General features: G+C 68.3%; 54 protein-coding genes and 3 pseudogenes (2 of these 57 cut by a window edge). 30 read left to right on the top strand and 27 right to left on the bottom strand.

Going from position 1 to position 54,952, the window contains the following annotated elements; translation table 11 throughout:
* The 3 genes in view from FEI13_RS08525 to FEI13_RS08535 are tightly spaced (at most 14 nt apart) and all read left to right on the top strand, a layout consistent with a single transcriptional unit that may run on beyond the window.
* A protein-coding gene (locus FEI13_RS08525; protein WP_138181120.1) for a TRAP transporter small permease crosses the window boundary here: on the top strand, nt 1–411 show its 3' portion. 105 nt of this gene lie to the left of the window's left edge; the window shows 411 of its 516 coding nt (coding positions 106–516); its start codon lies beyond the left edge, outside the window; its stop codon occupies nt 409–411.
* Nucleotides 412–414: 3 nt separating this feature from the next.
* On the top strand, nt 415–1,719 hold the full coding sequence (locus tag FEI13_RS08530; RefSeq protein ID WP_138181121.1) for a TRAP transporter large permease: 1,305 nt from the start codon (nt 415–417) through the stop codon (nt 1,717–1,719).
* 14 nt (nt 1,720–1,733) lie between these two features.
* A complete protein-coding gene (locus FEI13_RS08535; RefSeq protein WP_138181122.1) occupies nt 1,734–2,411 on the top strand; it encodes an RraA family protein in 678 nt (225 codons plus the stop codon).
* 4 nt (nt 2,412–2,415) lie between these two features.
* On the opposite strand, the gene FEI13_RS08540 is transcribed toward FEI13_RS08535, so the two are convergent.
* Entirely contained in the window at nt 2,416–3,765 is a 1,350-nt protein-coding gene (locus tag FEI13_RS08540; protein ID WP_138181123.1) for a deoxyguanosinetriphosphate triphosphohydrolase, read from the bottom strand.
* 13 nt (nt 3,766–3,778) lie between these two features.
* Here FEI13_RS08540 and FEI13_RS08545 point away from each other — a divergent pair, with 13 nt between their 5' ends.
* Together FEI13_RS08545 and FEI13_RS08550 are read left to right on the top strand one after the other, a co-directional pair.
* The gene (locus tag FEI13_RS08545) at nt 3,779–3,988 is read left to right on the top strand and encodes a hypothetical protein (protein WP_138181124.1); all 210 of its coding nucleotides are present in this window, start codon (nt 3,779–3,781) and stop codon (nt 3,986–3,988) included.
* A gap of 1 nt (nt 3,989) precedes the next feature.
* A complete protein-coding gene (locus FEI13_RS08550) occupies nt 3,990–5,804 on the top strand; it encodes an aminopeptidase P family protein (RefSeq protein ID WP_138181125.1) in 1,815 nt (604 codons plus the stop codon).
* A 144-nt stretch (nt 5,805–5,948) separates the two neighbouring features.
* Here the strand turns inward: FEI13_RS08550 and FEI13_RS08555 are convergent, their stop codons facing one another.
* The 10 genes and pseudogenes from FEI13_RS08555 to FEI13_RS08600 all read right to left on the bottom strand — a co-directional run bounded on the left by FEI13_RS08555 (nt 5,949) and on the right by FEI13_RS08600 (nt 15,074).
* Complete coding sequence (locus FEI13_RS08555) at nt 5,949–7,433, bottom strand: tripartite tricarboxylate transporter permease (protein WP_138181126.1); 1,485 nt, start codon at nt 7,431–7,433, stop codon at nt 5,949–5,951.
* A 7-nt stretch (nt 7,434–7,440) separates the two neighbouring features.
* Nucleotides 7,441–7,893, bottom strand: a complete 453-nt coding sequence (locus tag FEI13_RS08560; RefSeq protein ID WP_138181127.1) for a tripartite tricarboxylate transporter TctB family protein — start codon at nt 7,891–7,893, stop codon at nt 7,441–7,443.
* Nucleotides 7,890–8,885: a Bug family tripartite tricarboxylate transporter substrate binding protein gene (locus FEI13_RS08565; RefSeq protein WP_138181128.1), complete on the bottom strand. Its 996-nt coding sequence runs from the start codon at nt 8,883–8,885 to the stop codon at nt 7,890–7,892. Before FEI13_RS08565 ends, FEI13_RS08560 begins: the two co-directional genes overlap by 4 nt.
* 89 nt (nt 8,886–8,974) lie before the next feature.
* The gene (locus tag FEI13_RS08570) at nt 8,975–10,177 is read right to left on the bottom strand and encodes a CaiB/BaiF CoA transferase family protein (RefSeq protein WP_193555727.1); all 1,203 of its coding nucleotides are present in this window, start codon (nt 10,175–10,177) and stop codon (nt 8,975–8,977) included.
* Entirely contained in the window at nt 10,177–11,136 is a 960-nt protein-coding gene (locus tag FEI13_RS08575; RefSeq protein WP_138181129.1) for a hydroxymethylglutaryl-CoA lyase, read from the bottom strand. Before FEI13_RS08575 ends, FEI13_RS08570 begins: the two co-directional genes overlap by 1 nt.
* A 163-nt stretch (nt 11,137–11,299) precedes the next feature.
* A pseudogene (locus FEI13_RS08580) lies at nt 11,300–11,467 on the bottom strand (helix-turn-helix domain-containing protein); the annotation flags it as partial.
* Nucleotides 11,466–12,878: a nitrogen regulation protein NR(I) gene (gene glnG, locus FEI13_RS08585; protein ID WP_138181130.1), complete on the bottom strand. Its 1,413-nt coding sequence runs from the start codon at nt 12,876–12,878 to the stop codon at nt 11,466–11,468. The gene glnG and the pseudogene FEI13_RS08580, both read right to left, overlap by 2 nt.
* A complete protein-coding gene (gene glnL, locus FEI13_RS08590) occupies nt 12,871–13,917 on the bottom strand; it encodes a nitrogen regulation protein NR(II) (RefSeq protein ID WP_138181131.1) in 1,047 nt (348 codons plus the stop codon). The genes glnG and glnL overlap by 8 nt, the downstream gene beginning before the upstream one ends.
* Nucleotides 13,918–14,210: 293 nt before the next feature.
* Nucleotides 14,211–14,429: a hypothetical protein gene (locus FEI13_RS08595; RefSeq protein ID WP_138181132.1), complete on the bottom strand. Its 219-nt coding sequence runs from the start codon at nt 14,427–14,429 to the stop codon at nt 14,211–14,213.
* Nucleotides 14,430–14,495: 66 nt separating this feature from the next.
* Nucleotides 14,496–15,074, bottom strand: coding sequence for a DUF4124 domain-containing protein (locus FEI13_RS08600; protein WP_138181133.1), 579 nt, complete (start codon nt 15,072–15,074; stop codon nt 14,496–14,498).
* Between the two features lie 149 nt (nt 15,075–15,223).
* Here FEI13_RS08600 and FEI13_RS08605 point away from each other — a divergent pair, with 149 nt between their 5' ends.
* Nucleotides 15,224–15,937 carry a ZIP family metal transporter gene (locus FEI13_RS08605; RefSeq protein WP_138181134.1) on the top strand — a complete coding sequence of 238 codons (714 nt, stop codon included), beginning with the start codon at nt 15,224–15,226 and terminating at the stop codon, nt 15,935–15,937.
* Nucleotides 15,938–16,042: 105 nt separating this feature from the next.
* Here FEI13_RS08605 and glnA read toward each other — a convergent pair whose 3' ends face one another.
* Nucleotides 16,043–17,449, bottom strand: a complete 1,407-nt coding sequence (gene glnA, locus FEI13_RS08610) for a glutamate--ammonia ligase (protein WP_138181135.1) — start codon at nt 17,447–17,449, stop codon at nt 16,043–16,045.
* A gap of 566 nt (nt 17,450–18,015) precedes the next feature.
* Between glnA and FEI13_RS08615 the strand changes: the two genes are divergently transcribed.
* From FEI13_RS08615 to FEI13_RS08650, 8 genes are all read left to right on the top strand, one after another.
* The gene (locus FEI13_RS08615) at nt 18,016–18,555 is read left to right on the top strand and encodes a hypothetical protein (RefSeq protein ID WP_138181136.1); all 540 of its coding nucleotides are present in this window, start codon (nt 18,016–18,018) and stop codon (nt 18,553–18,555) included.
* A gap of 140 nt (nt 18,556–18,695) precedes the next feature.
* Nucleotides 18,696–20,522 carry a translational GTPase TypA gene (gene typA, locus FEI13_RS08620; RefSeq protein ID WP_138181137.1) on the top strand — a complete coding sequence of 609 codons (1,827 nt, stop codon included), beginning with the start codon at nt 18,696–18,698 and terminating at the stop codon, nt 20,520–20,522.
* A gap of 126 nt (nt 20,523–20,648) precedes the next feature.
* On the top strand, nt 20,649–20,978 hold the full coding sequence (locus tag FEI13_RS08625; RefSeq protein ID WP_138181138.1) for a hypothetical protein: 330 nt from the start codon (nt 20,649–20,651) through the stop codon (nt 20,976–20,978).
* Between the two features lie 129 nt (nt 20,979–21,107).
* Nucleotides 21,108–22,553, top strand: a complete 1,446-nt coding sequence (locus FEI13_RS08630) for a sodium-dependent transporter (protein WP_138181139.1) — start codon at nt 21,108–21,110, stop codon at nt 22,551–22,553.
* Nucleotides 22,554–22,577: 24 nt separating this feature from the next.
* Nucleotides 22,578–23,345, top strand: a complete 768-nt coding sequence (locus tag FEI13_RS08635; RefSeq protein ID WP_138181140.1) for an ABC transporter ATP-binding protein — start codon at nt 22,578–22,580, stop codon at nt 23,343–23,345.
* Between the two features lie 140 nt (nt 23,346–23,485).
* The gene (locus tag FEI13_RS08640; RefSeq protein ID WP_138181141.1) at nt 23,486–24,190 is read left to right on the top strand and encodes an ABC transporter ATP-binding protein; all 705 of its coding nucleotides are present in this window, start codon (nt 23,486–23,488) and stop codon (nt 24,188–24,190) included.
* A gap of 28 nt (nt 24,191–24,218) precedes the next feature.
* Entirely contained in the window at nt 24,219–25,223 is a 1,005-nt protein-coding gene (locus FEI13_RS08645) for a branched-chain amino acid ABC transporter permease (RefSeq protein WP_138181142.1), read from the top strand.
* Entirely contained in the window at nt 25,223–26,524 is a 1,302-nt protein-coding gene (locus FEI13_RS08650; protein ID WP_138181143.1) for a branched-chain amino acid ABC transporter permease, read from the top strand. The genes FEI13_RS08645 and FEI13_RS08650 overlap by 1 nt, the downstream gene beginning before the upstream one ends.
* Nucleotides 26,525–26,696: 172 nt before the next feature.
* On the opposite strand, the gene FEI13_RS08655 is transcribed toward FEI13_RS08650, so the two are convergent.
* On the bottom strand, nt 26,697–27,905 hold the full coding sequence (locus FEI13_RS08655) for an ABC transporter substrate-binding protein (protein ID WP_138181182.1): 1,209 nt from the start codon (nt 27,903–27,905) through the stop codon (nt 26,697–26,699).
* 239 nt (nt 27,906–28,144) lie between these two features.
* On the opposite strand from FEI13_RS08655, the gene FEI13_RS08660 reads away from it, so the two are divergent.
* From FEI13_RS08660 to FEI13_RS08675, 4 genes are all read left to right on the top strand, one after another.
* A complete protein-coding gene (locus FEI13_RS08660; RefSeq protein WP_138181144.1) occupies nt 28,145–28,918 on the top strand; it encodes a dienelactone hydrolase family protein in 774 nt (257 codons plus the stop codon).
* Between the two features lie 148 nt (nt 28,919–29,066).
* Entirely contained in the window at nt 29,067–30,323 is a 1,257-nt protein-coding gene (locus FEI13_RS08665) for a dicarboxylate/amino acid:cation symporter (protein ID WP_138181145.1), read from the top strand.
* A 222-nt stretch (nt 30,324–30,545) separates the two neighbouring features.
* Nucleotides 30,546–31,643, top strand: coding sequence for a C45 family autoproteolytic acyltransferase/hydrolase (locus FEI13_RS08670; protein ID WP_138181146.1), 1,098 nt, complete (start codon nt 30,546–30,548; stop codon nt 31,641–31,643).
* 72 nt (nt 31,644–31,715) lie between these two features.
* The gene (locus FEI13_RS08675) at nt 31,716–32,084 is read left to right on the top strand and encodes a DUF6746 family protein (protein ID WP_138181147.1); all 369 of its coding nucleotides are present in this window, start codon (nt 31,716–31,718) and stop codon (nt 32,082–32,084) included.
* 64 nt (nt 32,085–32,148) lie between these two features.
* Here FEI13_RS08675 and FEI13_RS08680 read toward each other — a convergent pair whose 3' ends face one another.
* From FEI13_RS08680 to FEI13_RS08705, 6 genes are all read right to left on the bottom strand, one after another.
* A complete protein-coding gene (locus FEI13_RS08680) occupies nt 32,149–32,754 on the bottom strand; it encodes a DUF4202 domain-containing protein (RefSeq protein WP_138181148.1) in 606 nt (201 codons plus the stop codon).
* Between the two features lie 440 nt (nt 32,755–33,194).
* A complete protein-coding gene (locus tag FEI13_RS19700) occupies nt 33,195–33,431 on the bottom strand; it encodes a hypothetical protein (RefSeq protein ID WP_158294528.1) in 237 nt (78 codons plus the stop codon).
* Between the two features lie 102 nt (nt 33,432–33,533).
* Nucleotides 33,534–35,180: a cytochrome D1 domain-containing protein gene (locus tag FEI13_RS08690; RefSeq protein ID WP_204758379.1), complete on the bottom strand. Its 1,647-nt coding sequence runs from the start codon at nt 35,178–35,180 to the stop codon at nt 33,534–33,536.
* Nucleotides 35,181–35,244: 64 nt separating this feature from the next.
* Entirely contained in the window at nt 35,245–36,048 is an 804-nt protein-coding gene (locus tag FEI13_RS08695; protein ID WP_138181149.1) for an anti-sigma factor family protein, read from the bottom strand.
* Nucleotides 36,041–36,637, bottom strand: coding sequence for an RNA polymerase sigma factor (locus tag FEI13_RS08700; protein ID WP_158294529.1), 597 nt, complete (start codon nt 36,635–36,637; stop codon nt 36,041–36,043). Before FEI13_RS08700 ends, FEI13_RS08695 begins: the two co-directional genes overlap by 8 nt.
* A gap of 194 nt (nt 36,638–36,831) precedes the next feature.
* The gene (locus FEI13_RS08705) at nt 36,832–39,114 is read right to left on the bottom strand and encodes a CehA/McbA family metallohydrolase (protein ID WP_138181151.1); all 2,283 of its coding nucleotides are present in this window, start codon (nt 39,112–39,114) and stop codon (nt 36,832–36,834) included.
* Between the two features lie 196 nt (nt 39,115–39,310).
* On the opposite strand from FEI13_RS08705, the gene FEI13_RS08710 reads away from it, so the two are divergent.
* Complete coding sequence (locus FEI13_RS08710; protein WP_138181152.1) at nt 39,311–39,850, top strand: GNAT family N-acetyltransferase; 540 nt, start codon at nt 39,311–39,313, stop codon at nt 39,848–39,850.
* Between the two features lie 224 nt (nt 39,851–40,074).
* Here FEI13_RS08710 and FEI13_RS08715 read toward each other — a convergent pair whose 3' ends face one another.
* Entirely contained in the window at nt 40,075–40,257 is a 183-nt protein-coding gene (locus tag FEI13_RS08715) for a heavy metal-binding domain-containing protein (protein ID WP_138181153.1), read from the bottom strand.
* A 6-nt stretch (nt 40,258–40,263) separates the two neighbouring features.
* Here FEI13_RS08715 and FEI13_RS19730 point away from each other — a divergent pair.
* Nucleotides 40,264–40,320 (top strand): annotated as a pseudogene (locus tag FEI13_RS19730) (hypothetical protein); the annotation flags it as partial.
* A gap of 29 nt (nt 40,321–40,349) precedes the next feature.
* Here FEI13_RS19730 and FEI13_RS08725 read toward each other — a convergent pair.
* The 3 genes and pseudogenes from FEI13_RS08725 to FEI13_RS08735 form a co-directional block, all read right to left on the bottom strand.
* Nucleotides 40,350–41,948 carry a putative bifunctional diguanylate cyclase/phosphodiesterase gene (locus tag FEI13_RS08725; protein ID WP_138181154.1) on the bottom strand — a complete coding sequence of 533 codons (1,599 nt, stop codon included), beginning with the start codon at nt 41,946–41,948 and terminating at the stop codon, nt 40,350–40,352.
* Between the two features lie 495 nt (nt 41,949–42,443).
* Nucleotides 42,444–42,785, bottom strand: coding sequence for a YbjQ family protein (locus FEI13_RS08730; protein WP_138181155.1), 342 nt, complete (start codon nt 42,783–42,785; stop codon nt 42,444–42,446).
* Nucleotides 42,786–42,968: 183 nt separating this feature from the next.
* Nucleotides 42,969–43,160, bottom strand: a pseudogene (locus FEI13_RS08735) (YbfB/YjiJ family MFS transporter); the annotation flags it as partial.
* Nucleotides 43,161–43,260: 100 nt separating this feature from the next.
* On the opposite strand from FEI13_RS08735, the gene FEI13_RS08740 reads away from it, so the two are divergent.
* Nucleotides 43,261–43,722, top strand: a complete 462-nt coding sequence (locus FEI13_RS08740) for an aldo/keto reductase (RefSeq protein ID WP_338035079.1) — start codon at nt 43,261–43,263, stop codon at nt 43,720–43,722.
* A 110-nt stretch (nt 43,723–43,832) separates the two neighbouring features.
* Here the strand turns inward: FEI13_RS08740 and FEI13_RS08745 are convergent, their stop codons facing one another.
* On the bottom strand, nt 43,833–44,066 hold the full coding sequence (locus FEI13_RS08745; protein ID WP_138181156.1) for a hypothetical protein: 234 nt from the start codon (nt 44,064–44,066) through the stop codon (nt 43,833–43,835).
* 226 nt (nt 44,067–44,292) lie between these two features.
* A complete protein-coding gene (locus tag FEI13_RS08750; RefSeq protein ID WP_158294530.1) occupies nt 44,293–45,252 on the bottom strand; it encodes a DUF4349 domain-containing protein in 960 nt (319 codons plus the stop codon).
* A gap of 121 nt (nt 45,253–45,373) precedes the next feature.
* Here FEI13_RS08750 and FEI13_RS08755 point away from each other — a divergent pair, with 121 nt between their 5' ends.
* Nucleotides 45,374–45,973 carry an SAM-dependent methyltransferase gene (locus FEI13_RS08755; protein ID WP_138181158.1) on the top strand — a complete coding sequence of 200 codons (600 nt, stop codon included), beginning with the start codon at nt 45,374–45,376 and terminating at the stop codon, nt 45,971–45,973.
* A 160-nt stretch (nt 45,974–46,133) separates the two neighbouring features.
* Here the strand turns inward: FEI13_RS08755 and FEI13_RS08760 are convergent, their stop codons facing one another.
* Nucleotides 46,134–47,036, bottom strand: coding sequence for an alpha/beta hydrolase (locus FEI13_RS08760; RefSeq protein WP_138181159.1), 903 nt, complete (start codon nt 47,034–47,036; stop codon nt 46,134–46,136).
* Between the two features lie 3 nt (nt 47,037–47,039).
* Entirely contained in the window at nt 47,040–47,516 is a 477-nt protein-coding gene (locus FEI13_RS08765; protein ID WP_138181160.1) for a TspO/MBR family protein, read from the bottom strand.
* Nucleotides 47,517–47,596: 80 nt separating this feature from the next.
* On the opposite strand from FEI13_RS08765, the gene FEI13_RS19645 reads away from it, so the two are divergent.
* From FEI13_RS19645 to FEI13_RS08795, 8 genes are all read left to right on the top strand, one after another.
* Nucleotides 47,597–47,722 (top strand): hypothetical protein, encoded by a 126-nt coding sequence (locus FEI13_RS19645; protein ID WP_275668723.1) that lies wholly within the window; start codon nt 47,597–47,599, stop codon nt 47,720–47,722.
* Nucleotides 47,723–47,798: 76 nt separating this feature from the next.
* Nucleotides 47,799–47,948, top strand: a complete 150-nt coding sequence (locus FEI13_RS19165; RefSeq protein WP_166462127.1) for a hypothetical protein — start codon at nt 47,799–47,801, stop codon at nt 47,946–47,948.
* Entirely contained in the window at nt 47,948–48,682 is a 735-nt protein-coding gene (locus FEI13_RS08770; RefSeq protein WP_138181161.1) for a metal ABC transporter ATP-binding protein, read from the top strand. The genes FEI13_RS19165 and FEI13_RS08770 overlap by 1 nt, the downstream gene beginning before the upstream one ends.
* Nucleotides 48,666–49,556 (top strand): metal ABC transporter permease, encoded by an 891-nt coding sequence (locus FEI13_RS08775; protein WP_138181162.1) that lies wholly within the window; start codon nt 48,666–48,668, stop codon nt 49,554–49,556. Before FEI13_RS08770 ends, FEI13_RS08775 begins: the two co-directional genes overlap by 17 nt.
* Before the next feature lie 24 nt (nt 49,557–49,580).
* Nucleotides 49,581–50,642 carry a metal ABC transporter solute-binding protein, Zn/Mn family gene (locus FEI13_RS08780; RefSeq protein WP_138181163.1) on the top strand — a complete coding sequence of 354 codons (1,062 nt, stop codon included), beginning with the start codon at nt 49,581–49,583 and terminating at the stop codon, nt 50,640–50,642.
* Nucleotides 50,643–50,747: 105 nt separating this feature from the next.
* Complete coding sequence (locus FEI13_RS08785) at nt 50,748–51,434, top strand: ABC transporter ATP-binding protein (protein WP_138181164.1); 687 nt, start codon at nt 50,748–50,750, stop codon at nt 51,432–51,434.
* Nucleotides 51,434–53,944 carry an ABC transporter permease gene (locus tag FEI13_RS08790; RefSeq protein ID WP_138181185.1) on the top strand — a complete coding sequence of 837 codons (2,511 nt, stop codon included), beginning with the start codon at nt 51,434–51,436 and terminating at the stop codon, nt 53,942–53,944. The genes FEI13_RS08785 and FEI13_RS08790 overlap by 1 nt, the downstream gene beginning before the upstream one ends.
* On the top strand, nt 53,941–54,952 hold the 5' portion of the coding sequence (locus tag FEI13_RS08795) for a lipocalin-like domain-containing protein (protein ID WP_138181165.1). 167 nt of this gene lie beyond the right edge of the window; only the first 1,012 of its 1,179 coding nucleotides appear in the window; the start codon lies at nt 53,941–53,943; its stop codon lies off the right edge, out of view. The genes FEI13_RS08790 and FEI13_RS08795 overlap by 4 nt, the downstream gene beginning before the upstream one ends.

Consider the following 54,952-nt stretch of genomic DNA (forward strand, 5'->3'; position numbering starts at 1 on the left):
GTCGCCCGTTACTTCTTCAATTCGCCGACCCTGTGGTCGGGCTCGCTGGTGGCCTACTTCCTGTGCCTCTCCGCCAGCCTGGCGATGCCCGAGCTCGCCCGCACCCAGGGCCATATCGCCATCACGGTGCTCCACGAACGGCTGTCGCCGAGGGCCCGCCGACACTACGACCGCGGCATCGCCCTAGTCGCCGGCGGCATCTGCCTGATTGCCGCCTGGATCATCGTCGACGAGACCCTGCGTCAGCTCGCCGGTGGCACCACCACCGCCATGGGGCTGGATATACCCAAGTACTGGGTGTCGAGCTTCATCAGCTACGCCTTCATCAATACCGCCCTGCATTTCCTGCGTCACGCGCTCTTCCCGGTGGACGCGACCGCACCCGACCCTACCGACCGACAGGAGGCCTGACCCATGGAATGGTATACCACCCTGGGGCTCGCCATCGCCCTGCTGATGGGGCTCTTCGCCCTCGGGGTACCGGTGTTCGTGGCCTTCCTGACCATCAACGTCGCCGGCACCCTGTGGCTGATGGGCACCGCCGGCTTCGGGCTGTTCGCCAACAGCGTCTACGACACCGTCACCTCGGAGACCCTGACCACCATCGCGCTCTTCGTGCTGATGGGCGAGCTGTTGTTCCGCTCGGGCTCGATCGACGTCATCTTCGACGCCTTGGACACCCTGATGGGGCGCGTGAAGGGCCGGCTCTACTTCTTCGTTGTCGCCCTCTCCACCCTGTTCGGCGCCCTCTCGGGCTCGGCCCTGGCGGTCACTGCCATGCTCAGCCGCTCGGCGCTGCCGACCATGCAGGAGCGCGGCTACGACGACCGCCTGTCGATCGGCCTGATCCTCGGCGGTGCCAGCCTGGCGCCGATCATTCCCCCGAGCCTGCTGGTGATCATCATCGGTTCGATGGTCGACGTCTCCATCGCCCGCCTGCTGGTCGCCGGCATCCTGCCCGGCATCCTGCTCGCCGGGCTGTTCGTCGCCTACGTGGTGATCCGGCTGATCATGGACCCCTCCCAGGCGCCGCCGGTCGACGAGAGTGGCGGCGGCACGCCCCGCGAGCGCGGCCGGGCGCTACTCAAGATGGCGCCCTTCAGCATCATCATCTTCTCAGTGCTGGGGCTGATCATGCTCGGCGTGGCCACGCCCTCGGAGTCGGCGGCCACCGGCGTGCTCGGCGCCATCCTGGTGGCCTGCTACTACCGCCGCTTCACCCTGAAGATGGCCCGCGAGGCGGTGCTGTCGTCGCTGTCGATCAGCGCCATGATCATCACCATCCTCGCCTGCTCGAAGCTGTTCAGTCAGCTCCTGTCATTCGCCGGGGCCACGGCGGGCCTGGTCTCCGCGGCCACAGACCTCAATCTCGACCCGGCGTGGATGCTGCTGCTGCTGATGTTGATCCCGCTGTTCGCCTGCATGTTCATCGACCAGATCGCCTTCATGATGGTGGTCATCCCCATCTATGCCCCGCTGCTCCAAGTCTACGGCTTCGACCCGGTCTGGTTCTGGACGCTGTTCTTGATCAACCTCTCGGTGGGCAGCCTGACCCCGCCCTTCGGCTACAACCTGTTCGCGGTCAAGGGCGGCGCGCCCTCGGTGTCGATGCCGACGATCTATGCCGCCGCCTGGCCCATCGTGCTGTGCTTCCTGTTCGGCATGCTGGTGCTGTTCTGGGTGCCGTCGCTCACCACCTTCCTGCCCAGCCTGATCTGACCCCGGAGACCCTCATGTACCATATCGCCCCCATGCCCGCGCCCCTCGACGAGGCCCTCCGGCAACAGCTGCTGGCCTGCGAGCCCGCCACCATCGGCCACTTCCGGGAGGCCGGCTTCGTCGACCCGGCGATCCGCTCGGTGCTCGCCGAGACGCGCATCGCCGGCACCGCCGTTACCCTCTCGCTGCCGCCCAGCGACGGCACCCTGCTCAATCACGCCATGCGCCTGGTGCGCCCCGGCGACGTGCTGATCATCGACCGCCAGGACGACAAGCGCCACGCCTGCTGGGGTGGGGTGATGACCCAGGTGGCGAAGGGCCTCGGCGTCGCCGGGGTGATCATCGACGGCAAGGCCACCGACGCGGCAACCATTCGCGAGCAGGACTTCTCGGTGTGGAGCCGCGGCGTGGCGGCGCTGACCACCAAGCTGGCGGGCGTCGGCGGCACTATGAACGCCCCGGTCAGCGTCGGCGGCGTGGTGGTCCAACCCGGCGACGCCATCCTCGCCGACGAAAACGGCGTGCTGGTGCTGCCCCGCGACGAAGTGGCCGCCATCGCGGCCCACGCCATCGAGCTTCAGGCGCAGGAGGAGACGGTTCTGGCGCGGGTGGCGAAAGGCGAATGCCTGCCGGACATCTCGGGGGCCACGGCGCTCGTTGAGCGCATCAACAGAGATGCCGACACGCCCTGAGCGGCTAGTCTCCCCGCAGCCGACCGCCCATTTCCTGGGCCAGGTCCACCGCGTAGTGGTCGGTCATGCCGCCGATGAAGTCGAGCATGCGCCGATAGCTGTCGTAGAGGCTCCAGGAGGGGCGCGGGGTGTTCTCACCGATCAGCGCCAGCACCCGCTGATGCTTGAAGGTGGAGCGGCCCTGGTAGTGCAGCTCGTGGGCGGCGCCGATGAAGGCCTCCAGCAGGATGCCGAGGGTGGTGTAGGCGCCGATCTCCAGCTTGGCCTTGCGCTCGTTCTGGAAGATCCGCTTGCGCGCCAGCTGCTTGGCCGTATTCACTCCCCAGCCGAGGTCCGGGTGGCAGAGCTCCAGCAGGTCGTCCTGGAGGCGCCCGCCCAGCAGTTCCGCCTCGTGCTGTACGAAGACCGCGCCGACATCGCTCACCGCGCGCTCCATGGCCGCCCCGCGCAGGGCGGCGATGCGCCGGCGCTGGGAGACGCCGCTGCGCTGCATCTCGGGATAGTCCGGCGGCACGCCGCCGGCGATCTGGGTGAGGATCTCGGCCACCTCGTCGAACCGCAGGATGCCCATCTCCAGGCCATCCTCGAGGTCGAGCAGCGCATAGCAGATGTCGTCGGCCGCCTCGACCAGCCAGGCCAGCGGGTGGCGACACCAGCGCCCTTCACCGCGGGGCAGCAGGCCGAGCCGGTCGGCCACCTCCTCGAGCAGCGCGCGCTCGCTCTGGTAGCAGCCGAACTTGCCGGCCGTCCCGCCGTGCTCGACGGTCCAGGGATACTTGAGCAGCGTGCCCAGCGTCGCGGTGGTCAGGCGCATGCCGCCGCGGAACTGGTTGTACTCGACCTGGGTGACGATGCGAAAGCCCTGGGCGTTGCCCTCGTAGGTGAGCAGGTCCTCGCGCTCGCAGGCCGACAGCCCGTCGAGCAGGCCGCTGCCATCGACCCCGGCACGGGCGAACCAGTCGCGGATCGCATACTCGCCGGCGTGGCCGAAGGGCGGGTTGCCGATGTCGTGACCGAGGCAGGCCGCCTGGACGATCACCCCCAGGTCGGCCGGGGTGATCCAGGCCGGCAGGCGCTCGCTGAGCCGCTCGCCGACGATCATGCCGAGCGAGCGGCCCACGCAGCCCACCTCCAGCGAGTGGGTCAGGCGGGTATGGATATGATCGTTGTCGGTCAGCGGGTGCACCTGGGTCTTGCGCCCCAGGCGGCGGAAGGAGCCGGCGAAGACGATCCGATCGTGGTCCTTGTGGAAGGGGCTGCGGCCGATCTCGCCGCGCCCGCTTCCGGGGCGCGCGCCGCGCCGGTCGTGCAGCCGCCCCGGGTCGAGCAGCCGCTCCCAGCTCATCTGCGTCATGGGCAATCTCTCCTTGGAGGCCCCATTCTGGCACCGGCAGGCGCGAGATTGCCATCGCCGTTCCGACGTCGAGCTGCCGGCGCTGTTCGGCCGCTCGGCCGTGGCACTGGTACTCTGTGCCCTGGTCCTGGTCCTGCTGACGCCGCTGATCGGACGCATGCTCAAGGGCAGCCAGCCCAACGCCGCTGCCTCTTCCCCCTTCTCTTTCACCACCGGAGCCTGATATGCGCCACGCCCCCTCGACCCCGGCGGCTCGTCTCGCCGCCCTGCGCGACGCCATGCGCGAGCACGCCATCGACGCCTGGTGGCTGCCCTCTTCCGACCCCCACAACTCCGAGTACCTGCCCGAGCACTGGGCCGGCCGCGCCTGGCTCTCCGGCTTCGACGGTTCGGTGGGCACCCTGGTGATCACCCACGACGCCGCCGGCGTCTGGGTCGACAGCCGCTACTGGGTGCAGGCCGCGGAGCAGCTGGCGGGCAGCGGCATCGAGCTGATGAAGCTCCAGCCCGGCCAGGCCGAGGCGCCGATGCGCTGGCTGGCCGAGCGACTCGACGAGGGCGCCACCCTGGGCTTCGACGCCGACGTGGTGTCGCTGGCCAACGCCCGTCGGCTCGAGGACGCGCTCGCGCCCAAGGGCATCCGGCTGCGCGGTGACCTGGACCTGCTCGACGCCATCTGGCCGGCGCGTCCGGCGCTGCCCGAGGCGCCGCTCTACGCTCATCCGGCGAAGTATCTCGACGAGAGCCGCGCCGAACGCCTGGCCCGAGTACGCGCGGCCATGGCCGAGCACGGCGCCGACTGGCACCCGATCTCGACCCTGGACGACATCGCCTGGCTGACCCAGCTGCGCGGCGACGACGTCGCGTTCAATCCGGTGTTCCTGGCGCACCTGCTGGTGGGCACCGAGACGGCCACGCTGTTCGTCGCCCCGGGCAAGCTGGACGAGCCCCTAACCGCGGCACTCGCCGCCGACGGCATCTCGGTGGCGGACTACGCCGACTGGCTGCAATGCCTCGATGAGCTGCCCAGCGAGGCCCGGGTGCTGCTCGACCCGGCCAAGCTGACCCTGGGCACCCGCCAGGCACTGCCGGAGGGCGTGACCCTGGTGGAGGCCAGCCAGCCGAGCACCCTGGCCAAGAGCCGCAAGAGCGACGCCGACCTCACCCACGTGCGCGAGGCCATGGCGGAGGACGGTGCCGCGCTGTGCGAGTTCTTCGCCTGGCTCGAGGCGGCCCTCGAGAACGGCGAGACGATCACCGAGCTGACCGTGGACGAGAAGCTCACCGCCGCCCGTGCCAAGCGCCCCGGCTTCGTCAGCCGCAGCTTCGGAACCATCGCCGCCTTCAACGCCAACGGCGCCCTGCCCCACTACCACGCCACCCCGGCGGCCCACGCCACCATCGCGGGCGATGGCCTGCTGCTGATCGACTCCGGCGGCCAGTACCACGGCGGCACCACCGACATCACCCGGGTGGTGCCGGTGGGCGAGATCTCCGACGTCCAGCGCGAAGACTACACCCGGGTGCTCAAGGGCACCATCTCGCTCTCCCGGGCGCACTTCCCGCGGGGCATTCCCTCGCCGCACCTGGACGCCATCGCCCGGGCGCCGCTGTGGGCCAGCGGCCGCGACTACGGCCACGGCACCGGCCACGGCGTGGGCTACTTCCTCAACGTCCATGAGGGGCCCCAGGTCATCGCCTGGTCCGCGCCGGTGGCGCCGCACACCGCCATGCAACCAGGCATGATCACCTCCATCGAGCCCGGCGTGTATCGCCCGGGCGAGTGGGGCATCCGCATCGAGAACCTGGTCGCCAACCGTCCCGCCGAGGCGAGCGCCTTCGGTGACTTCCTGCGTTTCGAGACGCTGACGCTGTGCCCCATCGACACCCGGCCCATCGACGTCGCGCTGCTCGACCCCACCGAGGCCGACTGGCTCGACGCCTACCATGCCGAGGTGCGGGCACGCCTCGCGCCCAAACTCGAGGGCGAGGCCCTGGCATGGCTCGAGGCACGCACCCGGCCCCTCGCGCGCGGCTGATCGAGCGTCGCTCCCCGCCGAGCGACGCCCGACATGAAAGGGGCGCCGGCATGCCGGCGCCCCTTGTCGTTGGAGCCTCAGTGACAGCACGACTCGAAGAGAAGAGGCCGTCTTGGCGGCCTTGTCTTTGCCACTACCATTGTTCTACATCCGCCATTTCACCAGCCAGTGAAACAACAGCCCACCGAGCAGCAAGGTCATCGCAAACAGATAGATGCCCACGGAGATGCCGCTGTTCCAGATGATGCTCCAGTCTCCCCCCGAGATCGACATGGCCCGGCGCAGGTTGTACTCCATCTGTCCGCCCAGCAGCAGACCAAGCACCACCGGCACCGTGGGGATCTCCAGCTTGCGCAACACATAGCCCAGCACGCCGAAGGCCAGCATCATGTAGAGATCGAAGGCACTGTTGCCGAGCGAGTAGACGCCGACGAAGGCGACCATGACCACCATGGGCATCAGGAACCAGCCAGGGGCTCTCAGCACCCGCGCAAAGAGCCCCACCAGCGGTATGTTGAGTGCCAGCAGCATCAGGTTGCCGATAAACAGCGCCGCCACCAGGCCCCACACCAGTTCGGGCTGGTTCTCGAACAGCAGCGGTCCCGGCGTGATGTTCATCGACAGCAGCAGCGCCAGCAGGATAGCCGTGGTCCCGCTGCCGGGAATGCCCAGCGACAGCATGGGAATCAACGCACCACCGGCCGCGGCATTATTGCCCGCCTCCGGGGCCGCCACCCCATGAGGGTCGCCCTTGCCGAAATTGCCGCGTGTCCCCTGCCAACGCCGCTCCAGGGTATAGGAAAGGAAGCTGCCCAGCGCCGCCCCCGCCCCGGGCAGCACGCCGGCGACAAAGCCCAGCACCGAGCTGCGCCCGATACTGCCGCGGCAGCGCCAGGCGGTGCGCACCCCCGGCAGGGCCGAGCCCAGGATCATGGTCGGCTTGCGCCCCTGATGGCTATCCTCCAGGAACACCAGACACTCGGAGATGGCGAACAGCCCCACTAGCGCCACGATAAAGTCGATCCCGTCGTAGAGCTCATACCAGCCGAAGGTATAGCGGGGAACACTGCTGACCGCATCGATGCCTACGGTACCCAGCAGCAGGCCCAGGCAGGCCGCCAGGAAGCTCTTGGCCAGGTGCCCCCCGGTCACCCCACCGATGGTGGCAAAGGCCAGCACGAACAACGCGAAGTATTCGGCCGGGCCGAAGCGAATCGCGAAGCTCACCAGCACCGGGGCGAACAGTACCAATCCGACCGTTGCCACCAGGGCGCCAACGAAGGAGGCCACACCGGTCAGCCCCAGCGCCTCGCCGCCGCGACCCTGCTGTGCCATGGGAAAGCCATCCAGGGTGGTCATCATCGCCGGCTCGTCACCGGGGATATTGAGCAGGATGGAGCTGATGCGGCCGCCGTACATGCAGCCATAGTAGATGCTGACCAGCAGGATCAGCGCGGCCGTGGCCGAGAGGCTGAAGTTGAAGGTGAGCGGAATCATCAGCGCCACGCCGTTGACCGGCCCCAGACCCGGCAGCGCCCCGATCAGCGTGCCCAGGGCGCAGCCCGCCAGCGCCAGGAACAGGTGCTGGGGCTCGAGCGCCACCGCGAAGCCCTGGGCGAGAAGGTCCATGGCGCGTTTACCAGTCCAGGCCAGGCATGTCCGGCAGCGGCATGCCGAGGGCGAATTCGAAGAGAAGGTAGAGACCCAGAGTCAGCAGCAGACCGAACGGCAGGGCCTGCCGCCAGGTAGCACCGAAGAGACGGATCATCAGGGTCACGGTCAGCAGGGCGGTAGGCAGAAAGCCCAGCGGCTGAATCAGCCCCGCATAGACCATCAGCAGGACCAACAGGCTCAGTTGGCGGAGCAGCGCCGACCGTTCAGGCCAGCGCTGATTCACTCCCGGGCGGACGATCAGGTAGAGCGATAACAGTCCCAGTGGCACGCTGACCAGGCGCGGGAAGGCTCCTGGTCCCACCGTCTGCCCGAAGCCGCTGGTATAGTCATGCGACAGCCACCAGGCGACGACCGCCACCACCAGCAATACCGCACCGGCGAGGCGATCGCTGATCGCGCCAGCGCGCTCACTCACTCGATGACTCCGATTTCTCGCGAGATCGACTCCACCTGATCGATGGTCTCCAGCACGAAGCCGTTGAACTCATCGCCACCGCGCCACAACGGCACCAGGCCATTCTGCTTGGCCACCGTCTTCCACTCGTCACTGTCGTAGAGGGACTTCAGGTCGTCGACCATGGCGGCATAATCTTCATCGGAGACTTCGCCACCGGTATAGAAGCCGCGCCAGTTGTAGCCGGCCACGTCATAGCCCTGAGAGGCGGCGGTAGGCAGATCATCGAAGGGGGCAGGCAGGGGCTCCTCGGAGAGCACCGCCAACACGCGCACGTCGCCGGACTCGATGAAGCCGGCGATCTCGCCCAGATCGGTAGACACCACGTCGACGTGGCCGCCCATCATCTGGGTCACCGCAGGCCCCCCGCCGTCGAACTGCACCCAACGCAGGTTGCCGATCTGCTCATCCGGCAGGCCCGCCTCCTTGGCCAGCATCAGCGCACGAATATGATCCCATCCGCCGGCGCCGCTGGAACCGGCCACGGCCAGGGCTCCCGTATCTTCGACCATGGTCGTCATCAGCTGCTCGAGGCTCTCGTACTCACTGTCGTCGTCAACCAGGATGACACCCACATCGGTTCCCAGCATGGCTAGCCAGCGCATGGTATCGGCGCCGCCGGGATACTTGCCCTGGGCAATCTGAGTCACGCCTACCGTACTGGTGGCAACCACCAGGTCACTGTCATCGGCACGGTTGCTCTCGACCCTGGCGAAGGCCACCGCCCCCACGCCCCCCGGCATGTTAGTGATCTGCACCGGGCTTTCCACGAGATCCAGCTCCAGCAACAGCTTGCCAACCGAGCGGCAGGTAAAGTCCCAACCGCCCCCCGGGTCGGCCGGGGCGATGCATTCGCTGATCGGCAGCGCCTGGGCCGGCGCGCTGATGGCGAGCCCGACCCCTGCCAGGGTGGCGGCGACAAGGCCGAGACCGCCTTTCTTGACTGAACGCATTGGTGTGTTCCTTCTGCTTGTTGTTATGGCAGGCACGACTGGCCTGCCTGCGGCTCTTCCGCCGGCACGGCGGATGAGTACAGCGCTGCTCAAATCACGCGACGCGCCCGCAGCGTCGCCAGTTCATCGCCCTCGATGCCCAGTTCGGTCAGCAGCTCGTCGGTATGCTCGCCGAGCTGCGGCACCGGGTAGTAGAGACTCGCGGGCGCTTCGCGCAGCTTGACCGGGAAGCCGGTGACGGGTACCCGGCCGGAGGCCTGCGGAAGCTCCAAGCGCATCTCCTGGGCCTGCACCTGGGGGTCGTCAAAGGTCTCGCGCAGATCATGCACGCGTCCGCAGGGGACCCCCGCGCGATTGAAGTGCGCGATCCACTCGTCGACACCGCGGGTCTGGATGACGGCGTTGAGAATCTCGCGGAGCGGCTCGCGATGGGTCATCCGCCGGGCATTGTCGGCGAAGCGCTCGTCATCGAGCAGGTACAGCATGTCCAAGGCACCAAGGAAACGCTCGACCATGGTGTCATTGCTCGGCGCAATCGCCACCTCGCCATCTCGGGCGGTAAACAGCCCGTAGGGATAGAGCATGGGATGATCATTGCCGGTGCGGGCCGGCACGCGATCGGTGGCGAAGTACTCCGCCGCCAGGTAGCCCATCATGGCGATCAGGCCGTTGGTCAGGGCCGTTTCGACGATATCACCCTGCCCCGTCGTGGCACGCCTCACCAGGGCCGCACAGATACCGAAGGCCAGGTTCTGGCTGGCCACCATGTCACTGATCGGCGGCGCCGCACGCATCGGCTCACCGTCAGCGGTGCCGTTGACGCCCATGAAGCCACTCATGGCCTGAGCAATGAAGTCGTAGGCCGGCCGGTCGCGATAGGGCCCGCTTGAGCCGAAGCCGTTGATGCGACCCACCACGAGTCGGGGATAGCGCTGGCGCAGCGTATCGTCGTCGAGCCCCATCTTGCTCAGCACCCCGGGACGGAAGTTCTCCACCAGCACGTCGGCACCCTCGAGCAGCCGATGAAGGATCTGCTTGCCTTCGTCACTACGCAGATCAAGGGTGAGCGAGCGCTTGTTGCGATTGAACTGGGCGAAATACCAGCTTTCGCCATCGACCATATTGCCCTGCTGGCGCACCACGTCGCCCTTGCCGGGCGGCTCGATCTTGATCACGTCGGCCCCGTGATCGCCGAGTATCTGAGTACAGAACGGTCCCGAGATCACCCGCGTGAGATCGATGACGCGCACGCCCGAAAGCGATCCCATCGTGCTGGCGGTGGTAGTGGCCATCACGCGCCTCCTCGTGCGGTGGGCACCGTGTCACAGGCGCTCAGCGCGAGGCGGGCCCCGGCCTTGGAGACCTGGCCCAGCAAGGGACGTCCCATCAGGTCGCCGGCCACGCCCGCTGCTCCGATCAGACCCTCGAGATCGAGGCCAGTGTCGAGCCCCATCTCCTCGAGCAGATAGGCCAGATCCTCGGTCGCGATATTGCCCGAGGCCCCCGGAGCGAAGGGGCAGCCGCCGAGCCCGCCGATCGAACTCTCGTAGCGATCAACACCGAGAGCCAATCCTTGCATGACGTTGGCCAGGCCGATGCCGCGAGTATTGTGAAAGTGGAGCGTCAGCGGAAGGTCCGGTGCCGCTTGTCGCAACCGCGTGACACGCTCGGTGACCAGCGGCGGCGTGGCCATGCCGGTGGTATCGCCGAGCGATAGATGCGTCGCGCCCAGATCGGCGAAGTGCCGGGCGATCTCGGTCACCGACTCGACCGGGACATTGCCCTCGAAGGGACAGCCGAAGGAGGTGGCGATGGCGCCTCGCAGCGCCACGCCGGTGCCTTCGAGTAGCCGAGTGATCTGCTCGACCCCCTCGAGGGACTCCACAACGCGGCGATTGACGTTCTTGGCGTTATGGCTCTCTGAGGCAGAAACGAAGAGGACGACCGAATCCACTCCCGCCTGCAAGGCGCGCTCGGCTCCGCGCACGTTCGGCACCAACGCCGAGAGATGCAGACCGGTCGTTTCAGCACGCAGCGCAGCGACCACGTCGGCCGCATCGGCGAGCGCCGGTACCGCTCGCGGGCTCACGAAAGAGGTGACTTCGAATTCTCGAACACCGGCAGCCATCAGCGCGCGCGCCAGAGATAGCTTTTGCTCGGTGGTCAGTACGACGGGTTCATTTTGAAGGCCGTCGCGAAGCCCTACCTCGGTAACGTGGATGCGCCGGGGCAGCGTAGTAGGAGAGGACATGGCAGGCCTGTTAGATCGAAGGTAGCTTATGCACGCTAAGCCACCCCGGCGAAGCCTCACAATGCGCCTTTCGTACAACTCCCAGGCAGCGTGGCTGCTTGTCGATCCTGCTGGCCGCTCTCTCCTCCGCTCGCCTTCTGTGCCTATGCCCCGCGGCTCGCCCTTACTCTCCCACCGCCATCTCCGGCAGCAGGGTCTTGAGCTTTCGGGTAAGGGTATTGCGTCCCCACCCCAGCAGCTCCGCGGCCTCGCCCTTGCGCCCGCCGGTGTGCTTGAGCGCGATCTCGATCAGGATGCGCTCGTGAGCTCTGGAGAGCGGCACCGCCTCCTCACTCCCCATCGGCCAGCGCCGGCAGCAGCGTCTTGAGCTTACGGGTGAGCGTGTTGCGGCCCCAGCCCAGCAGCTCGGCGGCCTCGCCCTTGCGCCCACCGGTGTGCTTGAGCGCGGTCTCGATCAGGATGCGCTCGAAGTCCGGCACGGCCTCCTCGAGCAGGTGAGTGTGGCCGTCGCTCAGCGCGCGGTCGGCCCAGTCGCGGAAGGCGGCGCGCCAGTCGCCGACGCTGCCCTCGGTGGCGCCGGGCTCACGCAGCTCCGGCGGCAGGTCCTCGACCAGCACCTCGCGACCGGAGGCCATCACGGTCAGCCAGCGGCAGGTGTTCTCGAGCTGGCGGACGTTGCCCGGCCAGGGCAGCCGGGTGAAGTGGGCCTCGGCCTCGGGGGTGAGCACCTTGATGTCGGTGGCGAGCTCCTTGGCCGCCTCGGAGAGAAAGTGACGCGCCAGCCGCGGGATGTCCTCGCGGCGCTCGGACAAGGTGGGCAGGTGCACGCGGATCACGTTGAGGCGGTGGAACAGGTCCTCGCGGAAGCGCCCGTCCTCCACCAGGGTCTCGAGGTTCTGGTGGGTGGCGGCGATGATCCGCACGTCCACCTTGACCGAGGTGTGGCCGCCCACCCGGTAGAACTCGCCGTCGGCCAGCACCCGCAGCAGGCGGGTCTGGGTCTCGGCGGGCATGTCACCGATCTCGTCGAGGAACAGGGTGCCGCCGTTGGCCTGCTCGAAGCGCCCCTGGCGCTGGGCCGTGGCGCCGGTGAAGGCGCCCTTCTCGTGGCCGAACAGCTCCGACTCGATCAGGTCCTTGGGGATCGCCGCCATATTCAGTGCGATGAAGGGCTTGCCGGCGCGCGGGCTGTGCTGGTGCAGGGCGCGGGCGACGCGCTCCTTGCCGGTGCCCGACTCGCCGTTGATCAGCACCGTGATGTGCGAGTGGGAGAGCCGGCCGATGGCGCGGAACACCTCCTGCATGGCCGGTGCCTCGCCGATGATCTCGGCATCCAGCCCCTCGCGCACGCTGACCGGGCGCTTGCGCTCGCGGGCGTGGGCCACCGCGCGACGCACCAGGGCCAGGGCCTCGTCGACGTCGAAGGGCTTGGGCAGGTACTCGAAGGCGCCGCCCTGGTAGGAGGCCACGGCGCTGTCGAGGTCGGAGTGGGCGGTCATCACGATCACCGGCAGCTCCGGGTGGGCCTCGCGCACCCGGGCCATCAGGTCCAGGCCGTCGAGCCCCGGCATGCGGATATCGGTGACCAGCACCTCGGGCGGGTCCTCGAGCAAGCGCTCGAGGGCGTGATCGGCGCGATCAACGGTCTCCACCTCGAGGTCGGGCTGGGCCAGAGCACGCTCCAGCACCCAGCGAATGGCGCGATCGTCGTCGACGACCACGACGCGGGCGGCATCAGTCATGGTGCTTCTCCAGCGGAATCAGCAATCGGAATTGGGTGTGGCCGGGGCTCGAATCGCACTCGATGAGCCCCTGGTGCTGGTGCAGGATCGACTGGGCGATCGAGAGTCCCAGGCCGCTGCCCTCGGCGCGACCGGAGACCATGGGATAGAAGAGCGTCTCGCGCAGCGATTCGGGGATCCCCGGGCCGTTGTCGATGATCGCCACCTCGCAGACCAGCCGGTGACGCTCGGCGCCCAGGGTGAACTGGCGCCGGGCGCGGGTGCGCAGCGTGAGCCGCGGCGAGGCGGTGCCGGCCTCGGTCATCGCCTCCACGGCGTTGCGCGCCACGTTGAGCAGCGCCTGGATCATCTGCGACTCGTCGCCCGAGAGCTCCGGCAGGCTGGGGTCGTAGTCGCGCTCGATCCATACCGCCGGATGCTCGACGATCAGCAGCGAGCGGACCCGCTCGAGCACCTTGTGAATATTGAGCGGCTCGTGGCGGATCATCCGGTTGGGCCCCAGCATCGAATCGACGAGATCGCGCAGGCGATCGACCTCCTCGATGATGATGCGGGTGAACTCCTTGAGGCCGGGATCGGCGAGATCCCGTTCCAGCAGCTGGGCCGCCCCGCGGATACCGCCCAGGGGGTTCTTGACCTCATGGGCCAGCCCGCGGGCCAGCACCTTGATGGTCTCCTGGCGCGTCTGCAGCGCCTCCTCCCGGGAGATGCGCAGCAGCCGGTCGCGGGGCTCCACCTCCAGCAGCAGCTCGTCGGCGGAGAGCGGCGAGACGGTGTAGTCGACGGTCAGCACCTCGCCGGTGACCAGGGTCAAGCGCGCCTCGCGCTGGGTGAAGGGGTGGAATTCGTCCCGGGCCTTGGCCAGCAGCGACCCGACATCCTCCTCCCCCTCCACCAGGGCGGGCAGGGGCTGACCCTGCAGGCGACTCAAGCTGATCGCCAGCAGCGCCTCCGCGGCCGGGTTCATCCAGCGCAGTCGCAGCTCGCCATCGAGCAGCAGCACCGCGGTGGTGAGATGTTCCATTAAGCGTCGATACATGAAGCCGTCCTGCCCGATCCGGTGAGCGCCTCCCGAAGAAGCGCCGTGAGCCTGCACTGGGGAGGACCTGCAAGAAGCGCGCCACCTCATGAGGCGGCTGGCAGCGCCTTTCCGGGGCAGGACCGCCCCACCTTGGCGCACCACTTTAGTGCATAAGATCATCGAACGCCCGTTTACGTGCAGCCCCTTTATCTGACGCCCCTTTACCTGTCGTCAAAGAGCGGCCGCCCCGTCTCGCGCCCGGGCGGGCCGATCGATCAGGGCGCATGGCGAGGCGCCGGGTGCTGCCCCCGCTAATCGACCGAGAAGCGATCGCGCGTCGAGGGGGCGCGCCGGTGATGCGGCGGCGGATAGTGGGGCAGGGGATGCCGGGGCGGACGATGATGGGGCGGGCGATCATCGCCCACCTCCCTCGGCCCGTCACGCAGCTGCTCGAGGAGCTGAAAGGCACGCCCCTCCTTCACCCGGTCGGCGTGATCGAAGGCATCGAAGCGGCCGTCGTCGCGAGGCACGGGCGCGCGACAGGGCCGGTAGGTACCGTCCGGACACAGCGGCCGAGGTGTCCGGCGAGGGGCGAGCTAACCGCTCGGGTTGTTGGGGTTGCGGGGCAGGTTGACGCTGGCCCGCTGCACGTAGAGGGTCACCGGCGAGGTGCGATGGCGCACCGCTCCGCCGTCATCCAGAAGCTCGGCCTGCAGCACGTGCTCCCCGCGCTCCAGGTTGTTGAGCATGAAGGTATCGGTATGCATGGCCGACTGGCTGACCCGCCCGTCCACCAGCAGGCGCACCCGATGGTCCTCGCGCAACTCGGGCTGGATGCCCAGGGTCACCTGGACATTGCCGGCCGCCCCGGTGGGCAGGGTCTCCTCCTGGCCGGGCGAGAGGATGCCGAAGCGATCGTAGGGCATGAACGGTTGCCCCGACGCTGGCGTCTCGGGCTCACCCTGTCCGCCCTGAACGGCGGGCGCCATGCCCGCCGTCTCGCCCGGGCTCGGCACCACGGTGAGCGGATCGAGCGTCACCTCCTCACCGCCCCCCTCGGGGTTGTCGGTGAACACCACGTTGCCTTGGGCGTCGGTGGTGCGGTAGATGGTCTGGGCGTGAGCCGCCAGGCTCAACGACAATCCCAGCGCCACTACTGCCAGTGCCTTGTTCATGCGCCGATTCCTGCGTTGCCGATGGGTTTCCCTTTATGATGCAAGACTAGCGCAGAAGCGACCGCACGAGGAACGCGGATGGCGCTCCGGGCGAGATCGACGCGACTGCCGGGGAGCCGGCCTGCCCCGATGGAGAGAGGAGACGACGCATGGACGCCTGGCAGACGGTGATCGTCCTCACGCTGATGGCCGGCATGGCAATGCCGATGGGCGCCTGGTTGGCGCGGGTGGAGTGCATCCCGATCGACTGGCTCGAGAACGAGCTGCGCCACGGCATCATCGCCTTCGGCGGCGGCGCCCTGCTCTCCGCGGTGGCGCTGGTGCTGGTCCCAGACAGCCTGCCGGCCCTCGGCATCGCCACCGCCACGGGCTGCTTCGTGGCCGGCGGGCTGGCGTTCATGGCCCTGGACATCGCCCTCAATCGCAGTGGCACCTCGGCCAGCCAGCTCGCGGCCATGCTCGCGGACTTCGTGCCCGAGGCCCTGGCCCTCGGTGCGGCCTTCGCCCACGGCAGCAGCGGCAGCCTGCTGCTCGCCGGCCTGATGGCACTGCAGAATCTGCCCGAGGGCTTCAACGCCTATCACGAACTGCGCAGCACCACCCCCTACACGAGCCGACGGTTGATCGGGCTGTTCTTCACCATGGCCTGGCTGGGGCCGCTCGCCGGCCTCGGCGGCTTCCTGTGGCTGGCGCCCTATCCCACGACGGTGGCAATGATCATGCTATTCGCCGCCGGCGGCATCCTCTATTCGGTGTTCCAGGACCTCGCGCCTCAGGCCAAGCTCGACCACCACTGGGGACCGCCCCTGGGCGCGGTGCTGGGCTTCGCGCTGGGCCTCGTCGGCCATATGCTGCTGATCTAGCGCCGCGCCGATCGGTGACGCACCCAAAAGACGCACTCAAAGAAAGAGGCACGCCCCGGGGCGTGCCTCTTGCAATGCTGGGCGCGGCGCCGGGGCGCCGCGGGATCAGCAACTGTAGTACATGTCGAACTCGATCGGGTGCGTGGTCATGCGGATGCGCTCCACGTCCTCGCTGAGCAGCTCGATGTAGGCATCGATCATGTCCTCGGTGAAGACGCCACCCTCGGTGAGGAAGCTGCGGTCGGCGTCCAGCGCCTCGAGGGCCTGGTCCAGGCTCTCGGCCACGGTCGGAATCGACTTGCCCTCTTCCGGCGGCAGGTCATAGAGGTTCTTGTCCATGGCATCGCCGGGGTGGATCTTGTTGCGGATGCCGTCGATGCCGGCCATCAGCATCGCCGCGAAGCACAGGTAGGGGTTGGCGGTCGGGTCGGGGAAACGCAGCTCGACGCGTTTGCCCTTGGGGCTCGCGGTGTAGGGGATGCGGATGGAGGCGGAGCGGTTGCGGGCGCTGTAGGCCAGCATCACCGGCGCCTCGAAGCCCGGCACCAGACGCTTGTAGGAGTTGGTGGAGGCGTTGGTGAAGGCGTTCAGGGCGCGGGCATGCTTGATGACACCACCGATGTAGTAGAGCGCCATCTCGGAGAGGCCCGCGTACTCGTCGCCGGCGAACTGGTTGGTACCGTCCTTCCAGAACGACTGGTGCACGTGCATGCCGCTGCCGTTGTCGCCGACCAGCGGCTTGGGCATGAAGGTCGCGGTCTTGCCGTACGCGTGAGCCACATTGTGGATCACGTACTTCATCTCCTGGACCTCGTCGGCCTTCTTGACCAGGGTATTGAACTTCACGCCGATCTCGTTCTGGCCGGCGTTGGCCACCTCGTGGTGGTGCACCTCGACCGTCTGGCCGATGGCCTCCAGGGTGTTGCACATGGCGCCGCGGATGTCGTGGAAGCTGTCCACCGGCGGCACCGGGAAGTAGCCGCCCTTGACCCGCGGACGGTGGGCGAGGTTACCGCCCTCCACCGGACGATCGGTGGACCAGGCACCCTCTTCGGAGGAGATCTTGTACATGGAGCCCTCGATATCGGACTTCCAGTGCACCTCGTCGAAGATGAAGAACTCGGGCTCCGGACCGAAGAAGGCGGTGTCGCCCAGGCCAGAGGACTGCAGGAAGGCCTCGGCGCGCTTGGCGATGGAGCGCGGGTCGCGCTCGTAGCCCTGCATGGTGGCCGGCTCAATGATGTCGCAGCGCAGCACCAGGGTGGCGTCTTCGGTGAAGGGGTCGAGGAAGCCGGAACCGTCTTCCGGGCGCAGGATCATGTCGGACTCGTTGATGCCCTTCCAGCCGGAGATGGAGGAGCCATCGAACATCTGACCGTTCTCGAAAAACTCCTCGTCGACGTCACGAGCCGGGATGGTCACGTGCTGTTCCTTGCCGCGTGTATCGGTAAAGCGCAGGTCGATCCACTTCACGTCGTGTTCTTCAATCAGGGCGAGCGTCTTCTCGGACATAGGTCCTCCACAGTGAGCTGGGCTAAAAAGTTTGAGCGATTGCAGGGCAATGGCGCGGGCTGGTTCCAACGACGTTGTAGCATGCCGCCGGGCCGATGCCCACGGCCACCCTGCAGCAACATGGCCTTGCCAGGAACAATGCAGGCGGCGTGCCAATCTTGCACCACCGGACGGCATACCAATCACAAGCCTTTGATGGACATAGGCTTTAATCGGTTCGCTCTCGCAAAACCATGCACCAGAATCGCCATTCTTACCGATGGGATAACGTCTTAACCGCCTTATCGCACCATAAAGGTGCACAAAGGCCGTCTTGCGCACCAGATTGGATCGCGCTTCGCCTGCCGGTCAGCGATGACCTCCCTCATGCTCGCCGCAGTCGGAAGGTCATGTCCGAGACACAGAAATATCAGTCCGGCGTTCGTTGATACGTGTTAACACCAAAAACTACACTCGTTTACATGGCGGCGCCGACCGGGGTGGCGCGAACTCCGGAGAGGTGACGCGGGTTCTGGAGTGGGCGCCATCTCAGTGACCTGCGTCCTACCATGGGAGCCGACCCGAGTATGATCGTCTGCAGCATCCTCCTTGATGCCCGCGCCTCGGGTGCCGGCCTGCCACGCCGCCTGGCGGCGCTGAGGCCCTTGCGACAGCGCCGAGACCTGCGACTCGAGGTGCTGCTGGCCGACGATACCGGCGATTCGCGCCTGCTGCGCATGGCCAGCCGCCACGATGTCCGCCTGGTCGCCACCGAGGGCACCCCGCTCGGCGACCGCCTCAACACGGCAGTGGCCCACAGCCAGGGGGAAGTTCTGCTGTTCCCGGCCCCGGGTCGGCCCATCTCCCCGGGCTGGCTGGTGGATACCCTGACCGACATCGAACACCACACCCGGGATGCCGTAGTGCTGGCCGCCTCGCGCCCCAGCCGCCTGGTGCTGCTCTGGCAACGCCTGCGCCACCAGACCCTCGCCGACACCCTCTGCGTCTCGCGCGTCTGGTTCGAGCGCATCGGCGGCTGCGACCCCTCGCTTGACGCCGAGGCCCTGCCCGACTTGATCGCGCGCCTGCATGCCTGCCAGGCGCGCGTCACCGCCGTCGAGGCCTGAATCGCCCGCTCACGCCCCCTTTCGGCAGCTCCCAAGCCACTGATATCTGGTCGTGACAGACGATTCACGGCGACAAAGCTGGTAGCCGTCATCGCCCTGCCCCTATAATGCGTCCCCAATTTTGTCAGCAGGATCCCGTCGTGATCGAGAATCTTCGCAACATCGCCATCATCGCTCACGTCGACCACGGCAAGACCACCCTGGTCGACAAACTGCTCAGCCAGTCCGGCACGCTCGACCGAAAGGCCGAGGGGCAGGAGCGCATCATGGACTCCAATGACCAGGAGAAGGAGCGCGGCATCACCATCCTGGCCAAGAACACGGCGATCCGCTGGCAGGCCCCCGACGGCCAGGACTACCACATCAATATCGTCGACACCCCCGGACACGCCGACTTCGGCGGTGAGGTCGAGCGCGTGATGTCGATGGTCGACTCCGTGCTGCTGCTGGTCGACGCGGTCGACGGCCCGATGCCGCAGACCCGCTTCGTGACCCAGAAGGCCTTCGATCAGGGCCTCAAGCCGATCGTCGTGGTCAACAAGATCGACCGCCCCGGCGCGCGCCCGGACTATGTCATCGACCAGATCTTCGACCTGTTCGACAACCTCGGCGCCAGTGACGACCAGCTCGACTTTCCGATCATCTACTGCTCGGCCCTGAACGGCATCGCCGGGCCGGAGCCGGAGCAGCTGGCCGACGACATGACGCCGATGTTCCAGTCCATCGTCGACATCGTCGAGCCACCCAAGGTCGAGCTCGACGGTCCCTTCCAGATGCAGATCTCGGCGCTGGACTACTCCAGCTACGTCGGCGTCATCGGCCTGGGCCGCATCAGCCGCGGCTCGGTCAAGCCGAACCAGCAGATCACCGTGATCAGCAAGGAAGGCAAAGAGCGCAAGGGCAAGATCGGCCAGGTCATGACCCACCTCGGCCTGGAGCGGGTGCAGACCGACGAGGCCTCCGCCGGCGACATCATCTGCATCACCGGCATCGACAACCTGGCGATCTCCGACACCCTTTGCGACCCGGCCGCCGTCGAGGCGCTGCCGGCGCTGACCGTCGACGAGCCGACCGTCTCCATGACCTTCCAGGTCAACGACTCGCCCTTCGCCGGCAAGGAAGGCAAGTTTGTCACCAGCCGCAACATCAAGGATCGCCTCGACCAGGAGCTGATCCACAACGTGGCGCTGCGGGTCGAACAGGGCGACAGCCCGGAGAAGTTCATCGTCTCCGGTCGCGGCGAGCTGCACCTCTCGGTGCTGATCGAGAGCATGCGCCGCGAAGGCTTCGAGCTGGCCGTGGGCCGTCCCGAGGTAATCATCCGCGAGATCAACGGGGAGCAGCAGGAGCCCTACGAGGAAGTGATCATCGACTGCGAGGAGCAGCACCAGGGCGCCGTCATGGAAGAGCTCGGCTACCGCAAGGGTGAGCTGGTCAACATGAACCCGGACGGCAAGGGTCGCGTGCGCCTGGACTTCATCATCCCCGCCCGCGGGCTGATCGGCTTCCGTGGCCAGTTCCTGACCCTGACCTCCGGCACCGGCATCCTCACCAGCCGCTTCGATCACTACGGCCCGCTCAAGCCGGACGCCTCCATCGAGCGGCGCAACGGTGTGCTGGTCTCCATGGTCCCCGGCAAGGCGCTGGCCTACGCGCTCTACGCCCTGCAGGATCGCGGCAAGCTGATCATCGACCATGCCACCGAGGTCTACGAGGGCATGCTGATCGGTATCAACAACCGCGCCAACGACATGGTGGTCAACCCCACCAAGGGCAAGAAGCTCGACAACATGCGTTCCACGGGCAACGACGAGAACATCGTGCTGACCCCGCCGATCAACTTCACTCTCGAGCAGGCCATCGAATTCCTGGATTCCGATGAGTTGGTGGAAGTCACCCCCAGCCACATTCGCCTGCGCAAGAAGCATCTGACCGAGAATGAACGCAAGCGCGCCAGCAAGAAGTAAGCCGGCCCGCCACCGCCAGAGCCCGCCCATCCGGCGGGCTCTGTCGTTTGTGGCCGCCGCCCACGGCCCCGCGCCCCGGCGACGGCTATGCTGGAAGCTGAGTTCACCCACCCAAGGAGTGCCGTCATGCACAAGCACGTGGAGTGGGACGATCCCGGCGAGCGGGGCGTCCTGCGTTACTATGCCGACCATCCCGACGACTACCGCCCGCCCCAGCCCGGCAGCATCCTCTCGGCCAGCTACCGGGGGTTCACGGTCAGGGTGCGGGTCGAGGCCCGGGTCGAGGGCACCAACATCGGCGAGGTGGTGGCGCTGATCGCCAACGACAACGGACGGCGCCAGCAGGCCGCCGGTGATCTCTCGCTGGGCGACACGGTGCGCCTGCCCGACGCCTGTCGCGCCCTCGAACCTCGTCACCCCGAAGAGTCGGAAGAGCCGGAAGAGCCCGAAGACTGATCCCAGCGGCGGTGACCACCGGGCGCCGCCAACGCCCGCTAAACGCTGGCCCACTAGCCAGCAAGGCCCGCGTGCCGCACAGTTGGCGGCACAGGCTCACAAGGCCCACCAAGGCAATCCTGGATTCCCATGAGCACGCACAACGTCTGGACCCACAAGGGCACCTTCCTGCTGGCCGCCGTCGGCTCGGCCGTCGGGCTCGGCAACCTCTGGCGCTTCCCCTACCTGACCGGCGAGAACGGCGGCGGCGCCTTCATCCTGGTCTACGCCCTGACCATCTTCGCCGTGGGCATCCCCATCCTGATCGCCGAGATCATGCTCGGCCGCAACAGCCGACGCAGCCCGATCATGGGCATGCGCTTTCTCACTCGCACCCATCAGACCTCCCGCGCCTGGGAGTCCATCGGCTGGCTGGGGGCCGCTTCCGCCTTCCTGATCCTGAGCTTCTACTCGGTGATCGCCGGCTGGGCGATCCACTACACCGGGCTGATGCTGACCGGCGGGATGACCGAGATCGACGCCGCCGGGGCCGGCCAGAGCTTCGATACGCTGCTCGCCTCGCCGATGCTGCTAACGCTCTACCACACCCTGTTCATCGCCGCCTCGGCGCTGATCGTGGGCCTCGGCATCCACAAGGGCATCGAGGCGGGCCTGCGACTGCTGATGCCGTCGCTGTTCGTGATCCTGCTGGTGGTGCTGGGCTATGGCGCCGTGGTCGGCGACATCGGCGCCGCGGCGAGCTTCCTGTTCACCTTCAACCTGGCCGACTTGAGCCTCGAGGGCTGGCTCGAGGCGATGGGTCAGTCGTTCTTCACTCTGAGCCTCGGCATGGGCGCGATCATGGCTTACGGCGCCTACATGCCGGGCGAGTCCTCGCTGACCCGCACCGCCTTCGCCATCGCCGTAGTGGATACCGCGGTGGCCATGGTGGCGGGCCTGGCGATCTTCTCGCTGGTCTTCGGCTCCGGGCTGAACCCCGGCGAAGGCCCCGGCCTGATGTTCGTCACCCTGCCGCTGGCGTTTGCCGAGATGCCGGGCGGCGCCCTGGTCGGCGGCGTCTTCTTCATCCTGGTGCTGGGCGCGGCGATCAGCTCGTCGATCTCGCTGATCGAGCCGGTGGCGGCCTTCCTGGTCGAGCGCTTCGACCTGACCCGCCCCCAGGCCGTGACCATGATGGTCATCGCCAGCTGGGCGCTGGGGCTGCTCACCGTGGTCAGCTTCAACCTCTGGGCCGAGGGCACGATCTTCCACACCCTGTTCGGGCGCAGCGCCTTCGGCTTCATCGAGCTGCTGACCAACATCTTCATGCCGCTGGGCGGCCTGATGATCGCGCTGTTCGCCGGCTGGGCGCTGACCCACTCCGAGGTGATGAAGGAGATGCACACCAACGAGCGCTGGTTCCGACTCTGGCGTTTCCTGGTGCGCTTCGTGGCGCCGGCGGCCGTGGCCTTCGTCTTCCTGCGCAGCATCCCCCAGGTAGAGGGTTACCTGATCCCGGCCATCGGCGCCACGGTAATCGTCGGTGCCTTCGCCGCGGGACGCACTTTCATCGCCGACGACAGCCAGGAGCTGTGAGAACAACAACCAACGGAATCCGCCATGGCAGCCATCATCGACGTACAGCACGTCAACAAGGCCTTCGGGGGCCTCAAGGTCATCAATGACTGCTCGATCCAGGTGGAGAAGGGCTCGATCACCGGCCTGATCGGCCCCAACGGGGCCGGCAAGTCGACGCTGTTCAACATCATCGCCGGGGCCCTGCCGCTGGACAGCGGGCGAATCCTGCTCGACGGCGACGACATCACCAACCAGCCGGCCAACACACTGTTCCATCGGGGGCTTCTGCGCACCTTCCAGATCGCACACGAGTTCTCCCACATGACGGCGCTGGAGAACCTGATGATGGTGCCGCCGGCGCAGTCCGGCGAGAACCTGTTCGCCGCCTGGTTCACGCCGGGCCTGGTGCGTAACGAGGAGGCCGAGGTGCGCCGCCGGGCGCTGGAGGTGATCGACTTCATCGGCCTGCACCACGTGCGCAACGAGCTCGCCGGCAACCTCTCCGGCGGCCAGAAGAAGCTCCTCGAGCTCGGCCGCACCATGATGACCGACGCCCGGGTGGTGCTGCTCGACGAGATCGCCGCCGGCGTCAACCGCACCCTGCTCGGCGATCTCGTCACCAACATCGAGCGGCTCAATCGCGAGATGGGCTACACCTTCCTGGTCATCGAGCATGACATGGACATGATCGCCCGGCTCTGCGACCCGGTGATCGTGCTGGCCCAGGGCAGCGTGATGGTCGAGGGCAGCATCGAGGAGATCCAGAACAACCCCGAGGTCATCGAGGCCTACTTTGGCGCCGCCAGCTGATTGGGGCGCCGCCAGCTGATTGGGGCGCTGCCAGCTGATCGGGGCGCCGCCAGCTGAGCGGTGTGCCGATGCCTCCTCGGGGGCAGGGCGTCCCACGGGACGCCGCCAATAACGATAACGAACGCAGAGAACGACTGACCATGCCATTACTCGACGCACGCAACGTGCACGGCGGCTACGGCGGCATGAACATCCTCAACGGGGTGGACATGGCCATCGAGTCCGACCAGATCGGCGTGATCGTCGGCCCCAACGGGGCCGGCAAGTCCACCATGCTCAAGGCCGTCTTCGGCCTGCTCCACGTCAGCCAGGGCGAGATCCTGCTGCGCGGCGAGCCGATCCACAACCTGCCCCCCAACAAGCTGGTACAGAAGGGGATGGGCTTCGTGCCCCAGGAGAACAACGTCTTCCCGAGCCTCACGGTGAAGGAGAACCTGGAGATGGGCGCCTTCCTCAAACCGGGCAACGTCAAGCGCATGCTGGCCCAGGTCTTTGAGTTCTTCCCGCCGCTCCGTGAGAAGCGCCACCAGCCGGCCGGCGAGCTCTCCGGCGGCCAGCGTCAGATGGTGGCCATGGGCCGGGCGCTGATGGCCGAACCCAGCCTGCTGCTGCTCGACGAGCCCACCGCAGGCCTCTCGCCGCTCTACATGAACGAGATCTTCGAGCAGGTGAAGCTGGTCAACTCGGCCGGCGTGGGCATCCTGATGGTCGAGCAGAACGCCAAGCAGGCGCTCGGCATCGCCGACAAGGGCTTCGTGCTGGCCGCCGGCCAGAATCGCTTCACCGATACCGGGGCCGCCCTGCTGGCCGACCCCGACGTCGCCAAGAGCTTCCTCGGCGGCTAGTCCGGCGCCCGACCTGGAGAATCCATCCGTGAACGAACTCGTCTTCTTCATCAACAACGTGGTGATCGCCGGCAGCGTGACCGGCTCGATCTACGCCATCGGCGCAGTGGGCGTGACGCTGATCTTCAGCATCATGCGCTTCGCCCACTTCGCCCATGGCGACATGATGACCTTCGGCGCCTTCATGGTGCTGCTGCTGGCCAGCGCCTTCCCGGGGGCCGGGTCGGCCTTCGGCGTGCCCGCCGCGCTGGTGCTGCTGCCGGTGGCCATGGCGCTCACCGCGCTGCTCGCGGTGGGCATCGACCGCGCCTTCTACAAGCCGCTGCGTGCCCACGGGGTCAAGCCCATCGTGCTGGTCATCGGCTCGCTGGGGGTGACCCTGATGCTGCAGGGCCTGATCCGGCTGTTCTCGGGCACCGGCGGGTCGAGCCTCTACGTCGACGATCGCAAGGAGATCTTCCGCCTCGCCCTGCCCTTCGAAGGCGTGCGGGCGCCGGTGGTGATCACCGAGCCCCAGCTCTGGCTCTTCGTGATCACCCTCGCCGCCGTGGTGGGGCTGCACTTCTTCCTGACCCGCTCGCGGCTCGGCAAGGCGATGCGCGCCATGTCCGACAACCCCGACCTGGCCCAGGCCTCGGGCATCAACACCAACACCATCGTCGCCGTGACCTGGGTGATCGCCGGGGGGCTCGCCGCCATCGCCGGCACCCTGCTGTCGCTGGACGTGACCTTCAAGCCCGACCTCAGCTTCTTCCTGCTGCTGCCGATCTTCGCCGCCGCCATCGTCGGCGGCGTCGGCCACCCCTTCGGGGCCGTGGCCGGCGGCTTCGTGGTGGGCTTCGCCGAGACCCTGGCGGTGTTCAACTGGAGCGTGCTGCTCAGGCCCTTCCGCGACAGCCTGCCGGAGTGGCTGACCCAGGCCGGCAACCTGGCCTTCGTCGGCACCGAGTACAAGATCGTGGTGCCCTTCTTCATCCTGGTCGTCATCCTGGTGTGGCGCCCCACCGGCATCTTCAAGGGCAAGGTGATCTGATGGACACGAAACGCGCCGATATCGTCGCCGCCCCCAGCCGCCTTCCGCTGCGGGAAATGCTGCTCTTCGTCGCCCTGCTGGCGGCCGTGCTCGGCGTCTACGCCGTGATGGGTGGCGCCTACAGCACCCGCATGCTGGTGGAAGCCGCCTGCTACGCCATCCTGGCCCTCGGCCTGACCATCCAGTGGGGCTACGCGGGCCAGTTCAACGCCGGGGTAATGGGCTTCGTGGCCCTGGGCGGCTTCAGTGCCATGTTCTTCAGCATCCCGATCAACGAGGCGTTCTGGGGCAGCGAGCTGCCCGGCGAGCTCGGCCGGGTGCTGCTCTATATGGTCGCCGCCATCCTCGTCGTGCTCGGCGCCACCCGGCTCGACCGGATCGGGGTGCCGAAGCGGCTGCGCACGATCATCGCCGTGGTGCTCGGGGTGGTGCTCTACCTGGTGGTGATCAACGCCTTTCGCGACGTGACCGACCAGATCGAGTCCCGGGCCGGCTTCATCGGTGGCCTCGGCCTGCCGGTCGGCGTCGGCTGGATCGTCGGCGGCGCGCTGGCCGGCGCGGTAGGCTTCTTCATCGGCCGGGTCTGCCTGGGGCTGCGCAGCGACTACCTGGCGATCGCGACCCTGGGCATCGCCGAGATCATCAAGGCCTTCCTCAAGAACTCCGACTGGCTGACCCGTGGCACCGCCACCGTCTCGCCGCTGCCCTGGCCGGTGCCGGGCCCGGCCGAGGTCGGTTTCACCCTGGCCCGGGCGATGTACCTGTCGGTGACCGCGGTGATGATCGCGGTGATCTTCTTCCTGCTGAGTCGTGCCTATCACGCCCCCTGGGGACGGATGATCCGCGCCATCCGCGACAACGAGCTCTCCGCCGCCGCCATGGGCAAGGACATCAACCGGCGTCGCCTGGAGATCTTCGTGCTGGGCTGCATCCTGATGGGCATCGGCGGCGCCGCCCTGGGCAGCTTCAACAGCATGTTCGACCCCCAGGGCTACCTGCCGCTCAACCACACCTTCCTGGTGCTGGTCATGGTCATCCTGGGCGGTCCCGGCAATAACCTGGGCACCATCTTCGGCGCCGTGGCGGTCTACATCATCTGGATCATGTCCGAGCCGCTGGCGCTGTTCCTGATGGAGCTGGCCGTCGCCTTCGGCGAGGGCGCCTTCGGCTGGGAGGCCCCCACCAACATGGACAGCCGAGCGCTGCAGGCACGGGTGTTCGTGATCGGGCTGCTGATCACCCTGGTGCTGCGCTTCGCGCCCAAGGGCCTGCTGCCGGAGAAGGTCAAGCACGTGGCCTGAGGGCGAGGCCCCGGAGAGCAAGGCAGGAAGGTGCTTAGCACCTTTCCTCAGCGCGGTCGCCCACAACTGGCAAGGGGCGATGAGCCGCAAGCAACACCCGATGAAAAAGGCCCTGGCGGGCAACCCGCCAGGGCCTTCGCTGGTTCGCCCCCGCTCAGCGGAGGCGCGCTCCTCAGAGGTCGACGTAGCCCTTGCTGGTGAAGCTGCCGTCCTCGATCACCATCTCCAGCACCACGCCCGGCACGTCGCCGTTGGCATCGAACTCCTGGGTGCCCGAGGCGCCCTCGTAGTTGATCTCGGTGCCGGCGGCGATCAGCTCCACCGCCTTCTCCCACTCGCCGGGCAGGATCACCTCACCGGGGGCGCTGGCCACGCTGCGCAGCGCCTCGTTGAGCCCCTCGCGCTCGGCGCTGCCGTTCTGCTCGATGGCCAGCGCCAGTAGGAAGGCGGCGTCGTAGGCCTGGGCGGCGAACACCGCGCTGGGGTCGATGCCGGCCGCCTCGGCCTGGGCCTGGAACATCGCGGTGCCCGGCAGTTCGGGGCTGCCCGGGCGGGTGGCGATCATGCCGTCGAGCACGTCGGCACCGATGGCCTCGACCAGGCTGTCGCCGACCATGCCGTCGGCGCCCACGTACTGGGTGAACATGCCGCTCTCGTAGGCCTGGCGCACCACCGTCTGGCCGGAGGTGTCGGCGTAGGCCAGCACCACCAGGTTCGGCACGCCGGTGGAGGAGAGGGTGCCCAGCTCCGAGCGGTAGTCGGCGCGGTTGTCTTCGTGAGCGAGGTTCTCCGCCACCGTGCCGCCCTCGGCCTCGAAGGCCGCGGTGAAGGCCTCGGAGAGGCCGCGACCGTAGTCGTTGTTGACATAGGTGACGACGACTTCCTCGATGCCCTTGGAGATCAGCAGCTTGGCAAGCATCTCGCCCTGGAAGGCATCCGAGGGCACGGTGCGGAACACCAGGTCGTTGTCGTCGAGGTCGGTGACGGCCGGGGCCGTGGAGGCCGGCGAGACCATGGTCACCCCGCCCGGCACGGCGGCGTTGTTGGCCGCAGCGATGGTCGCGCCGGTGCACAGCGCCCCGACGATGGCGGTGACCTGCTCGGTGTTGACCATGCGGTCGGCGGCATTCGAGGCGGCCGAGGCATCGGAGCAGGTGGTGTCGCCGGTAGGCATCACCAGCTCCTGACCGTCCAACAGGCCGCCCTGCTCGTTGACCTGGTTCACCGCCAGCTGGGCGCCGTCGAAGATCGGCGGTGTCAGGCTCTCGATGCCGCCGGTGAAACCCCCCAGGAAGCCGACCTTAACCTCGGCCTGCGCCATGCCGGAGAGGGCCAGGGTCGTCGCCGCCACCGCCGTCGCTAGAACGCGTTTCTTCATGATTGTTGGTCTCGCTCTGGTTGCTCGGATCATGAACTGCATGAATCACACACCTCTCAATCTGGAAGGCCGAGGAGCAAAACACAAGCCGGCGCTGCCAACGCTTCGGGCCCAGCGGAACTCGCCAAGCCATTGATCGCCATGACGGAAAGCGAGTGCTTGAGCGTTCGAACACACGCTTCAACGCAACCGCGGCCCCGGACCTATACTGAGGGCCGTCCACTCCCCGTCCAGAGGTCACCATGACGCCACGCCTGACGCCCCTTGCCTTCGCCTTCGCCCTCATCGCCCCCTTCACGCTCTTGCTGGGAAGCGCCCAGGCCGATCGGCCCGCCGGCCAGGAGATCGACTACGACGTGGACGGCGAGGCCTTCGCCGGCTACCTGGCCAGCGCCCCGGATGAATCCCGCGGCACCGTGCTGATCGTCCACGACTGGGACGGCCTCACCGACTACGAGCGCCGGCGCGCCGACATGCTCGCCGAGCTGGGCGTCGGCGCCTTCGCCATCGACCTCTACGGCCAGGGCAATCGACCGGTGGAGACCGACGCCAAGAAGGCCGAGACCGCGCGACTCTACGAGGATCGCCAGCGCATGCGCCGCCTGACCCTGGCCGGCCTGGCCGAGGCTCGCGCCCAGGGCGCCGCCGGCCCGGTGGTGATCATGGGCTACTGCTTCGGGGGCGCGGTGGTGCTGGAGCTCGCCCGCTCGGACGCGGCCGGGGAGATGGCCGGCTTCGCCACCTTCCATGGCGGCCTGGCCACCCCCGAGGGCCAGGGCTATCGCGCCGACACCGCGCCGATCCTGGTCGCCCACGGCGGCGCCGACGCCTCGATCTCGCTGGATGACGTCGCGGCCCTGGGCAAGGAGCTGGAAGCTGCCGGCACGCCCTACGAGATCGAGATCTACTCCGGTGCCCCCCACGCCTTCACCGTCTTCGGCAGCGAGCGCTATCAGGCGCGAGCCGACGAGAAGTCCTGGGCAGCCTTCCTGGGACTGCTCGACGAGGTGCTGTGATTCCCCCGGACGGCCCGCGGCGCGGGTCGCCATCTCGCAAGAGTGACACTCGTTTAAATAAAGATTAATGGTTTTTCTTTCTGTAGAATCGCCTCCCCGAACCGACAATCACCACATAAAAGCTGTTTTTGCAGAAAGGAGCACCGACGTGACCAGTCCTTCGACGACCGCTTCCACCAGCGTGTGGCGGCGCATTCCCCTGTGGCAGAAGATCCTCGCCGGCCTGGCGCTCGGCATCCTCGCCGGCGCGCTGATGGGCGAGGACGCCAGCGTCTTCAAGCCCATCGGTGATGTCTTCATCAGCGCCATCAAGATGCTAATCGTGCCGCTGGTGTTCTCCACCCTGGTGGTGGGCATCACGGCGATGCGCGACCCGCAGAAGATGGGCCGCATCGGCGTGCGCACCATCGGGCTGTACCTGATCACCACCGCCTTCGCCATCGCCATCGGCCTGCTCGCCTCGCTGATCTTCCAGCCCGGCGTGGGCCTGGAGATGAGCTTCGAGTCCGGCGTCGAGGCCAAGGAGGCCCCGAGCCTGGTGGAGATCCTGGTCGGCCTGGTGCCCCAGAACCCCATCGACGCGCTGGCCAACGGCAATATCCTGCAGATCATCGTCTTCGCCATCGGGCTGGGTATCTCGCTGACCCTGATCGGCGACAAGGGCGAGCCGGTCGTGCGCGTCTTCGAGAGCTTCGCCGAGGCGATGGTCAAGCTGACCAGCTTCGTCATGGCCCTCGCCCCGTTCGGCGTGTTCGGCCTGATCGCCCACGTCTCGGGCAGCTACGGCCTCGAGGTGCTGCTACCGCTGGCCAAGGTCATCGGCGTGGCCTACCTGGCCAGCGTGCTGCACGTGCTGATCGTCTACTCCGGCCTGCTGGCACTGCTCGGCAAGCTCAACCCGGTGCGCTACCTGCAGGGCATCCTCGACGCCCTGGTGGTGGCCTACTCCTCGGCCTCCTCCTCCGGCACCCTGCCGGTCTCGCTGCGCTGCGCCCAGAAGAACCTCGGCGTCTCCGAGGGCGTGGCCGGCTTCGTGCTGCCGGTGGGCGCCACCATCAACATGGATGGCACGGCCATCTACCAGGGCGTAGTGGCGGTGTTCATCGCCCAGATGCTGGGCGTCGAGCTCAGCATGATGGACTATGGCATGATCATCGTGACCGGTACCCTGGCCTCCATCGGCACCGCCGGCGTGCCCGGCGCGGGCCTGGTGATGCTCTCCATCGTCATGGCCCAGATCGGCCTGCCGCTGGAGGCGATCGCGGTGATCGCCGGCATCGACCGCATCCTCGACATGGCGCGCACCAGCGTCAACGTGGCCGGCGACCTGATGGTCACCACCTTGGTCGCCAAAAGCGAAGGCGAACTCGACGAGGGCATCTACAACGCCCCCGGCAAGAGCTGATCCCCTGCGGCGCCGGCCCCGGCCGGCGCCGCTTGGTTCCGAGCGGTTCTCTCTGACCGGCTCCCCCCAGCAACTCCCCCTCAGCGGCTCCCTCTGTGCGCCCTGCGCTGCCCCTCCCGACCGGCCCCTCCTGACCTGCCCTTCCTGACCTGCTCCCGCCCTGCGAGCTCCCGCCGAGTGCTACAGTGATCCTGTCGATGCGCAGCGAGTCGCGAGGTCACCATGCATATCACCCCCCTGACCGGCAGCCGGGCCGAGATCGGCGAGGCCCACGGCCGCGCTCATGGCGAGCGGATCACCCACAGCCTCACGGTCTACGATCGGCTCTTCCAGGACTTCGTGGACCTGGACTGGGCCCGGGCGCGCCGCGTGGCCGAGCGCTTCCTGCCGATGATCGAGCGCGGCTTCCCGGCGATCCTCGAGGAGATGGAGGGCATCGCCCGGGGCGCGGGCCTCGATTTCGCCGATATCCTGACCCTCAACTGCCGAAGCGAGATCTCGCTGACCCAGGCCAGCGGCGGCTGCTCGGCCTTTGCCCTCACCCGCGACGGCACCCAGTGGCTGGCCCAGAACTGGGACTGGCGTAGCGATCAGCTGCACAACGTGGTGGCGCTGGAGATCAGCGGCGACGACGCCCCGGCGCTGATCAGCATCGGCGAGGCCGGCATGGTGGCCAAGATCGGCATGAACGAGCACGGCCTCGGCGTCTGCCTCAACGCCATCCGCTCGCAGACCTGCGGCGAGGGCCTGCCCATCCACGTCGCCCTGCGCAAGATCCTGGAGTGCCGCGACCTGGACGACGCCGTGGCGGTGGCACGCCACGACCGGGTCTGCTCGCCGGCCCACTTCCTGGTCGCTCAGGGCGATAGCCGGGCACTAGGCCTCGAGGTACATCCCGGCGAACCCGGCATGCTGTCCCCCGACGACGGCGTGGTCACCCACACCAACCACCTCTATGCCGGCGGCGGCGCCGAGCGCGTCGAGGACTTCCCGCGGGCCGATTCCCGCCCCCGCCTGGCCCGACTGGAGGCCCTGCTGCGCGAGGCGCTGCCGTCGCGGGGCGAGATCGGCGAGGGGGAGTTCTTCGCCCTGCTCGGCGACCACGACGGCGCGCCGCTCTCGATCTGTCGCCACTTCAACCCCGACCAGCCCGCGGAGGAGCGTATGGAGACGCTCTTCGCGGTGGTGATGGACCTGACCCGGCGGCGCCTCACCCTGCGCCACGGCAAGCCGTGCGAGAGCGACGAGAGCCTGACGGTGCAGTTCGGCGACGCGCCCGGCGTTGATCCGGATCAAGCGCGGCAGGGCATCGAACGATAATGATTGTCAGGCGCAAGGGCGAGTGGTAGCGTGTCCATGCGATAAATTCTCATTTGTACCAAGGGTCCCCATATGAAGAACCTGCTGCTCACCGCGCTCTGCACCGGCCTGCTCGCCACCACCGCCCACGCCGAGAGCCCGGACCACTTCTCGGGCGAGCCCTCGCGCACCCTCGAGGAGGCGATCACCAACCTCAGCGACTACAACGCACGGCTGACCGAGCTGCTGGCCAAGAACGAGCTGAGCAACCGCGACCTGGGTACCGTCCATGAGCTCACCTACACTCTGGAGAACGCCCTGGCGCGCATCGATGCCGAGGTCGACACCATGGCCGCCTCCCTCGAGGAGGTCCACCTGGGTTCGGAGAGCGTCGACCGCGAGCGCGTGCGCCTCAACGGCATGGCCTACCTCAACGCCGCGCGGCCGCTGACCACGCCCTAAGGGCCTGATCGCCCCTCGAGCCTCCGGCCGCCAACCATGGCGGCCATGAGGCCGCGCCGGCGCCTCAGCCGGCCAGGGCCTCCTCCACCAGCGCGCGGGCTTCGGCGGTCATCGGCAGCTCGAGGGCCAGCGCATGGGCGCCCGGCGACATCTTTCGCCAGGTCTTCTGCACGATGCGAATCAGGTGATCGTGGTCGACCTGCCGGGAGAAGTCGCCGAAGTAGTGCTCCAGGAATACCAGGCAGGCGCAGTCCTCCACCGCCTGCACGCCCTCGTCACGCCCCAGCCCCTGCTTGCGAATCATCGTCGCCACCCGCTCGGCCGAGGCGTCGTCATACCCCGCCTCGCGCATCAGCGCCGCGGTGGTCTCGCCGGCGCGCTGCCCCTGGTCGCGACGCCAGGACAAGTAGCCCACTCGCCCCTCGGGATAGTCGCCGCGCGGCACCTGCCAGCGCTGCAGGTGCTGGCCGCGCACCGCCAGGCGCACCAGTTCGTCCGGCGACTCCACCAGCCGCTCCAGCCAGGCGCTCATCCGCCCCGCGTGCCACAGCTCCTGGGGCACCGACTCGTCCGCCACCGTCAAGCGGCGTGGGTCCTCGGCATGCAGGGCATCCAGGGCGGCGAGGGTCGCCGCGAACGGGGAAGGGTTGCGAGGGGGTTCGGTGGGCATGAGCACACTCCTGGGTCGGGTCGAGTAGGGTCCGATAACGGTCACGGCGGCGGCAACCACCGCCGGCACCAGCATACCGGGCCACCGGGCGTGGGGCCCAGCCTCGCCCGGCGCGTAAAGCGCGCGCATAAAAAAGGCCCCCCGAAGGAGGCCAGTAGGAGCACGCCAGCTCACTCGTTGCATCGCCACTCCCATGGCGATCCTGCCAAGCAATTTGCGAAAAGCGCGCCAAGAATAAAAAATAATTGTTCTTAACAGCATCTTACAAGAAAAAAGCGCCCCACCCCGCCCCACATCGCCGCTCGATCACTTCGCACCTGCACCATGGCGGGCCCGCACGCACGCCCGCTGCCCCATCGCGGCCCAGCGGTCGCGCAGGGATATAGGAAAGAGCGTTGCTTATATATGGGTCGACAGGTATCAGGAGGATATTCCCCACTTCAGGCCCTTCGCTGACCATTCCCAACCCGTCGTCGGTGCCCAAGGCCTACCTGGCGTTCGACGAACACGACCGCATGCACCCCTCGCCCTACTCCGAGCGCCTCGAGCTCGGTGTCGGCTACCCTGGCCGTCGCTTCGGGCCAGCGGCTCACGCCGCGCCGCCGCCATGCGCCGCGCGCCGAGAGGGCGGCACCGGCCAGGGCAGCGACGGCGATCAGCAGGGGAATCATGGACATGCGGCGGCTCCTGTCACCGGGGGAGCCGCCATCATGGCCGTCGAGGGCGCCGTTGCAAAGGCGCAGAACTCCGCCTACCCCGAGCACGCCGCGGCCGGCCACTCAGGGGTTACCTGGCACGGCGATCCAGAACGGGAAGGCGCCCGCGACCAGCTCGCGCCGCACCACCGTCATGGTCTCGGTATCGATTACCGCAATGGCATCGTCGGCGGTCAGGGTGGCGTAGAGGTAGCGACCGTCTTGGCTGGCGCGCACCCCGTGGGGGCCGGTGCCGACCTCGACCGTCGCGGCGACCTCCAGGGCCTGCGCATCGATCACGGTCACCACCGAATCGGCGATCGCCCCGGTCGCCACATAGCGCCCGCCGGGCAGGACATCGATGCCGCCGTGGCCGTTGCCGACGGCGAAGGTCTCGACCAGGGCGCGGCGTTCGAGATCGAGCACCGCCGCCTGCCCGACGAAGTCGCGGATCCACAGCCGCCGGCCATCCGCGCTGAGGTCGAGGTTGTGCGGGGTCTCCAGGCCCGGGGTGGGGATCTCGTCGACCTTCGCAAGGGTGGCCATGTCGATCACCGCGATGGCACCGCCGCCCTGCAGGGTCACGTAGGCCCGTTCGCCGTCGGCGGAGAAGACGGCGTTGTGCGGCCCGGCACCGACGTTCAGCCGCTCGATCAGCTCGCCGGCGGCCAGGTCGATCACCGCCACCACGCCCTGCTTCTGGGCCATGGCGAGCCCCAGGCGCCCGTCGGGGGAGATCTTCACTCCCTGGGCCACCTCGCCGACCGGCAGCGTGGCGAGGCGCTCGCCGCTGCGGGTATCGAGCAGGTAGACATCGCCGCTCTTGAAGCCCGAGACCAGCAGCCGCGTGCCGTCCGGGCTCAGGGCGTCGTAGTGGGCGCCGGGCACGTCCGTCCAGGCCTGCCCGCCGGGCAGCGCCTGGACGGCGTTGCCGTGCTGGACCGCCACGTAGGCCGGCGCGGGGAACGCCGCCTCGCGGGCGAGGCTCGCCGCGGCCTCGACCGGCGCCGCGTCCGACGCAGCGGCCGCGTCAGGCGTCGCTGCGCCGATGCCCTCGAGCCCCTGGCGCAGCCGGTGGACGTCGCGCCCGCTCAGCGCCGGGTCGCGAAGCGCTTCGACCTCCTCGGCGGTGTAGGGGCGGAAGGCCTCGGGCGCGGCATCGATCTCGGTGAGCAGGTAGTTGAGCACCTCGGCGATCTGCGCCTCGCCCAGTGCCTCGCCCCAGGCCGGCATGTTGCCGTCGTAGCGCTCGCCATCGACGACGATCGGGCCGGTCAGGCCGTGGAGCAGCACCCGGGCCAGGTAGTCGCGGCCGTCGATCTCGTCGCCCTCGGCGGCGTAGAGCGCGCCGACATGGCCGCGATGAGGCGGGAAGGCGCCGCTCACGCCCTCGCCGTTCGGCCGGTGGCAGGCGGCACACTGCTCGGCGTAGATCCGCGCCCCGGGGGAATCCGGCTCGGCGGCGGCCACCTCGCGGGCCAGCGGCACCGCCACGGTGTCGTGATCGCCGGCGTCGACGGCGACATGGCCGATGGAGGCCGGGGCCACGATGTTGCCCTCGCCGTCGCTCGCGTGGACCACCAGGAAGGCATCCTCGGCGAGGCTCACGGCCTCCACCGTGACGGTGCTGCCGGGGGCCTGCTCCGCGACCTCGAGGGAAGGCGCCGCGAGCGCACTCGCGACCAGGCCGAGCGTCAGGGTAGCGACCGTCAGGGAATGGCGAATCATCATCGTGCAACCTCCTTTGTTGATGGTTGGAACGGGGCCTGGAACCCCTTCACGCCGAGGCGGCGGCCTAGAGCCGGAGCCGCTCCAGCGATTCGCTGGGCAACTCGCCCACCAGCAGCGAGCCGGCGTTGTCGCCCGGCCAGCCCACTACCGACTGATCGCCCAGATGGGCGACGTAGCGCCCCTCTCGAGCGACCGCCTCGCGCACGCTCGCCCGATTGAAGAACAGCGGCCCGCTGACCACGTACTGGACCACGGTGTGCGCCTCGACCCGGTAGGCCAGCGCGGCCGCCGGCTGCCCCTGCAGCGCGGTCGGCCAGGCGCCGAGGAACTCCACGCCGGGCCCGTCGATGACCTCGATCGGCAGCGCCAGGGTGCGCGCCAGCGCGGCGGTGTCCCGGGAGGCCTGGGGCGGTAGCATGCCGCTCACCCGCTGGCGGAAGTCCGCCACGGCGTCGCGCACCATGGGCACGCCCTGGCGCGCCTCCCAGCTCGGCCACCCCAGCACCACCGCCAGCACGCAGGCCTGGACCGCCGCGATGGCCCAGCCCATCCACCCCCACAGTGGACCGGGGCCCGTGTGGCGCCGGGCGGGTGAGAGCAGCCGACGCCTCAGGTGCCGCTCGACGGCCTCGGCCGATACCGCGCGGGTGGCATGCGGAGCGGACGGATCAGTGGCCGCGCCGAGCCGCTCCAGGCGCCGGCGCACCGCCTGCTGGCGCGCCAGCTCGCGGCGGCATGGCTCGCAGGCCGTCAGGTGATGGGCCATGACGCGGCGCTCGTCGGGCGAGAGTTCGTCGTCCAGGTAGGGCGCCACCCGCTCCAGCCAGGCGGCATGGGCCTCGTGCGACCGATGATCGTGATCACTCATGGTGACGTGCCTCCTTATCGCCCGACGCGCCGATGCCCTCGACCGTCTCCGGCGCCTCGACCAGCAGCCCGGCGAGCAGGCGCCGGCCGCGGGCCAGCCGGCTGGTCACCGTGCCCAGCGGCAGCTCCAGCGTCTCGGCGATCTCCCGGTAGCGGTAGCCCATCAGGTCGTGCAGCTCGACCACGATGGCGAAGTCGTCGGGCAGCCGGCGCAGCAGTGCCGCGACCCGGCCGTCCGACTGGGCCGCCACGGCCTGCTCGAAGGGCCCCGGCGCCTCGCCGGCGATGGCCTCCCAGTGCGCCTCCTCGATGTCGGTGATCGGCAGCAGCGCCTGGCGGCGCGCCCGGGTGCGGCGATGATCGGCGATCTGGCGCAGCAGGATGCGCACCAGCCAGGGCCGCGACGCCTCGGCCGAGCGCAGCCCCTCGAGCTTCTCCCAGGCCATGATGCAGCTCTCCTGCACCAGGTCCTCGGCCAGCGCCGCATGGCCCGTGCGCTGCAGGGCGATATGCACAAGATGCGTCACATGGGGCTGCACCAGGCGTCGATAGCGCCTCTCCCGCGACGAAAAATGGCCCAGAAACCGCATCCCGCTTGCTCCCGATTGGGTTGTGCTATCCATAGAGACGGCACGAGGCAGCGACTTTATTCCCGGCAGCGAAAAAATGCTCGTGGCTCGGGTAACGCCTGGCGCCAAGAGGCCCGCCGACCATGGTGCCCTCTGCCCACGAAAAAGGCCGCACCCCGGAGGGTGCGGCCTGATCAGGCGTGTTACCTGAACGATCATCCCTCGGCGGCAGCCGTGTAGGGCGTTGTCTGCTCGCGAGTCACCCACAGCGGGTTGCTCCAGGCGGTCTCGTCGTCCTGGTCGTCGACTTCGAGGGCGACCCAGCCCTCGACAGCCTCGTCCAGGGACAGCGAGAGGCTCGCCTCGCGGCCGTCCAGGGCGACGGTTTCCAGCACCTCACCGCCCTTCCCGATCAGTCGGGCTTCTTCGAGACCGTCGACGGCCGTGACATCCACCTGCCAGGTGAAGGCCTCCCCCTCGGGCAGGCGCAGGGTGTCGCCGAACAGGCCGTTGCGCGGATGCAACAGCGGCCCCTGAGTCGCGTAGCCATGGCCGTCCTTGAGGGCCCGGGCGAAGGCGCGCGGGGTCAGTTCGCCCGGCACCTTGGCCATCATGCGGATGCGGCCGGTCAGGTCGTTCCAGGCATCGTGGGTGTCGGTGCCCGCCGTGAAGTAGACGCGGCTGCCCTCGTCCCAGAGGTCATGCGCCGTCTGGCGGGTCGGGACATTGTCGACCTCGGCGTTGAGCTCGAGCAGGTCGAAGTCGGTGGCGAAGCCGCCCGGCACGCTGTCGTTGGCCAGGTTGCGCAGGTAGCCATAGTCGTTGAACGGATGGTTGAGGGGAATGACCTCGGCGTTGAGGCGGCGGGCGTCCGCCAGGATCGCCTGGACGCTGTCGGTGCCGGGATCCACCTCGAGTTCGCCGGCGAGGTCGATGGGGAAGGGGTTCATGTGCCCCCAGGACGCCGACACCTCGATGGACGGAATGAACGGCACGCCACGCTGCGCGGAGAGTGCCTGGAAGCGCTCATGGTTGGCGGTGGAGTCATGGTCGCTGATGAACGTCAGGTCGAGGTCGGTGGCCAGCTGCGCCCGAACGACGGTCTCGGGCGGGGTAGTGCCCTCGAGGACGTTGGCGTGGTGGTGCAGGTCGGCGCCGTACCAGCCGTCGTCGTTGGGCTCGGCGAGCCGCTCGATCTCGAGGGTCTTCTGCACGGTCTCGCCGGAGGCCAGGCTCACCTCGAGTTCCTGCTGCTCGGCGGTAAAGCCCGCCCCGGCGTTGACGCTCAGGCGATAGTCCCCGGGCGCCAGGTTGAGCTCCGCCGTGCCGGCCGGGGTCAGCTCGGTGAAGAAGGTCTGCTTGCCGAGGAACTCAACGGGCGGCTGCTGCCCCTCGAGGATCGCCAGGCGCGCATCGCGGGGCGCCCCGGTCTCGGCATCCTGCACGTCGAGACTGAGGGTGCCCGGGCCTTCCAGCCCCGCGAACTCCAGCGTCTGCTCGCCGCCCTCGGTCACCGTCAGCGCGACGGGCTCGCTGTTAGCGTGGCCGAGGCCGGTGGCATAGGCGCGGTACTCGCCCGCCGGCAGCGACATCTCGAAGCGGCCGCCCTCGGCCAGCGTCCAGGCATAGGGGTGGCCCGCTTGCTCGATCATCACCAGGCCATCCTGCGGAGCCTCGCCCCGATCGTTGCTCAGGGTGCCGGTAATCTGGCCGACGGGATCACCGTGCCGCTCGGCCTCGAAGGCCACCACCGGCGCCAGATCGCCCTCGGGCACCACCTGCAGCGCGCCCTGGAAGGTGCGCGACTCACCGGGCGCCAGATCATGCTCGAGGTACATGTCCTGGCCTTCGTAGTTGACGCGATCGAAGTAGGGGGCGTGGAGGGCGAAGACCCAGTCGCGATCGTAGGCGACCATGCGATCGGTCAGCGCATCAAAGGCCACGGTCTCCTTGGCATCGCCGAGCCCAGGAACGCCGAACAGGAAGCCGGTGTCCGGCCACAGGGTATAGCCCGAGCGAATGGCCTCCAGCGGGGCTGCACCGGCGTTCTCCAGCTCGGTCTTGAGGCCGATGCGGTCGCTACCGGCCTCGAGGGTATAGGTGGTGGTGACCCAGGCCTCGCCCCAGTTGCGGCGAATGCGGACCACGGCCCGCTCGGGCGAGTCCTCGACGATCTCCACCGTCTTGCCGTCGTTGGGCCAGGAGGACCAGTTGTTGGGGATGAAGTCGGCGAAGGCGATGCGATCCAGGTCGATCTCGCCCTCCTTCACGGCGGCCAGGTCGACCAGAGTGCCGCGAGGCACGCCCCAGGGCGGCGCGGATGCCACGGCGAGGGAGAAGGCCAGCCGGTCATTGGCGATGGTCAGGTCCTCGCTCGCCTGGGCTTCCCCGTCGGGAATCGCCGTGGCACCCCGGGTGATACTGACATCGGCGTGAGACGCCGCCGAAGCGCCGGCCAGCAGGCCGGCAAGCAAGAGTCGTTCGAGCCGTTTGGTCATTGAAGCGCTCCCATGCAAGGCGTTGCGTTATTGGTGGGTAACGTGGCTATCCTCCTTTATTTTGATTGATCATTCAAATAACGACACAGAACGAGACGGGGCAGTCGCTCACTCAGCCGAGCTGGGTATGATCCGGCAGAGTAGCCACACCATCCGTCACCCGTCGGATCAATCAGCGACCAGGGAGCCAGACCCCGTGGAATTCTCGAAGCGTGTCAAAGGACACGAACAGGAACTCGTCGAGCTGTTCACCGCCACCTTCACGGCCTCCAAGGGCGTGGCGGAAGGCACGCTGATCGGTGATCTGGTTCGCCAGCAGCTGGTTAGCACCCCCGCATCGGATCTCTACGTATTCATTGCCGAGTCCGATGGGATGGTGGTCGGCGGGGCGATCTTCTCGCGGCTGACCTACGACCAGGATGACCGGACGGTGTTTGTCCTCGGGCCCGTGTCCGTGGCAACCGAGCGCCAGGGACAAGGCATCGGGCGGCAGCTGCTGACGTACGGCCTGCAGGTGCTGCGCGCTGCGGGTGTCGATATCGCCGTGACCTACGGTGACCCGAACTACTACGCGCGTGTTGGCTTTATGCCGATCAGCGAGGCGTTCGTGCCGGCACCGTTCACGCTGCAACATCCCGAGGGCTGGCTGGCACAGTCGTTGACGGAGACCGAGATGTCGCCGCTGAGAGGCACGGCGCGATGTATCGAGGCGTTCAATGATCCGGTTTTCTGGTAGGGAGTCGCCTCGTGACGGCCGCGATCAGGACCGTGACCGGCACCGGCGTCGCCCGGGCCGTTTACTCGCCAAGTACCGAACGCCCCGGCGAAGCCCATACCAGGCGCCGCGGAACACCTTGGCGAAGAAGGCCGCGCGTAGCCGGGCGTTGCGCTGCTCGATTTCACGGATTTTCGGGTTCGGGTTGTGGAAGGCCATTGAAAATCAGCTCCTCCGCGACCGGCTCAGTCTCGGGTGACCTTCACCGCGGTGCCCGTGGCCACCAGGATCAGCATCGACTTGCCGCCGCCAGAGATCTCGCTGTAGTCGAGATCAATGCCGATCACGGCATTGGCGCCCATCGACTCGGTCTCGCGGCGCAGCGCGTCCAGGCCCTCCGTCGCGGCGGGAGAGCCCACTACAACCATGTCAGACCGCACAGCTCGCTGGGCTATTTGCCACCTGTAGCGTATGCCGAGCAGTGCGCATGAAGCAGCGGTTTCTCACATTGTGAGCGGACCTAAACCTGGGGGAGGTCACCCGTTGCCGCATACTGCTGGCACCAGGCATGGTACTCCGTGGCCGGGAGGGCCGGTGAGTAGTAGAACCCCTGGGCCTGATCACAGCCCAGTCGGCGCAGGATCTCGGCCTGCTGCTGGGTTTCCACGCCTTCCGCGGTGACCACCAGGTCCAGGGCGTGCCCGATATCGATCATGCAGGCCATCAGCTTAAGCGCTTGCTCATCATCGCTTAGGTGAGTCACGAAGGCGCGATCGATCTTGAGGCCCGTGATGGGCAGGTGCTGCAAGTACTCGAACGAGGAGAAGCCGGTGCCGAAGTCATCGATGCTCACGCCGATGCCGAGATTACGAAGGCGCTGTATGGCAGCGCGTGCCGCGCCGAGGTCACTGATAAAGGCACTTTCCGTGAGCTCTACCTCTAGACGATCCGGTTTCACACTGGCATTTTCGATAAGCTCTTGAAGAAGCTCATAAAATGTCTCGTCGTACAGATTATGTGCCGACAGGTTGATGCTGATCACGCTCCCTATCCCCGTGTGCAGGGAAAACGCCCCGGCGGCTTGCGTAACGAAGTGGGTAAGTGGACCAATGAGAGAGGTGTTTTCCACCTTGGGCATAAACTGCCCAGGGGGAATCAGTCTGCCATGATCCCCCCGCCAGCGGATGAGGCCTTCGCATCCACAGACTTGGCCATCGGCCAGACGAATCTTGGGCTGGTAATGCAGCTCGAACTCTCTCTCGGCCAACGCCTCTCGCACCCGGCCGATCAGTTTGAAGTTCTCTAGAGAGCGTTGGTCGAAGGTCGGGCTGAAATGCATATGCCCTTGCCGCTGGCGGATGGACGCCAAGAGCGCGAGGCGGGCTTCTCGGAGCAGCTCCGCCATCGTCTTGCGGCCATTGTCTGCGATGGCGCTGCCTATCGCCAACTGGACGCGAACGGGCACCTGATGGATCGGCAGGCTTTCTTCGCCGACCTCAAGGAGCCGTTGGCTGATAGCATAGAGATCACTCGGTTCGATATCCAGCACGACCAGGGCCAGCTCATCGGGGCTGATGCGGTAGACCTGGCCCCAGCCACGAACCACTTGGCTCAGCTGCTGACTCATGGCGACGATGAGTTGATCGGCCGCCTCGAAGCCCAGCGCCTCAATAACGTCCGCTATATCGGTGATCTTCACCTTGATCACCCCGACCGTTTTGGCGGGCGATACCAGGGGAGATAAAAGCTCGTGAAGGTCTTCACGGAGCGCGATCTGGTTGGCAAGGCCCGAATGCTGATCGGTGCGGGCGAGGTCCCGGTGGGCAAGGAACGCTTGGCGACGCGACTGGAACAACCACCCCGCGACACCGCCCAGGAGCAAGTAAAGCGCGATGCGCAACAGATAGTTAGTGTAATGTTGTTCGATATCCAGCTCGACATTCAGGGGCATCGCCGCCATCGCGATGCCGGCGGCCAGGGCGGCCACCAGGCCGCCCGGCAAGCCATACCAGGAAGCGGCGAGCAACACGGGGATGAGCATCAGATAGGGATAGGCATACGCCGTCCCCCCGGAGGCATAGACAATCCCGGTCCCCAGACTCAATAGCAGCACGATCATGCCGCCCCGAAAGGCATGGCGACCTGCTAACAGCCGCCCCACCAGCTGCGGCCATTCCGCCGACTTCAGTATTCGGCCTGATCCCACGGTCCCTCACCTGCCTCGGATTCATTGAGTCTTATACAAGGTAGCTGAGTCTTATTGCCTCATCACAACTACTGAGTCTAGTCCCTGGCTGAGACGAGCATCATCAAGCAATCTGTGGATGACCGCCTGACATCTTTCGAAAGCCGGACAATGTGCAGCTACGCGGCCAACGGTGCAGTTGCAGCAACCGCTTGGCCGCTGCATTAGCGTCGGCGGCAGGCCGGTATCCGGCACTGGCGTCGCCCGGGTCGCATTCTCGACAGGTGCCGAACGCCCCGGCGAAGCCCATACCAGGCGCCGCGGAACACCTTGGCGAAGAGGGCCGCGCGCAGCCGGGCGTTGCGCTGTTCCAGCGCGCGCATCTTCGGGTCGGGATTGTGGAAGGCCATTGGCTGCTCCGTGGCCGACTCAGGCCCGGGTGACCTTCACCGCAGTGCCCGTGGCCACCAGGAACAGCATCGACTTGCCGCCGCCAGAAATCTCGCTGTAGTCGAGGTCGATGCCGATCACGGCATTGGCACCCATCGACTCGGCCTCGCGGCGCAGCTCGTCCAGGCAGGAGACCCGAGCATCGCGTAGCGCGTCCTGGGACGACTTGTTGCGCCCGCCGAAGAAATCGCGGAAGCCGGCGAACATGTCCTTGAGGATATTCATGCCGAAGACGCATTCGGCGGAGACGATATCGATGTGCTCGGTCACGCGGTAGCCCTCGAGGTGCGAGGAGGTGGTGAGGATCACGCGTTCGGACATACGGAGGTTCTCCCTGTGATGGCGGTAATGGCTAACGGAGCAGCGTGCGAGAGCAAGGCCGCCGCAGGTCCATCATGCGCGGTTTGTCGTCTACTGGAAATGACACCTCCCGAGCCGCTTTTCTCTACTGGCGGCGGGCGACATACACCATGTAGACGAGGCTCGCCCGGTGCGATGTCCAGGCGCGCCCAACATGTAGCCGGGGAAGTTGAGCACCGCCAGCCAGCCGCCGGCAGCGTCGCTCAGCCCAGGCTGCTGCATCACCGGTAGCAGCGGCGTATAGGCGAAGCGCGCCACGCCGATACACAGAATCTGACTGAACACCCCGGCCAGCAGCACGCGGTAGCGCGAGGAGAGAAAAGCGAGCTTGGCCATGCCTAGCGCTCCCTAGGTCCCTGTCATGTTTACGGTCGGCTATCATACCTCACGCCCGGGCGGAACAGCCCATCGCGGCGGTGCAGTCCGAGTATTCGCTGTGAAGCCGCCACCCCCGATCGGCCTGATCACGGCCTACCGTGAGGCCAGCACGGCGCTGGTGGCCTTCAGTCCCCTGGGGCGCGGCTTCCTGGCCGGTGCGGTCAACGATCCCGCGCGCCTCGAGGAGAACGACATGCGTCGGGGCATGCCGCGCTTCAGCGCCGAGAACCATGCCCACAACCTGCGCCTGCTCGAGGCGTTCACGGCACTGGCGGAGGAACGGGGCATGACGCCAGGCCAGCTGGCCCTGGCCTGGCTGCGAGCCCAGGGCGATGAGATTCTGCCGATTCCCGGGTCGCGCAACATCGATCACATGCGCGAGAACCTGGCGGCAGAGCACCACCCCCCTGGCACCGCACACCGTGGCCCGGCTGAACGCCATGATGCCCCCCGATCAGGTGGCGGGGGTGCGCTACGACGAAACCCAGCAGGCGGAAGTCGATACCGAGGAGTTCGGTGAGTCGGGTGCAACCCCCGCGTAGGCGCGAAGCGCCCAGAAGCGGAGAGCATTCGAGGCGGCGTCCCGCGTCACCCCGGGTGACGGACGGGCGCTCCGCCAGCGGTCATGCGTCAGTTATGGTCGACCAGCCCGGCATCGCCGGCGCCTGTGGCACAGTGGGCACAGCAATAGACCGTATCGCCATGCTGAACACCGTGGCCCACCACTCGGCAGCCGCACCGGGCACACGACGGCGCCAGCTTGTGGATGGCGCATTCGAAGGAGTCGAAATCGAAACTCTGGCCGTCCTTGTTGACCGTAAAGGTGTTGCCGTATTCATTACCGCACGTTGCACAGATACTCATCACCTACCTCCTGCTTGTATGCCGCGATAAAGGTGTTCTCTGGCCGATCATCCCGCAAATGGCCGCGTCGGGGCGGAGCCTGGCGGGCATCTGAGACGGCGATGGCCAAACGGCCGGGCCGTATTGACCACGTCTCGTCTGACTACCCTCAACGTAGCAGATGCCCGGCAGCCTTCTCGAACGGGACAGAGGCCGGGCACGACCCGATCACGTGTCGGTAAAGGCACTAGGCATCGTCCGACTTGCTGCGCGTCCGGCGCTTATCACCCAGACGAGAGAAGGCGCGGCGTACCGGCCGCCATAGCCGGCTGAGCAGCCACAGCACGGGCAGGCCGATCACCAGCCAGGGGGTGAGGAACACCACCACCAGAATCACCTGGCCCACCGATTCGAAGAACACCGACAGGCTGCGGTCCAGCGCCCGCCACAGGGGCGCCAGCACACCATGCTGGTGGGGCTCTACCCAGCGCTGCTGCTGAAAGTTGGCGGTGATCGCCACGCTGTCGGTCACGCGGGCAAGGTGACGCTGCTGGCCCTGCATGGACTCGATCTCGCCCTGCACCCTGGCCAACTCGCGCTCGACCTGCAGCAGGTCCTGAATGCGCCGCTCGCTGAACTCCCGCCCCTGCTGGGCAAGCTCCTTGAGGCGCTCGCGCAGTATCTTCTGCTGGGCCAGCCGTGCTTCGGTATCGATGAACTGCTGGGTACGGTCGTGGCGGCTGATCTCCACGCCACTGAGTGCCGGCGACTCGGCGACGAGCCTGACCGGCTCGGCGGTTTCCACCCGATCGCGGGCCACGCGCAGGGCCAGGTAGCCGCTGGCCAGGCCCTGCCGCGGCGTCTGCAGGCGCCCCTGCTCCACCCGGCAGTGCTCGCTCGCCACACAGGCCTCCTGAGTCTCCCGGTAAGCGGCCACCAGGGCATCGGCCTCATCGAACTGCAGGTTGTAATGGCGCCGCTCCTCGATGCGGGCGTCGGGCGCCTCACCCGACCCGTCGGCCGGGCGAGCGGCACTGGCAACATCGGCCTGGCCCACCATCGCCTCGCCGGAGAGGCGGCTCTCCGGCGCGGTTGGCCGCGGCGGCGCATGGTCGAGGCCGGGGCCATCGCAGCCGGCGAGGCCGAAGGTCACGGCCAGCAGCAGGAGCGGCAGGAGGCAGCGATGAGAACAGCGCAAGGCGGGCATGGCGACGATCATCCGTGACGCGTGATAAGCCTCAAGCGTAGCACCGCGCACCCCGCAGACGCCGCTCCCGGCGACTGGTATTCTCGATGGCTATATTCATAACAACATTTAGGAGGCTGCCATGTGGGATGAGCGCTACGCCACCGACGATTATATCTACGGCACCGAGCCCAACGACTTCCTGCGCGAGCAGGTGGGCCTGATCGGCGAGCCTTCCAAGCGGGTGCTGTGCCTAGCCGATGGCGAAGGGCGCAATGGGGTCTACCTGGCCAAACTCGGCCACCGGGTGCTCTCCGTGGATGCCTCGGCGGTCGGCCTGCGTAAGGCGGCCCGGCTGGCCGAGCGAGAGGGCGTGCCGCTCGAGACCCGCCTCGCCGACCTCTCCGAGCACACCTTCCCCGCCGAGGCCTTCGATGCGGTGGTGTCGATCTTCTGCCATGTGGCAGAGGCAGGCCGCCCGCACCTGCATGCCCAGGTGGCGCACACCCTCAAGCCCGGCGGCATGCTGATCCTGGAGGCCTACACCCCGGCCCAGGTGCCGCGGGACACCGGCGGGCCCGACACCCCGGACCGCACCCCCACGGCAGCGGAGCTGGAAGCGGCCTTCGCCGACTTCGAGATCCTCTCGAGCCGCGAGTTCGACCGCCAGGTGATCGAGGGCCGCGGCCACAGCGGCCTGGGTGCCGTGGTGCAGTTCATCGCCCGCAAGCCCGCCGTCTAGGAGACTGTCGGACTTAACGCTGATCTACTGCGAGATCCGATCTTTCGGCCAATTTCATTCGATCTGATTCGTTAAATAGCGCGCTATTCGCCTCATCAGATCGATAAACTTGTCTCGAAATCCGAATCTCTCGCGACGATCGGTCAAATCCGACAGGCTCCTAGGCGAGCCGGCACTCGCGCCTATCCGGCGCCAGGGCCCTCTCGAGGAAGGCGAGCAGCTCGGGCATCTCCTCGTCGATATGCTGGCTGAGGTCATGGTCGCCGGGCAGCAGGCGCAGCTCGGCGGGCGCAGCGCCGCGGCTGGCATACAGCCGCTCGGCGTCGCTGGGCGGAATCACCGCGTCGTCGCGGCCGTGCACCAGCAGCACCGGGCAACGCACCTTGGGCAGTGTGTTCACCGGCGCAATGTCATCGAAGCGATGGCCGATCACCCGCTCCACATAACGCATCACATACCAGCCCACCGGAAAGAACGGCAGGCCCTTCTCCGCCAGCCAGCGGCGCATCATGCCATCCGGGTGGGCGAAGGCGGAAAGGCTGACCACGGCGGCGATATCGTGGCGCCGTGAGGCGACGAGCAGCACCGCCGCGGCCCCCACCGAGTGGCCGAGGAGCGCCACCGGTCGCTGGGACATGCCGGGCCGGGCATGCAGCCAGTCCAGCGCGGCGTCGGTGTCCTCGGCGAAGCGCGGCATGGAGGAGAAGCTATCGGCGTCGCTGTCACCGTGGTTGCGCATATCGATAAGCAGCACGTTCCAGCCTGCTGCCTGCAGCGGCGTCGCCAGCGGTAGCATCAGCTCGCGGTTGGCGCCCCAGCCGTGGGTGACCACCACCGTGCCCCGGCCCGGGGTCGCCGGAAGCCACCAGCCCACCAATGCCCTACCCCGCCGCGTGGGAAGGGTCACCGTCTCCCCGGTCACGCCGTGCTCGTCCAGCGAGCACGCGATCGGCACCCGCGGCGCGGCCAAGCTGATGCGCAGCCGCCGATGAAAGAGGTGCAGCAGCAGTGCCAGCCCTGCCGGCAGCAGGCTCCACCCCAGCCATCCCGGCACGGCGATCATCGTCTAGCCGCCGCCATTGAGCCACCAGGTGGCGGCATTGAGGTAGGCGGCGAAGCTCACCCAGGCCAGGTAGGGCACCAGCAACCAGGCGGCGGTTGGCGAGACCCGGGCGAAGCGGCGGATGGTCAGCGCGATCAGCCCCCACAGCAGCAGCAGGTCGAGCAGCGCCAGGCCCATCCAGTGCAGGCCGAAGAACAGGACCGACCACAGGGCGTTGGCGGCCAGCTGAGCGACAAAGGGCCAGAGGGTGAACCAGCGCGCTGCGGGCGGGGCGGCCAGGGTGGCGCGCCAGGCGGACAGCGCCATCAGCAGGTAGAGCGTGCTCCAGGCAATGGGGAAGGTGAGGTCGGGCGGCGTGAGCGGCGGCTTGGCCAGGGCGGCGTACCAGTCGCCGGGCGGGGTGGCGATACCGGTCAAGGCGGCCAGCACGACCAGCGCCAGCCAGCCGCACAGCACCGGGGCGGAACGCGTCGCGGTCATGGTCACTCCATGTCATGGTGAAGTCGGTATCGTAGGCGGTGGCTGTCCCGCCATCGAAGCGTATGTGCTGGGAGAGAAACATGGATGAGATCCTGGATACCATCATCGTGGGCGGCGGCATGGTCGGTGCGGCGACCGCCGTGGCGCTGGCCGATCGCCTGGAAGGCGCCAAGCGGCAGGTGATCCGCCGCGCCCTGGGGCTCTGACGGCACGCGACGGGCAGTGGCCCGGGCGGGCATTGTTATGTTATAACCTTTGCCGCATTCCCGGAGGCGCTCCCCCATGGCACACCGACACCACCGGCACCGCCCCGAAGGGCCCTGCCACTTCTCGCTGATGTCGCTCTCCGCGGCGCGCCGGCTACTGCTGGCCGCCGCGCCGCTGGCTGCCCTGTGGCTGGCGGTCTCCTGGGCCGCGGGGTGGTGGTCCTGATGGCGCGCCTGCAACTGCACGACCTCCAGCTGGCCCGCGGCGGCCAGACGGTCCTCGAGCATCTCGACGGGCGCTTCATGGACGGCGCCATCACCGCGCTGATCGGCGCCAACGGCGCCGGCAAGAGCACTCTGATCTCGGCGATCATGGGCATGCTCGAGCCGGTCGCCGGCCGGGTCGAGTGCGCGGTGCCCCGCGAGCGCCGCGCCTGGCTGCCCCAGCAGCTAGCGCTGGACCTGACCTTCCCGATGAGCGTGGAAGAGCTGATCATGACCGGCACCTGGCCAAGCCATGGCGCCCTGAAAGGCTACTGCGGTCCCCACTACCGCCGCGGCCGCGAGATCATGGCCAAGCTCGGCATCTCGCACCTGGCGCACCGCCCGCTGGGCGCGCTCTCCGGCGGCCAGCGCCAGCGCGCGCTGTTCGGCCGCACCCTGATGCAGGAGGCCGAGCTACTGCTGCTCGACGAGCCCTTCGCCAACGTCGACATCGAGACGGTGGAGGTGCTGATGGAGGTGCTGCGCGACATGGCCCGTCAAGGCACCACCATCATCGTGGTGCTCCACGACATGGAGCAGCTCGCCCGCCTGGCCGACGACGTGCTGCTGCTCGCCGGCGGCCACGGCCGCTGGGTGCGCCCCGACGCCCTGCTCGACCACCACAGCGGCCTGGCGCCCCGCGCGCCGCGCCTGCCCCTGACCTTTCCGGATGTTTCCCATGCTGGCACTGCTTGACGCCTGGCTGATCGCCCCCTTCGACTACGGCTTCATGCAGCGCGCCCTGGTGGCCGGCCTGGCGCTGTCGCTGGCCGCCCCGCCGCTGGGCGTGTTCCTGATGCTGCGCGGCATGAGCCTGATCGGCGACGCCATGGCCCACGCCATCCTGCCCGGCGTCGCGCTGGGCTTTTTGGCCGCCGGCTTCTCGTTGCCGATGATGAGCCTCGGCGGCATCCTCTCGGGGCTCTTTATCGCAGTGCTCGCCGGCAGCGTGTCACAGATGACCGGCCACAAGGAGGACTCGGCCATGGCCAGCTTCTTCCTGATCTCGCTGGCCGCGGGGGTGATGCTGGTGTCGCTGGGCGGCAGCAGCGTCGATCTCACCCACGTGCTGTTCGGCTCGATACTGGCCGTGGACTCCACCGCCTTGATCCTGATCGCCGGCATCAGCAGCCTGATCGTGATCATCCTGGCGGTGATCTTCCGCGCCCTGGTGGTGGAGTGCCTCGATCCGCTCTTCCTGCGCGGTCAGAGGGTGCGCGGCGGCCTGGTCCACGGCACCTTCCTCGGCCTGGTGGTGCTCAACCTCACCGCCGGCTTCCAGACGCTCGGCACCCTGATGGCCGTGGGCCTGATGATGCTGCCCGCCACCACGGCACGCTTCTGGAGCCAGCGCCTGGAGGGGCTGATCGCCATCGCCATCGGCGTGGCGCTTGCGGCCAGCACCGGTGGCCTGCTGCTCTCCTATCACCTAAGCCTGCCCTCGGGTCCGGCCATCATCCTGCTGGCCGGCCTCGGCTACGTGCTCTCCGCCCTGTTCGGCCGCCACCACAGCCTCACCGCCCGCTGGCGCCGCCATGCCATGCCGCTGGGCGCCCCCGAACCCGACTGACTCCCCCAACGAAGGAAGCCCGCCATGCGCCTCTCCCGCCCTCTCGCCCTGCTCGCCGGGGCCACGACCCTGCTGGCCCTCCCCGCCCTGGCCACCGAGCGCGTCCAGGTCGTCACCAGCTTCAGCATCCTCGCCGACATGATCGACAACGTCGGCGGCGAGCACGTCGAGGTGGCGGCGCTGGTCGGGCCGGACAGTGATGCCCACGTCTACTCGCCGCGCCCCAACGATGCCCGCCGGCTCGCCGAGGCGGACCTGGTGGTCTTCAACGGCCTGCAGTTCGAGGGCTGGATGGAGCGGCTGATCGATGCCAGCGACTTCGAGGGCCCGCTGGTGGTGGCCACCGACGGCCTCATGTCGCACCTTGCCGAGGGCGACGACCACGGCGCCCATGATGACGAGCCCCACGTCGAGGCGCAGGGCCACGACGATCACGCCGCCCATGCAGACGACCCAGCCCACCAGGACGACGATAGTGGCCACGACCATGGCGGGGCGGATCCCCACGCCTGGCAGGACCTGGGCCTGGGCGAGGTCTACGTGAGCAACATCCGCGACGGCCTGATCGCCGCCGACCCGGCCCACGCCGACGCCTACCGGGCCAACGCCGAGCGCTACCTGGCGGCCATCGACGCCGCCGACGATGAGCTCCGCGCACTGCTCGACGAGATTCCCGCCGACACCAGCGTGATCACCGGCCACGCCTCCTTCGGCCACTTCGCGCGCGCCTACGGCCTGCGCTTCCTCTCACCCCAGGGGCTCTCCACCGCGGGCGAGCCGAGCGCCGCCAACATGGCCCGGCTGATCGACGTGATTCGCGAGCAAAACGTCCGGGCGCTGTTCCACGAGAACATGACCAGCCCGGCGATGATCGACCAGCTGGCCGAGGAGACCGACCTGCCGGTGGCCGGCACCCTCTACGCCGACGCCCTGGCGACCGACGGCGAGGCCAGCAACTGGCTCGGCATGCTGCATCACAACGCCCGGGTGCTCCACGACGCCCTGGCCGAGCCGGGCCATGAAGAGGATGGCGACGCTCACGACCATACCGAAGAGGACGAGGCGTCTCACGACCACACGCACTGAGGCCCCGGTGACTGAGGTCACGCCCAGAGCATCGACACGGCCGCCATCTTCGGATGGCGGCCGTTTTGTGTAACATCGAGCCAAGCCCTTCGCCAGGACATCGCCATGCTCGAGTTCCGCCAGGTCGCCAAGGCCTATGCCACGCCCCAGGGGCCCCTCGAGGTGCTCGCCGGGGTGGACCTCGAGCTGGCGCCCGGCGAGAGCCTGGCGCTGATGGGCGAGTCGGGCAGTGGCAAGTCGACCCTGCTGCACCTGGCCGCGGGGCTCGACCTGCCCGACCGCGGCGAGGTGCGCCTCGCCGGATGCGCGATCTCGTCGCTCGCCGAGCCGGCCCGGGCACGGCTGCGCCGCGAGACCCTGGGCCTGGTGTTCCAGCAGTTCCACCTGGTGGCGAGCCTCAGCGTGCGCGATAACCTGCGCCTGCAGGCGCGCCTCGCCGGCCGCGAGCGGCCCGACTGGACGGCCGAGCTGATCGCGCGACTGGGCCTGGGCGGGCTGGAACGACGCTACCCCGAGCAACTCTCCGGCGGCCAGCAGCAGCGCCTGGCCATCGGCCGCGCGCTGGCGCCGCGCCCCGCCCTGCTGCTGGCCGACGAGCCCACCGGCAACCTCGACGAGACGAGCGCTGGCGAGGTCCTCGAGCTGATGCTGGCGCTGGTGCGCGAGGCCGGCTGCAGCCTGCTGATGGTCACCCACAGCCCGCGGGTCGCCGCGCCACTGTCGCGCTGCCTGCGCCTCTCCCGCGGCCAGCTCGCGCCACACCGCCCGGCGGAGCGCCAACCGTGCGCCTGATGCTCGTCGCCCTGGCCACCCTGCTCGGCCACTATCGCCGCCACCCCGGCCAGCTGGCCATGCTGCTGTTGGGGCTCTGGGTGGCCGGGGCCCTGTGGAGCGGCGTGCAGGCGATCAACGCCTCGGCCAAGGAGAGCTACGCCCGGGCCGAGGCGCTCTTCACCAGCGGCCTGGATCGCCTCGAGCGACGCGACGGCGAGGCGCTTTCGCGCGGAGACTTCGTCGCGCTGCGCCGGGCCGGGGTCGACGTCTCGCCGCTGCTCGAGGGCGAGGCGGTCAGCGTCACGGACGAGCGGCTGACGGTGATCGGCATCGACCCGCTGACCCTGCCCGGCGACAGCGCCTTCGCCACCGCCGGCAGTGGCGGCGAACTCACCGCCTTCTTCACGCCGCCCTGGCAGACCCGCCTGGCGCCGGCCACCACTGAGCGCCTAGGGCTCGAGGCATCAACGGCCTCCGGTGCCACCCCGACACTTGGCGACGGCCAGACGCTGCCGCCGCTGGTCCTCGCCCCGAGCCTGCCGCCGGGCACCCTGGTCATGGATATCGCCGCCGCGGCGCGGCTGCTCGGCAGCGGCGAGATCCTCAGCCGGCTGATGGCCGAGGCGGGAGCGCTGGACGCGGCGCCCGCGGGCTATCGGCTGGTCCGCGCCGAGACCCTGGCGAACCCCGGCGAGCTCACCGCGAGCTTTCACCTCAACCTCACCGCCATGGCGCTGCTGGCGCTGATCGTCGGGCTCTTCATCGTCCAAGCGGCGCTGGGCCTGGCGCTGGAGCAGCGCCTGGGGCTGCTGCGCACCCTGCGCGCCCTGGGGGTGCCGGGGCGCACCCTGGTCGGTGTGCTGGCCCTCGAGCTCGTGCTGCTCGGCCTCATCGGCGCCCTGGCCGGCATCGCCAGCGGCGTCTGGCTGGCCCATGCGCTGCTGCCGGACGTGGCCGCCACCCTGCAGGGCCTCTATGGGGCCGCGGTGGGCACTCGGCTACAGCTGCCCTGGCACTACTGGCTCGGCGGACTCGGCGTGACCCTGGGCGGGCTAGCAGTCGCCGGCAGCGCCACCCTGTGGCGGGCCGCCCGGCTCGGCGTGCTGGAGCTCGGCCAGGCCCAGGCCTGGCGCGCGGGCTTCCAGCGCCAGCTGAGACGCGAGGCCGTCGCCGGCGGCCTCGCCGCCCTGCTGGCGCTGGCCACGGGGGCCTGGCTCGCCACCCAGCCGCCCGGCGAGGGGCTGGTCGCCGGCTTCGTGATGATCGCGGCACTGATGCTCGCCTGCGCGCTGTGGCTGTCGCCGCTGCTGGCCGCCGGGCTCGCGGGGCTGGGCCGCCTCGCCCGCCACCGCCCCCTGACCCAGTGGGCCCTGGCCGACCTGCAGCTGCAGCTGCCGCGGCTGTCGCTCGCGATGATGGCACTCGTGATCGCGCTCTCCGCCAACCTCGGCGTCGGCAGCATGGTCGGCGGCTTTCGCCTGACCTTCCTCGACTGGCTGGACCAGCGGCTGGCCGCCGATCTCTACCTGCGCCCGCCGGCCGAGCGCTTCGACGAGGTGCAGGCCTGGCTCGAGCGCCGCGACGCGGTGGCCGAGCTGCTGCCCACCGCCGAGGCCGACGCGACCCTGCTGCAGATCACGGCCGACAGCGATCCCCCCCGGCCCCTGCGCCTGCCGGTGACGCTCTTCGGCATCACCCCGGGCGAACGCCTCACCCCGAGCTGGCCGCTGCTGGAGACGCTGGCCGGTCGCGACGCGGCCTGGGCCGCCCTCGCGAAAGGCGAGGCCTTCATCAACGAGCAGCTGGCCCTGGGCCAGGGCCTTGCCCCCGGCGACCGGCTCGTCCTGCAGGCCCCGGGGGGCCGAGGCCGCGAGGAGGTCATCGTGGCCGCGATCTATCCCGACTACGGCAATCCCCGCGGCGAGGTGCTGCTGACCGCGGCCCGGCTGCGCGAGCGCTTCGACGCCCCGCCGGGATCGATCGGCATCGTGCTCGCCGAGGGACACATCGCCGACCCGCTCGCCCGGGCGCTGACCGCGCGCTTCGATCTGGACGACCAGGCCGTGCTCGACCAGCGCCGGATCAAGGCGCTCTCCACCGAGATCTTCGAGCGCACCTTCGCCATCACCCGGGCCCTCAACGCGCTGACCCTGGCCGTGGCCGCCCTGGCGCTGCTCGCCAGCCTGCTCGCCCAGGCCCGGGAACGTCGCCGCCGGTTGGCGCCGCTGTGGGCGCTGGGCGTGCCGCGCCGCGAATTGGTAGGGCTGCAGCTCGCCCAGCTGGGCGGCGCGGCGCTGGTGACCGGACTTCTCTCCGTGCCGCTGGGCATCGCCATCACGGCCTGCCTGGTGGCGGTGATCAACGTCGCCGCCTTCGGCTGGCGCCTGCCCCTGCACGTCTTCCCCGGCGAGATCGCGCTGACCCTGGCCACCGCCCTGGTGGTGGCGCTGTTGGCGGCCGGCCTGCCGTCCCTGACGCTCTGGCGTACCCCGCCGCGGGCGCTGCTGGCCGAGGAGGAGACCACATGAGACGCCCCCCGATCGGAACATCGCGATGGCCGCTGATCGGCCTGCTGCTCGGCTCTCTCCTCACCCTGCTGACGGGCTGCGGGGAACCGGCGCCGCCGCCGGCCGAGGGTTTCGCCGGGCTGGGCAGCGAGGCCGAGGGCTTCGTTGCCGCCGCCCCGGGCACCCCGCTGCGCTTCCCCGAGGATCACGGCCCCCACCCCGACTACCGCCTGGAGTGGTGGTACCTCACCGCCAACCTGGAGGACGCGAACGGTGAAGCGCTGGGCGTGCAGTGGACGCTGTTCCGCCAGGCCCAGCAACCGCGCGGACAGCGTCAGGAGTCGCCCGGCCCCTGGGCCGCCGAGCAGCTGTGGATGGCGCACATGGCGGTCTCCCGGGGTGAGGTCCACCGGGTCGCCGAGCGCTTCGCCCGGGGCAACTCCCGTGAGGCGTCGCCCGAGCAGGACCAGGCCGGCGTCACCGCCCGGCCCTTTCGTGCCTGGCTCGACGACTGGACGATGGAGAGCCGCGTCGAGGATCCCCGGCAAGACGCCCTGGAGCGGCTGCGAGTGAGTGCCCACGCCGGGGCGGGGGATGACGCCTTCGGCTATCGGCTGCGTCTGGCGGCCCGCGGTCCGCTGGTGCGCCACGGCGAGGCCGGCTTCAGCCAGAAGTCCGCCGACGGCCAGGGCTCGATCTACTTAAGCCAGCCCTTCTTCGAGGTCGCCGGCGAGGTCACCCTGGCGGGCGAGACCCGCGCCGTCAGCGGCCGCGCCTGGCTCGACCGCGAATGGAGCAGCCAGCTGCTCGGCCCGGACCAGACCGGCTGGGACTGGTTCTCGCTGCACCTCGCCGACGGCCACAAGCTGATGGCCTTTCGCCTGCGCGGCGGCGGCGAGGCGGGCGGCGACTATCTCTCCGGCACCTGGATCACGCCCGCCGGGGAGGCCACGCCGCTCGAGGGTGACGCCCTGCGCCTGACCCCACTGGAACGACGCCCGGTGGCGGGCCGCGAGATGCCCATCCGCT

The sequence above is a fragment of the Halomonas urmiana genome (assembly GCF_005780185.1).
GTDB lineage: Bacteria > Pseudomonadota > Gammaproteobacteria > Pseudomonadales > Halomonadaceae > Halomonas > Halomonas urmiana.

What these genes read in the sequence shown, in the direction of transcription:
- FEI13_RS08530 (WP_138181121.1), top strand. Translation starts at nt 415, where the DNA reads ATGGAATGGTATACCACCCTGGGGCTCGCCATCGCCCTGCTGATGGGG.
- FEI13_RS08535 (WP_138181122.1), top strand. Translation starts at nt 1,734, where the DNA reads ATGTACCATATCGCCCCCATGCCCGCGCCCCTCGACGAGGCCCTCCGG.
- FEI13_RS08540 (WP_138181123.1), bottom strand. Translation starts at nt 3,765, where the DNA reads ATGACGCAGATGAGCTGGGAGCGGCTGCTCGACCCGGGGCGGCTGCAC.
- FEI13_RS08550 (WP_138181125.1), top strand. Translation starts at nt 3,990, where the DNA reads ATGCGCCACGCCCCCTCGACCCCGGCGGCTCGTCTCGCCGCCCTGCGC.
- FEI13_RS08555 (WP_138181126.1), bottom strand. Translation starts at nt 7,433, where the DNA reads ATGGACCTTCTCGCCCAGGGCTTCGCGGTGGCGCTCGAGCCCCAGCAC.
- FEI13_RS08565 (WP_138181128.1), bottom strand. Translation starts at nt 8,885, where the DNA reads ATGCGTTCAGTCAAGAAAGGCGGTCTCGGCCTTGTCGCCGCCACCCTG.
- FEI13_RS08570 (WP_193555727.1), bottom strand. Translation starts at nt 10,177, where the DNA reads ATGGCCACTACCACCGCCAGCACGATGGGATCGCTTTCGGGCGTGCGC.
- FEI13_RS08575 (WP_138181129.1), bottom strand. Translation starts at nt 11,136, where the DNA reads ATGTCCTCTCCTACTACGCTGCCCCGGCGCATCCACGTTACCGAGGTA.
- glnG (WP_138181130.1), bottom strand. Translation starts at nt 12,878, where the DNA reads ATGACTGATGCCGCCCGCGTCGTGGTCGTCGACGACGATCGCGCCATT.
- glnL (WP_138181131.1), bottom strand. Translation starts at nt 13,917, where the DNA reads ATGTATCGACGCTTAATGGAACATCTCACCACCGCGGTGCTGCTGCTC.
- FEI13_RS08600 (WP_138181133.1), bottom strand. Translation starts at nt 15,074, where the DNA reads ATGAACAAGGCACTGGCAGTAGTGGCGCTGGGATTGTCGTTGAGCCTG.
- FEI13_RS08605 (WP_138181134.1), top strand. Translation starts at nt 15,224, where the DNA reads ATGGACGCCTGGCAGACGGTGATCGTCCTCACGCTGATGGCCGGCATG.
- glnA (WP_138181135.1), bottom strand. Translation starts at nt 17,449, where the DNA reads ATGTCCGAGAAGACGCTCGCCCTGATTGAAGAACACGACGTGAAGTGG.
- FEI13_RS08615 (WP_138181136.1), top strand. Translation starts at nt 18,016, where the DNA reads ATGATCGTCTGCAGCATCCTCCTTGATGCCCGCGCCTCGGGTGCCGGC.
- FEI13_RS08625 (WP_138181138.1), top strand. Translation starts at nt 20,649, where the DNA reads ATGCACAAGCACGTGGAGTGGGACGATCCCGGCGAGCGGGGCGTCCTG.
- FEI13_RS08630 (WP_138181139.1), top strand. Translation starts at nt 21,108, where the DNA reads ATGAGCACGCACAACGTCTGGACCCACAAGGGCACCTTCCTGCTGGCC.
- FEI13_RS08635 (WP_138181140.1), top strand. Translation starts at nt 22,578, where the DNA reads ATGGCAGCCATCATCGACGTACAGCACGTCAACAAGGCCTTCGGGGGC.
- FEI13_RS08640 (WP_138181141.1), top strand. Translation starts at nt 23,486, where the DNA reads ATGCCATTACTCGACGCACGCAACGTGCACGGCGGCTACGGCGGCATG.
- FEI13_RS08650 (WP_138181143.1), top strand. Translation starts at nt 25,223, where the DNA reads ATGGACACGAAACGCGCCGATATCGTCGCCGCCCCCAGCCGCCTTCCG.
- FEI13_RS08660 (WP_138181144.1), top strand. Translation starts at nt 28,145, where the DNA reads ATGACGCCACGCCTGACGCCCCTTGCCTTCGCCTTCGCCCTCATCGCC.
- FEI13_RS08670 (WP_138181146.1), top strand. Translation starts at nt 30,546, where the DNA reads ATGCATATCACCCCCCTGACCGGCAGCCGGGCCGAGATCGGCGAGGCC.
- FEI13_RS08675 (WP_138181147.1), top strand. Translation starts at nt 31,716, where the DNA reads ATGAAGAACCTGCTGCTCACCGCGCTCTGCACCGGCCTGCTCGCCACC.
- FEI13_RS08680 (WP_138181148.1), bottom strand. Translation starts at nt 32,754, where the DNA reads ATGCCCACCGAACCCCCTCGCAACCCTTCCCCGTTCGCGGCGACCCTC.
- FEI13_RS19700 (WP_158294528.1), bottom strand. Translation starts at nt 33,431, where the DNA reads ATGTCCATGATTCCCCTGCTGATCGCCGTCGCTGCCCTGGCCGGTGCC.
- FEI13_RS08690 (WP_204758379.1), bottom strand. Translation starts at nt 35,180, where the DNA reads ATGATGATTCGCCATTCCCTGACGGTCGCTACCCTGACGCTCGGCCTG.
- FEI13_RS08695 (WP_138181149.1), bottom strand. Translation starts at nt 36,048, where the DNA reads ATGAGTGATCACGATCATCGGTCGCACGAGGCCCATGCCGCCTGGCTG.
- FEI13_RS08700 (WP_158294529.1), bottom strand. Translation starts at nt 36,637, where the DNA reads ATGCGGTTTCTGGGCCATTTTTCGTCGCGGGAGAGGCGCTATCGACGC.
- FEI13_RS08705 (WP_138181151.1), bottom strand. Translation starts at nt 39,114, where the DNA reads ATGACCAAACGGCTCGAACGACTCTTGCTTGCCGGCCTGCTGGCCGGC.
- FEI13_RS08715 (WP_138181153.1), bottom strand. Translation starts at nt 40,257, where the DNA reads ATGGTTGTAGTGGGCTCTCCCGCCGCGACGGAGGGCCTGGACGCGCTG.
- FEI13_RS08725 (WP_138181154.1), bottom strand. Translation starts at nt 41,948, where the DNA reads ATGATCGTGCTGCTATTGAGTCTGGGGACCGGGATTGTCTATGCCTCC.
- FEI13_RS08730 (WP_138181155.1), bottom strand. Translation starts at nt 42,785, where the DNA reads ATGTCCGAACGCGTGATCCTCACCACCTCCTCGCACCTCGAGGGCTAC.
- FEI13_RS08745 (WP_138181156.1), bottom strand. Translation starts at nt 44,066, where the DNA reads ATGAGTATCTGTGCAACGTGCGGTAATGAATACGGCAACACCTTTACG.
- FEI13_RS08750 (WP_158294530.1), bottom strand. Translation starts at nt 45,252, where the DNA reads ATGCCCGCCTTGCGCTGTTCTCATCGCTGCCTCCTGCCGCTCCTGCTG.
- FEI13_RS08755 (WP_138181158.1), top strand. Translation starts at nt 45,374, where the DNA reads ATGTGGGATGAGCGCTACGCCACCGACGATTATATCTACGGCACCGAG.
- FEI13_RS08760 (WP_138181159.1), bottom strand. Translation starts at nt 47,036, where the DNA reads ATGATCGCCGTGCCGGGATGGCTGGGGTGGAGCCTGCTGCCGGCAGGG.
- FEI13_RS08765 (WP_138181160.1), bottom strand. Translation starts at nt 47,516, where the DNA reads ATGACCGCGACGCGTTCCGCCCCGGTGCTGTGCGGCTGGCTGGCGCTG.
- FEI13_RS19645 (WP_275668723.1), top strand. Translation starts at nt 47,597, where the DNA reads ATGGATGAGATCCTGGATACCATCATCGTGGGCGGCGGCATGGTCGGT.
- FEI13_RS19165 (WP_166462127.1), top strand. Translation starts at nt 47,799, where the DNA reads ATGGCACACCGACACCACCGGCACCGCCCCGAAGGGCCCTGCCACTTC.
- FEI13_RS08770 (WP_138181161.1), top strand. Translation starts at nt 47,948, where the DNA reads ATGGCGCGCCTGCAACTGCACGACCTCCAGCTGGCCCGCGGCGGCCAG.
- FEI13_RS08775 (WP_138181162.1), top strand. Translation starts at nt 48,666, where the DNA reads ATGCTGGCACTGCTTGACGCCTGGCTGATCGCCCCCTTCGACTACGGC.
- FEI13_RS08780 (WP_138181163.1), top strand. Translation starts at nt 49,581, where the DNA reads ATGCGCCTCTCCCGCCCTCTCGCCCTGCTCGCCGGGGCCACGACCCTG.
- FEI13_RS08785 (WP_138181164.1), top strand. Translation starts at nt 50,748, where the DNA reads ATGCTCGAGTTCCGCCAGGTCGCCAAGGCCTATGCCACGCCCCAGGGG.
- FEI13_RS08790 (WP_138181185.1), top strand. Translation starts at nt 51,434, where the DNA reads ATGCTCGTCGCCCTGGCCACCCTGCTCGGCCACTATCGCCGCCACCCC.